Annotated in this window: 51 protein-coding genes and 2 pseudogenes; 36 read left to right on the top strand and 17 right to left on the bottom strand. The window is 35.2% G+C overall.

Annotated features, from left to right (window positions below; translation table 11 throughout):
- The 4 genes and pseudogenes from A9G42_RS00280 to A9G42_RS00260 all read left to right on the top strand — a co-directional run.
- A pseudogene (locus A9G42_RS00280) lies at positions 1-207 on the top strand (hypothetical protein); the annotation flags it as partial.
- A 12-nt stretch (positions 208-219) separates the two neighbouring features.
- Positions 220-534 (top strand): hypothetical protein, encoded by a 315-nt coding sequence (locus tag A9G42_RS00275; RefSeq protein WP_065652307.1) that lies wholly within the window; start codon positions 220-222, stop codon positions 532-534.
- A gap of 172 nt (positions 535-706) precedes the next feature.
- Positions 707-1,009 carry a hypothetical protein gene (locus tag A9G42_RS00270; protein WP_065652306.1) on the top strand — a complete coding sequence of 101 codons (303 nt, stop codon included), beginning with the start codon at positions 707-709 and terminating at the stop codon, positions 1,007-1,009.
- 244 nt (positions 1,010-1,253) lie between these two features.
- On the top strand, positions 1,254-1,517 hold the full coding sequence (locus tag A9G42_RS00260) for a hypothetical protein (protein ID WP_065652304.1): 264 nt from the start codon (positions 1,254-1,256) through the stop codon (positions 1,515-1,517).
- A gap of 444 nt (positions 1,518-1,961) precedes the next feature.
- On the opposite strand, the gene A9G42_RS00255 is transcribed toward A9G42_RS00260, so the two are convergent.
- The 4 genes from A9G42_RS00255 to A9G42_RS00240 are packed head-to-tail and all read right to left on the bottom strand — an operon-like array spanning position 1,962 to position 5,677.
- On the bottom strand, positions 1,962-2,402 hold the full coding sequence (locus A9G42_RS00255) for a PTS sugar transporter subunit IIA (RefSeq protein ID WP_065652303.1): 441 nt from the start codon (positions 2,400-2,402) through the stop codon (positions 1,962-1,964).
- A 56-nt stretch (positions 2,403-2,458) separates the two neighbouring features.
- Positions 2,459-3,877 (bottom strand): PTS fructose transporter subunit IIC, encoded by a 1,419-nt coding sequence (locus tag A9G42_RS00250; protein ID WP_065652302.1) that lies wholly within the window; start codon positions 3,875-3,877, stop codon positions 2,459-2,461.
- 11 nt (positions 3,878-3,888) lie between these two features.
- Positions 3,889-4,809, bottom strand: a complete 921-nt coding sequence (locus A9G42_RS00245) for a 1-phosphofructokinase family hexose kinase (protein ID WP_065652301.1) — start codon at positions 4,807-4,809, stop codon at positions 3,889-3,891.
- A gap of 13 nt (positions 4,810-4,822) precedes the next feature.
- Positions 4,823-5,677: a tagatose bisphosphate family class II aldolase gene (locus A9G42_RS00240; RefSeq protein WP_065567993.1), complete on the bottom strand. Its 855-nt coding sequence runs from the start codon at positions 5,675-5,677 to the stop codon at positions 4,823-4,825.
- A gap of 346 nt (positions 5,678-6,023) precedes the next feature.
- Here A9G42_RS00240 and A9G42_RS00235 point away from each other — a divergent pair, with 346 nt between their 5' ends.
- Together A9G42_RS00235 and A9G42_RS00230 are read left to right on the top strand one after the other, a co-directional pair.
- Positions 6,024-6,851, top strand: a complete 828-nt coding sequence (locus A9G42_RS00235) for a DeoR/GlpR family DNA-binding transcription regulator (protein WP_065652300.1) — start codon at positions 6,024-6,026, stop codon at positions 6,849-6,851.
- Positions 6,852-6,853: 2 nt separating this feature from the next.
- Positions 6,854-7,825 (top strand): sugar kinase, encoded by a 972-nt coding sequence (locus tag A9G42_RS00230; RefSeq protein ID WP_065652299.1) that lies wholly within the window; start codon positions 6,854-6,856, stop codon positions 7,823-7,825.
- 242 nt (positions 7,826-8,067) lie between these two features.
- Here A9G42_RS00230 and hemW read toward each other — a convergent pair whose 3' ends face one another.
- On the bottom strand, positions 8,068-9,195 hold the full coding sequence (gene hemW / locus A9G42_RS00225; RefSeq protein WP_065652298.1) for a radical SAM family heme chaperone HemW: 1,128 nt from the start codon (positions 9,193-9,195) through the stop codon (positions 8,068-8,070).
- A gap of 198 nt (positions 9,196-9,393) precedes the next feature.
- On the opposite strand from hemW, the gene A9G42_RS00220 reads away from it, so the two are divergent.
- From A9G42_RS00220 to yfbR, 21 genes are all read left to right on the top strand, one after another.
- The gene (locus A9G42_RS00220; RefSeq protein ID WP_065652297.1) at positions 9,394-10,266 is read left to right on the top strand and encodes a D-hexose-6-phosphate mutarotase; all 873 of its coding nucleotides are present in this window, start codon (positions 9,394-9,396) and stop codon (positions 10,264-10,266) included.
- A 182-nt stretch (positions 10,267-10,448) separates the two neighbouring features.
- On the top strand, positions 10,449-10,733 hold the full coding sequence (gene rplY, locus A9G42_RS00215; RefSeq protein WP_065582302.1) for a 50S ribosomal protein L25: 285 nt from the start codon (positions 10,449-10,451) through the stop codon (positions 10,731-10,733).
- Positions 10,734-10,904: 171 nt separating this feature from the next.
- Positions 10,905-12,362: a glucose-6-phosphate dehydrogenase gene (gene zwf, locus A9G42_RS00210; protein ID WP_065652296.1), complete on the top strand. Its 1,458-nt coding sequence runs from the start codon at positions 10,905-10,907 to the stop codon at positions 12,360-12,362.
- Between the two features lie 16 nt (positions 12,363-12,378).
- Positions 12,379-13,077, top strand: coding sequence for a 6-phosphogluconolactonase (gene pgl, locus A9G42_RS00205; protein ID WP_065580739.1), 699 nt, complete (start codon positions 12,379-12,381; stop codon positions 13,075-13,077).
- A gap of 206 nt (positions 13,078-13,283) precedes the next feature.
- A complete protein-coding gene (gene mraZ / locus A9G42_RS00200) occupies positions 13,284-13,730 on the top strand; it encodes a division/cell wall cluster transcriptional repressor MraZ (RefSeq protein WP_065652295.1) in 447 nt (148 codons plus the stop codon).
- Between the two features lie 16 nt (positions 13,731-13,746).
- The gene (gene rsmH / locus A9G42_RS00195) at positions 13,747-14,682 is read left to right on the top strand and encodes a 16S rRNA (cytosine(1402)-N(4))-methyltransferase RsmH (RefSeq protein WP_065566558.1); all 936 of its coding nucleotides are present in this window, start codon (positions 13,747-13,749) and stop codon (positions 14,680-14,682) included.
- Positions 14,675-15,058, top strand: a complete 384-nt coding sequence (gene ftsL / locus A9G42_RS00190; protein ID WP_081297831.1) for a cell division protein FtsL — start codon at positions 14,675-14,677, stop codon at positions 15,056-15,058. Before rsmH ends, ftsL begins: the two co-directional genes overlap by 8 nt.
- The gene (gene ftsI / locus A9G42_RS00185; protein ID WP_065652294.1) at positions 15,058-16,827 is read left to right on the top strand and encodes a peptidoglycan glycosyltransferase FtsI; all 1,770 of its coding nucleotides are present in this window, start codon (positions 15,058-15,060) and stop codon (positions 16,825-16,827) included. The genes ftsL and ftsI overlap by 1 nt, the downstream gene beginning before the upstream one ends.
- A 13-nt stretch (positions 16,828-16,840) precedes the next feature.
- The gene (gene murE, locus A9G42_RS00180; protein WP_065652293.1) at positions 16,841-18,397 is read left to right on the top strand and encodes a UDP-N-acetylmuramoyl-L-alanyl-D-glutamate--2,6-diaminopimelate ligase; all 1,557 of its coding nucleotides are present in this window, start codon (positions 16,841-16,843) and stop codon (positions 18,395-18,397) included.
- Positions 18,394-19,767 (top strand): UDP-N-acetylmuramoyl-tripeptide--D-alanyl-D-alanine ligase, encoded by a 1,374-nt coding sequence (murF, locus tag A9G42_RS00175; protein WP_065652292.1) that lies wholly within the window; start codon positions 18,394-18,396, stop codon positions 19,765-19,767. The genes murE and murF overlap by 4 nt, the downstream gene beginning before the upstream one ends.
- A gap of 4 nt (positions 19,768-19,771) precedes the next feature.
- Positions 19,772-20,854 (top strand): phospho-N-acetylmuramoyl-pentapeptide-transferase, encoded by a 1,083-nt coding sequence (gene mraY, locus A9G42_RS00170; RefSeq protein WP_065588189.1) that lies wholly within the window; start codon positions 19,772-19,774, stop codon positions 20,852-20,854.
- 22 nt (positions 20,855-20,876) lie between these two features.
- A complete protein-coding gene (gene murD / locus A9G42_RS00165; protein WP_065652291.1) occupies positions 20,877-22,211 on the top strand; it encodes a UDP-N-acetylmuramoyl-L-alanine--D-glutamate ligase in 1,335 nt (444 codons plus the stop codon).
- Complete coding sequence (gene ftsW / locus A9G42_RS00160) at positions 22,208-23,359, top strand: cell division protein FtsW (RefSeq protein WP_065581898.1); 1,152 nt, start codon at positions 22,208-22,210, stop codon at positions 23,357-23,359. The genes murD and ftsW overlap by 4 nt, the downstream gene beginning before the upstream one ends.
- Complete coding sequence (murG, locus tag A9G42_RS00155; RefSeq protein ID WP_065652290.1) at positions 23,359-24,411, top strand: undecaprenyldiphospho-muramoylpentapeptide beta-N-acetylglucosaminyltransferase; 1,053 nt, start codon at positions 23,359-23,361, stop codon at positions 24,409-24,411. Before ftsW ends, murG begins: the two co-directional genes overlap by 1 nt.
- A 165-nt stretch (positions 24,412-24,576) precedes the next feature.
- Positions 24,577-26,025: a UDP-N-acetylmuramate--L-alanine ligase gene (gene murC, locus A9G42_RS00150; protein WP_065652289.1), complete on the top strand. Its 1,449-nt coding sequence runs from the start codon at positions 24,577-24,579 to the stop codon at positions 26,023-26,025.
- Between the two features lie 2 nt (positions 26,026-26,027).
- Positions 26,028-26,936: a D-alanine--D-alanine ligase gene (locus tag A9G42_RS00145; protein WP_065581895.1), complete on the top strand. Its 909-nt coding sequence runs from the start codon at positions 26,028-26,030 to the stop codon at positions 26,934-26,936.
- A 13-nt stretch (positions 26,937-26,949) separates the two neighbouring features.
- A complete protein-coding gene (locus A9G42_RS00140; RefSeq protein ID WP_065581894.1) occupies positions 26,950-27,783 on the top strand; it encodes an FtsQ-type POTRA domain-containing protein in 834 nt (277 codons plus the stop codon).
- Positions 27,784-27,804: 21 nt separating this feature from the next.
- On the top strand, positions 27,805-29,058 hold the full coding sequence (gene ftsA, locus A9G42_RS00135) for a cell division protein FtsA (protein ID WP_065566547.1): 1,254 nt from the start codon (positions 27,805-27,807) through the stop codon (positions 29,056-29,058).
- A gap of 81 nt (positions 29,059-29,139) precedes the next feature.
- On the top strand, positions 29,140-30,282 hold the full coding sequence (gene ftsZ, locus A9G42_RS00130; RefSeq protein ID WP_065581893.1) for a cell division protein FtsZ: 1,143 nt from the start codon (positions 29,140-29,142) through the stop codon (positions 30,280-30,282).
- Between the two features lie 63 nt (positions 30,283-30,345).
- Complete coding sequence (gene lpxC, locus A9G42_RS00125; RefSeq protein WP_065581892.1) at positions 30,346-31,260, top strand: UDP-3-O-acyl-N-acetylglucosamine deacetylase; 915 nt, start codon at positions 30,346-30,348, stop codon at positions 31,258-31,260.
- 79 nt (positions 31,261-31,339) lie between these two features.
- A complete protein-coding gene (gene yfbR, locus A9G42_RS00120; protein WP_065579759.1) occupies positions 31,340-31,927 on the top strand; it encodes a 5'-deoxynucleotidase in 588 nt (195 codons plus the stop codon).
- Positions 31,928-33,156: 1,229 nt separating this feature from the next.
- On the opposite strand, the gene A9G42_RS00110 is transcribed toward yfbR, so the two are convergent.
- The gene (locus tag A9G42_RS00110; protein WP_065642190.1) at positions 33,157-33,741 is read right to left on the bottom strand and encodes a hypothetical protein; all 585 of its coding nucleotides are present in this window, start codon (positions 33,739-33,741) and stop codon (positions 33,157-33,159) included.
- Positions 33,742-33,899: 158 nt separating this feature from the next.
- Positions 33,900-34,604, bottom strand: coding sequence for a lipopolysaccharide core heptose(II) kinase RfaY (locus A9G42_RS00105; RefSeq protein WP_179854575.1), 705 nt, complete (start codon positions 34,602-34,604; stop codon positions 33,900-33,902).
- A 185-nt stretch (positions 34,605-34,789) separates the two neighbouring features.
- Between A9G42_RS00105 and A9G42_RS00100 the strand changes: the two genes are divergently transcribed.
- Positions 34,790-35,086 (top strand): GIY-YIG nuclease family protein, encoded by a 297-nt coding sequence (locus A9G42_RS00100; RefSeq protein ID WP_065652287.1) that lies wholly within the window; start codon positions 34,790-34,792, stop codon positions 35,084-35,086.
- A 67-nt stretch (positions 35,087-35,153) separates the two neighbouring features.
- Here the strand turns inward: A9G42_RS00100 and A9G42_RS00095 are convergent, their stop codons facing one another.
- The 3 genes from A9G42_RS00095 to A9G42_RS00085 all read right to left on the bottom strand — a co-directional run bounded on the left by A9G42_RS00095 (position 35,154) and on the right by A9G42_RS00085 (position 38,043).
- Positions 35,154-36,140: a serine/threonine protein kinase gene (locus A9G42_RS00095; protein ID WP_065652309.1), complete on the bottom strand. Its 987-nt coding sequence runs from the start codon at positions 36,138-36,140 to the stop codon at positions 35,154-35,156.
- Between the two features lie 13 nt (positions 36,141-36,153).
- On the bottom strand, positions 36,154-36,756 hold the full coding sequence (gene yihA, locus A9G42_RS00090) for a ribosome biogenesis GTP-binding protein YihA/YsxC (protein ID WP_141671989.1): 603 nt from the start codon (positions 36,754-36,756) through the stop codon (positions 36,154-36,156).
- Between the two features lie 75 nt (positions 36,757-36,831).
- Positions 36,832-38,043, bottom strand: a complete 1,212-nt coding sequence (locus A9G42_RS00085; RefSeq protein WP_065652286.1) for an aspartate aminotransferase family protein — start codon at positions 38,041-38,043, stop codon at positions 36,832-36,834.
- Positions 38,044-38,256: 213 nt separating this feature from the next.
- On the opposite strand from A9G42_RS00085, the gene A9G42_RS00080 reads away from it, so the two are divergent.
- The 4 genes from A9G42_RS00080 to A9G42_RS00060 all read left to right on the top strand — a co-directional run bounded on the left by A9G42_RS00080 (position 38,257) and on the right by A9G42_RS00060 (position 42,365).
- A complete protein-coding gene (locus A9G42_RS00080) occupies positions 38,257-38,526 on the top strand; it encodes an oxidative damage protection protein (protein WP_065588356.1) in 270 nt (89 codons plus the stop codon).
- Between the two features lie 8 nt (positions 38,527-38,534).
- On the top strand, positions 38,535-39,599 hold the full coding sequence (mltC, locus tag A9G42_RS00075; protein WP_065581883.1) for a membrane-bound lytic murein transglycosylase MltC: 1,065 nt from the start codon (positions 38,535-38,537) through the stop codon (positions 39,597-39,599).
- A 706-nt stretch (positions 39,600-40,305) separates the two neighbouring features.
- Positions 40,306-41,514 carry a murein hydrolase activator EnvC gene (gene envC / locus A9G42_RS00065; protein ID WP_065588354.1) on the top strand — a complete coding sequence of 403 codons (1,209 nt, stop codon included), beginning with the start codon at positions 40,306-40,308 and terminating at the stop codon, positions 41,512-41,514.
- Complete coding sequence (locus A9G42_RS00060; RefSeq protein ID WP_179854574.1) at positions 41,514-42,365, top strand: divergent polysaccharide deacetylase family protein; 852 nt, start codon at positions 41,514-41,516, stop codon at positions 42,363-42,365. Before envC ends, A9G42_RS00060 begins: the two co-directional genes overlap by 1 nt.
- Here the strand turns inward: A9G42_RS00060 and rapZ are convergent, their stop codons facing one another.
- The 4 genes from rapZ to dsbB form a co-directional block, all read right to left on the bottom strand.
- Positions 42,366-43,217, bottom strand: coding sequence for an RNase adapter RapZ (gene rapZ / locus A9G42_RS00055; RefSeq protein WP_065652284.1), 852 nt, complete (start codon positions 43,215-43,217; stop codon positions 42,366-42,368).
- 88 nt (positions 43,218-43,305) lie between these two features.
- Positions 43,306-43,902 carry an XTP/dITP diphosphatase gene (locus A9G42_RS00050; RefSeq protein ID WP_065581879.1) on the bottom strand — a complete coding sequence of 199 codons (597 nt, stop codon included), beginning with the start codon at positions 43,900-43,902 and terminating at the stop codon, positions 43,306-43,308.
- 83 nt (positions 43,903-43,985) lie between these two features.
- The gene (rluA, locus tag A9G42_RS00045) at positions 43,986-44,642 is read right to left on the bottom strand and encodes a bifunctional tRNA pseudouridine(32) synthase/23S rRNA pseudouridine(746) synthase RluA (RefSeq protein WP_065652283.1); all 657 of its coding nucleotides are present in this window, start codon (positions 44,640-44,642) and stop codon (positions 43,986-43,988) included.
- 79 nt (positions 44,643-44,721) lie between these two features.
- Entirely contained in the window at positions 44,722-45,255 is a 534-nt protein-coding gene (gene dsbB / locus A9G42_RS00040) for a disulfide bond formation protein DsbB (RefSeq protein ID WP_065652282.1), read from the bottom strand.
- A 147-nt stretch (positions 45,256-45,402) separates the two neighbouring features.
- Here dsbB and rluC point away from each other — a divergent pair, with 147 nt between their 5' ends.
- Both rluC and A9G42_RS00030 read left to right on the top strand, forming a co-directional pair.
- Positions 45,403-46,386, top strand: coding sequence for a 23S rRNA pseudouridine(955/2504/2580) synthase RluC (gene rluC / locus A9G42_RS00035; RefSeq protein ID WP_065652281.1), 984 nt, complete (start codon positions 45,403-45,405; stop codon positions 46,384-46,386).
- A gap of 23 nt (positions 46,387-46,409) precedes the next feature.
- Positions 46,410-47,066 (top strand): histidine phosphatase family protein, encoded by a 657-nt coding sequence (locus tag A9G42_RS00030; RefSeq protein WP_065566529.1) that lies wholly within the window; start codon positions 46,410-46,412, stop codon positions 47,064-47,066.
- Between the two features lie 74 nt (positions 47,067-47,140).
- Here A9G42_RS00030 and A9G42_RS00025 read toward each other — a convergent pair whose 3' ends face one another.
- Together A9G42_RS00025 and proS are read right to left on the bottom strand one after the other, a co-directional pair.
- A complete protein-coding gene (locus A9G42_RS00025; protein WP_065652280.1) occupies positions 47,141-48,592 on the bottom strand; it encodes a beta-barrel assembly-enhancing protease in 1,452 nt (483 codons plus the stop codon).
- Positions 48,593-48,885: 293 nt separating this feature from the next.
- Positions 48,886-50,607, bottom strand: coding sequence for a proline--tRNA ligase (proS, locus tag A9G42_RS00020; RefSeq protein WP_065652279.1), 1,722 nt, complete (start codon positions 50,605-50,607; stop codon positions 48,886-48,888).
- Between the two features lie 159 nt (positions 50,608-50,766).
- Here proS and A9G42_RS00015 point away from each other — a divergent pair, with 159 nt between their 5' ends.
- Positions 50,767-51,174, top strand: coding sequence for a hypothetical protein (locus A9G42_RS00015; RefSeq protein WP_141672016.1), 408 nt, complete (start codon positions 50,767-50,769; stop codon positions 51,172-51,174).
- A gap of 22 nt (positions 51,175-51,196) precedes the next feature.
- Entirely contained in the window at positions 51,197-51,604 is a 408-nt protein-coding gene (locus tag A9G42_RS00010; RefSeq protein ID WP_065572375.1) for a hypothetical protein, read from the top strand.
- A 52-nt stretch (positions 51,605-51,656) separates the two neighbouring features.
- Here the strand turns inward: A9G42_RS00010 and A9G42_RS00005 are convergent.
- Positions 51,657-52,853, bottom strand: a pseudogene (locus tag A9G42_RS00005) (IS256 family transposase); the annotation flags it as partial.

The raw sequence follows: 52,853 nt of genomic DNA, 5'->3' as shown, positions 1-52,853 counted from the left end.
GGAGAATTACCAGGAATGAATAACGATCCTCGCTTTCCTGAATCGGCTGGATTCAAAAAAATGCAGGCTATGCATAAACTTCCTGATGGTTCAAACATCAATATTCATTATCAATATAATTCATATACAGGAAAAGCATATGATATGAAAATAACATCAGTCAAACCCAAATGGCCACAACCAGGTGTATCGTTTACAGACAAATAATAAGGTTATTTTATGAAAATTAGAAATTTAACTGGGACTATTATAGATGTATTTGCAATTTATTGGTTCGATGATGAAACTCTTTTTTTAGGACTACCTAAAAATCACGGAGGATTTATTGAATATAGGGCTACTGAAGTATCAGTAATTGAACCTCACATTAATTTTAAGACAGTGTATTTTGAAAATAATTCAAAAGGTATTTTTCACTGGGCTTTAATCCAGGAATCTTTATTAGATAATATAATTGAACGAAACGAAAACGCATATAAACGTTTCCTTGAAATCATTAAATCAGAAAATTTAGTTAATCCTGGCTTTTATTAGAAGATAATCAAATCCCTGCTTATTTTGTGGGGATTACTTGGTATATCCACACTTTTTAGTACCTAAAAGATAAGGTCATAAATTCATTTATTGCCATACCCGACCCACTGATTTGGATTGACCCGTTGGGGTTGTTGGATGAGTGCCCAGAAACGAAGAGAAAAAAAGTAAAATGAATAAATTATTATTTGATTTTTATCAAACCGATAAACCGCTGTCAGGAAAGCTAGTTTATCGAGAATCAGAATATTCGTTAGACTTCATTGAATGTTCTAATGACAATTTAGTTAGATTATCAGGTCATGGTGGATGTACTTCTTTGACTGTGCATACACTGCAAATCGAAGTTGGTATTAATACAGGCAAGTTACTTTACCCTTGGGGATTATTTCCTTTAATACATGCTATTGATAAGCCGCTTATAATACCTAATAGTTATTATGGTGAACTATCTATTAACCTTAAAAAAAAATAAACTTATATCTGGGGTATCTATTGAAATTCCAGGCTCTGATCATTGGCAATTATATAAAGATCCGTCTTCCTGTTGGATTTTTGTAGGTAACCCAAGTATTACACAGTATTCTTGTTCTATTGAGTTTGCTAATAATGTTATAGCATCTATAGCAAATGATAGTATTGTTGCGTTTTGGATGAGACCTGTCATTGAGATCTAATAAGGCACTTTTTAGTATTTATGTGATAATAAGCGATTAAGAATGATTTATACCGCTAATATTATTAATCAGCATCATTTAGAAATTAGTGTAGATAATAATACCACGCTGAAAGATTGGATATTAAGTGATGCAAGTCACGGTACACTTGAAGAATTAAGTGATAAATTGTGGTTATGGCAAGTTTCCGAGAATGAACTTGATAATATCAATTATTTTCTTGGACAATTGGGATTATTAATATCATGGGAATTACCCACATCAGAGCCAGAAAACCTAAACGTAGGCTACCCTAAAATAGAATAATTGACGACAAATAAACAACAGTGCTTATATCAAATCCTTGCATTAAAACAGCAAGGGTTGCCCTTTTTACTCTATCATTTTACACCACTTAAAAAATCAAATAAAATCAATACGTTTTCTGAATGATTTTTATCATATTCGATTTGCTGTTCTTTCTGCTACATCATAGTCCTTTTTCCTTATATCATACATCAAGTTTAGTGCAACTAAACGTGCACCTAACACCCAAATAGTTAGCTATTTTTAGCTAATGAGAGATGAACTTTAGATAAGGTATACTCCACCACCTGTTGTTGGAAATGGTGTTAAATGCTGTAGCATAATGGGTTCCTCTATGATTTTTATTTATATCATAGAGGTAGTATTTGTCGGTTTTTGGGATGAAAATCAAGTTCAACCTTATTGTATTGAAATGATCTTTTGACATGAAATAAAATAAATCTTTTAGCAACTACCTTGTAGTATTTCTAATAGATTTTCAGCGGTTTTAATCGTTTTAATACGATCGAGCGTATCTTCAGCAATTACAGCTTTTGTTAACTGTCGTAAAATATCGAGATGTTCATTAGCTTTCGCTGCGATGCCAATAACAACATAAGCTATGTTATCATCTTGATCCCAGAGTACCCCTTTTGGATAGTAAATTATTTTTAAGCCTGTTTTGATGACAATATCACGCTTATCAGTCGTTCCATGAGGAATGGCAATACCATTACCTAAAAATGTAGAGATTTGGGTATCTCGATCAAACATGGCTTGTGTATAATCATCTTTTACTAGACCTGCTTTTATCATCGCTTCTGATACTGATTGAATGGCATCTTGTTTAGAATAACACCCGCTTATAATTCTAATATCATCGATAGTAAGTTTTAAATCGCTCATTTATTGTCCTTTTAGTTTTGATACACCGAAAAATTATCGGTATATCAATTAGTTGATTATATCGTATTTTTAATTGTTAATTGTCTATTTTGGTGAATTCGAATTAAGCCTAATAATATGGCTCCGACAAGCGCGCCAGTAAAAATACAAGCTACCCATAGAAAAGGCTTATTTACCAATGGAAGTACAAGAAAACCACCATGTGGTGCGGGAACTTGAATGTGGCTTAAAAAAGTCAATACCGATGCGATGGCGGACGATAACATCATGACAGGAATGACTCGTAATGGATCTTTAGCCGCAAAAGGAATCGCACCTTCAGTGATATGTGTAGCACCTAAAATATAGTTTACAATTCCAGCTGCACGCTCTTCCTCAGTAAATGCTTTTCCACCAAATATCGTTGTTGAGAAAGCAATGACAAAAGGTGGCACAATACATGCGGCTGAAACTCCAGCCATAAAGTAAAAATTACCTTCGCCTAGTAGCATAGTCCCTGTTACATAGGCGGCTTTATTTACTGGACCTCCAAAGTCAAAAGAACACATAGCACCAATGACTATGCCAAGTAAAACAGGATTAGCTGACTGTAATGATTCAAGAAATGATTTCATTGCATGATTAACTGCTGCAATTGGGTCACCTAATAAGAACATGCCTGCACCAATCACAAAAACACCAATTAACGGCATGATAAAAATAGATTTTAGCCCTTCAAATGAACGAGGAAGTCTATCTAACCATTTTTTGACATATAGCATTAAGTAGCCTGCTGCAAAGCCTGCAATAATGCCACCTAAGAACCCTGCACCTGTAATATTGGCAATTAACCCGCCAACAAAACCTGCCACTAACCCTGGCCTACCTCCAATTGAGTAAGCAATAAAACCCGTAAAGATGGGCACCATAATACCAAATGCTTGCCCGCCTATTTTCATCAACAATGCGGCAAATTGATTATATTGTGCATTTGTCTCATCGGCCGAGTAAATCCCCCATAAAAATGAGAGTGCGATTAATACACCACCTGCGACAACAAAAGGCAGCATATTAGATACACCGCTCATTAGGTGTTTGTAAATTTGTCGACCAATTGACTCTTGTGTCACGGGTTGTTGATTTGAGGGTACCGATTTTTTTGTATTATTGGTAGCTCCGTTACGTAATGGCACATTGCCTGAAATTATTTGTTCAATAAGCATTACAGCCTTATGAATACCATCTTTTACAGGAACCTCAATAACAGGCATGCCATTAAAACGATCGGGATTGACATCTTTATCAGCGGCGATAATAACACCGATAGCGTTCGCTATATCCTCATCTGTAATGGCATTATCTATCCCACCTGCGCCATTGGTTTCTACTTTAATTTCAACGCCTGCTTTTTCAGCGGCAGCTTTCAAGGCTTCTTCTGCCATATAGGTATGGGCAATGCCCGTTGGGCAGCCTGTTACAGCTAATATTTTTTTCATAATAATCCCCCTTACTTTATTTGGGTCACTTCAAGCTGATCCATATAAATATTGACTTTATCTAATAAACCTAATCCATCTGATTCGGCCACGTTAGCACCAGTTGCAGATGCTTTTTTCATTGATTTTTCAATATGTTGTTGCTCAGGCAACCATTCACTAAGAAAGGCTGCTAGTGACGCATCTCCAGCACAAGCGGAGCTGATTAATTTGATCTTTACAGCATTGCAAAACCAAATATGTGTTCCATTCGAAAAATAGAGCCCTCTAGCCCCCATAGTTAATAAAATATTTTGTGCACCTTGTGCGTGAATATCTTCTAGTGCGGTAATAATTTGCGATGTCGTTTGGGTTTCAAAACCAAAAATTTCTTTGATTTCATCATCATTGGGTTTAATTAATAAAGGTTTATAAGCGAGTAAATCACTTAATATTGGATGGCTAATATCGAGGATGACTTGAATATTTTTGACTTTACATAGAGTTAAAATAGATAGGTAATATTCGGGTTCAATGTTATTTGGTAGGCTACCGCTAATAACTAAATAACAGTTACTGCTTAGTGATTTTATTAATCCTAGCAATTCTTGTTTTTTATTATCAGGAACAAAAGGGCCTTTACCCACCAATTTATATTCATTTTGCCCATCATTAATAAAAACATTGATACGTGTTATATCATCAATAAAACAAGGCTTTGTTTCAATCTGCATTTTTGTCAATTCATCAACGATATATTTTCCAGAAAATCCGCCAAAAAAACCTAATGCACAAGTCGGTTTTAGAAATTTGTGCAGGACAATTGAAACATTGACCGCTTTACCATTTGGGCTATATTGAGTATGCGATGTGCGGTTGACATAATTAGGATTAAGCCCTTGGCAACGAATATTCATATCAATTGCGGTATTAAGTGTTAATGTATAGATCATCTTCCTAATTCCTCTATAACTTACCGGCACAACCACATGTGGCAATAATTTTCTTGATAATTTCTTTCATTGCCGCTTTAGCTGGTTTCATATAATGGCGAGGGTCATTAGCCTCAGGATATTCAATAAAGTATTGTTTTAAGGCATTTGAAAATGCCATTTTTAATTCGGTTGCAACATTGACTTTACAAATGCCACGTTTAATACATTCACGAACATCTTTATCAGGAACACCTGAAGCGCCATGTAACACGAGTGGAATATCAGTGATTGAGCGAATTTCGGATAGGCGATCAAAATCCAGTTTAGGTTCTGATTTATAAAGACCATGTGCAGTACCAATGGCGATAGCTAGCGAGTCAATTTGGGTTTTTTGTATAAATTCTAGTGCTTGTTTAGGACTGGTATATAAAGCATCTTTTGCATCCACAGCTAAATCATCTTCAACACCACCAAGACGCCCTAATTCAGCTTCAACACTAACATCATAACGGTGAGCATAATCTACTACACGTTTCACAATGGTAATATTTTCTTCAAATTGAAGATGTGAACCATCAATCATGACAGATCGAACACCAGCATTAATTTTATAAGCTATATCATCAAATTCTTCATGATGATCTAAATGAACAGCTAAAGGGATGTGATGCTTTTTAGATAGCTCATGAGCAATAGCAATAATGTTTTCTGTTCCTGCATAGCTATATGTGCCTGGTGTGCCTGCTAAAATAACGGGTGATTGCAATTCAGCGGCAGTTTTAACTACGACCTGTATGGTTTCTAGGTTATGGATGTTAAAGGCTGGTACTGCATAGTGCTCTGTTTGCGCTTTTTTTAACATATTGTGACTTGAAATAATAGACATATGACTTTCCTTTAATAATTTATTTTGACTTGATATAGCAATTAACCTTCGTTTCGAAATTAACTTTTAATAATTATGCTTTCGAATTGTAAGTTATTCTAGTGGTAATCACGTGAGATAGATCACAAAAATCAATATTACTTTCAAAACGTAACAAAAATTATTTATAAATTTTCATTTTGATGGTTAACATGTATATATGAAGTGTGCTTAGATAAAAGACGTAGAAATTATTATTGGTATGATTTATAAGGTAAAATGTAATGCGCTAGTTTAATATTGACCAAGCATAGGATTAATTCTATTATCACCAGTCTTCATTTTATCTACGGTATAGGAAATAAAATTGGCTAGAGCATCTTCATCCCTATTAAAACGACGATTGCAAATTGCAGAAATTGTTCGTAAACAAGGCGAAGTTAAAGTTGATGAATTATCACAATTGCTTCAGGTATCGAATGTAACTATTCGTCAAGATTTAACTTACTTGGAGCAACAAGGATATTTAAAGCGTTCTTTTGGTGGAGCAATTTATCTTGCTCAGGATGGAGGGGGAAGTCAGACAAGTGCCATTACACAAAATTATACGCAAAGTTTTAATGATAGCCATGATATTGAATTAGTCAAAACTTGCTTAAGTTATATTAATGATGGTGATACGTTGTTTTTAAGCCATGGTAATTTAATAAGAAAATTGATTCCGTTTTTACACTGCAAAAAATCATTAATACTGATTATGAATGATATTAGTAATGCAAAATTAGCGAAAGAATTTACGGATGCCGAAGTCATTCTTATTGGTGGCGTTTTACTTGAGGGTAATCTTTTACAGGATAACAAGATGATCAATCTTATATTAAATCAATTTCCTGTATCGCATTTTATTCTCGAAATAAGTGCCATCAATATGGGTAATCAATTAATTATTGAAAATTTAGAACAGGTTAAAACTTATCAACAAATAATAAAAAAAGTCGCACACAATATCGCTATTTTACCTCAAAGGCTGATTCATAATAATGATAATAATCTGGGAAAACTCATTGATCTTGATATGGTTGTGTTATCAAGACCTGCTGTAACAGAGTATCATCAGCAACTTCTGGATGCCAATTTTGAGATACTTATTTCAAATAAATATTGTGTGACTTATCAAAACATACTGGAGAGATAATAATGCATTTCAAAATCTGCACAATTGGTGAGCTACTGGTTGAGTTTTTAGCCAAGGAACAAAATCAACGTTTCAATCAAACAGGAGAGTTTATTGGCCCTTTTGTTAGTGGTGCTCCGGCAATATTTGCAGATCAAGTTGCAAAATTAGGTTTTTCAGTTGTCTTTTTTAGTTGTGTTGGTAAAGATGCATTTGGCAAGATGTGTATAAATCGGCTGAAAAATGACGGTGTTATTATTGACGGTATCACCATGCATCATAAAGCCAATACTGGTAGTGCTTTTGTCACTTATAAAGATTCTAATGAAAGAGATTTTATTTTTAATATTCCAAATAGTGCATGTGGTTTACTTTCGTTTAATCATGTTAATGAAAGCTTATTAAAAGATTGTAATCATTTGCATGTAATGGGATCATCGCTTTATTCCTTTCGTGTGATTGATGCTATGCGTAAAGCGTTAGATATCATTAAAAACAAAGGGGGGACAATTTCATTCGATCCAAACTTACGTAAAGAAATGTTTGATATACCAGAAATGGAGCAGTCTTTTGATTACATAATGGAATATACCGATATATTTTTACCCAGTAAAAACGAAGTTAATTATTTTTCAAATAATAATGATGAAAGTGAACAACAAATAATGATGAGGTTGCTTAAAAAAGGGATTAAGCACATTGTGGTAAAAGGCGGTTGTAAAGGCGCTAATTATTATGGGCTTGACGAGCAAGGTTATTTACAAATGTTACACGTTGATGGGTACACAGTAAACTCCGTTGACCCAACAGGGGCAGGAGATTGTTTTGGTGCCACGTTTGTTAGTTTAATGTTGGCAGGCTATTCAGTCGAAAAAGCATTGCAATATGCAAATGCAAGCGGTGCATTTGCTGTATCTAAAAAAGGTCCTATGGAAGGAACATCTTCATTGCCTGAATTAAAGCAGTTCCTTTCTCGAACTTTTATTAAAAAATAATTAAAAGCAATGAAGTTATCAAAGTATAGGCAAAAAAAATCCCAATAACAAAGTTATTGGGAAAACATAAGGAATAGGAAAACAATGAAATAAATGCATTGTCGGTATACATTATGCCTTTATTTTTTAAAAATGTCTGTAAAGTTATGCAAATGATTGCTTAAATAGTTGGTACCTATTACGTTAAATAATCGTAAAGATAGGCTCTAGTTGCCTTTGTCAGAAATTAATATTTAATTTAGCTATAAAAAGAACTCTAATAATGAGTTTAGAAATAGTTTTCCATGTTCAGTTATTTGCCAGTTTTGTTCGTCTTCAATTAAATAGCCTTTTTCAATGGCCATTGTTATTTGTTTATCAACTATCTGTAATGATAAATAAGTCCGTTGTTCAAATTCGTATTTTGGCACTGGCTCAAATAGCCGAAATCGATTCATAAAAAACTCAAAAGGTAACTCTTGTTTTGGAACTTCATAATATTTATCCAAATAACGCCCTTCTAAATAACCTTTTGGATGGCGAGTTTTTACTGTACGAATAATTTTACCATCAGATTGGGTTAATTTACCATGGGCGCCACAGCCAATCCCCAAATAGTCCCCAAACCGCCAATAATTTAAATTATGTTCGCATTGAAAACCTTTTTTAGCATAAGCAGAGGTTTCATATTGCTGGTAACCGTGTTTAGTTAATAATTGATGACCTTGTTGGTAAATTTCCCAAAGTTTATCGTCATCTGGTAAAACAGGCGGTTTTGAACTAAATAATGTATTGGGTTCAATGGTTAATTGATACCAAGATAAATGAGGTGGATCAATAGCAATAGCTTGTTTTAAGTCATATATAGCATCATCAATACATTGACTTGGTAACCCATGCATTAAATCTAAATTAAAACTTCTTAAATTTAATGTTTGGGCTAATTTTCCTGCTGTGAATGCTTCTTTGGGATTATGTATTCTCCCTAATTTTACAAGCTTATCGGCTTGAAAGCTTTGTACACCAATGGATATTCGATTGATACCAGCTTGTTGATAACCATTAAATCTTTCTATATCAATAGAATTTGGATTGGCTTCAATAGTAATTTCAGCATCATTATCTACGGGAATGATCTTATTTATATTTGATAATAATTTATCAATGAGTTCAGCAGAAAACAGACTTGGGGTGCCACCACCAATAAAGATCGAATGAATTAAGCGGTTTGAGCACAAAATAGCATCATGTTGTAAGTCTTTAATCAAATGTTCTATATAAGCTTCATAATTGGGGAATTTTTTTATCGTATGCGAATTAAAATCACAATAAGGACATTTTTGTACGCACCATGGCATATGAATATATAAACTCATTGGAATTTTATACATAAACGCTGTCTTTCCTGAAAATTTTCGACAAAAATAACCAGTATGTTGTTCTATTTTTTTATAGTGTGGCATTTTACTTCAAAAAAGTAAAAAAAGCTTTTGGCATCTATTGTATTTTTATTATTAACTTAAAAAGCGTACAATTATTAATAATTTTCGGTATTAACTGTTGTTAAAATTTGTTATTTAGGAGTAAGTATGAATATTTATAAAGATATTTTAGAAAATAGCTTATCAGGGGTCTCGCTAAGCTCATCAGTTAAGCAATTAACTTATGGCGAACTCCCTACTTTGGTTATTAACCATAAAACTTGTTGTGCAGCGGTGACATTACAAGGTGCACACTTGTTATTTTGGCAACCAATTAATGAGCAAACTCCGGTTATTTGGTTGAGCAACAAAACAAACTTTAAAAAAGGTGTGGCTATCCGCGGTGGCGTACCTGTTTGCTGGCCTTGGTTCGGTCAATCAGGAACGCCGTCTCACGGTTTTGCTCGTATTGTTGAATGGAATTTAGACTCTTGCACTGAAGATGAGCATGGTGTCGATCTTATTCTATCTCTCGTTAATAATCAACAGACAGAGCCTTATTGCAACAAACCTTTCACTGTATCACTAAACCTTCATTTAGGTAACACCTGTGAAGTTATTTTAAGTTGTTCGGGTGATTTTGATGTAACTAGCGCACTACATACTTATTTTGGTATCAATAATATTGAAGACGTTGTTGTCAAAGGACTAGGTGAAACCTATCAAGATCGATTAGCCGTTGAAAATAAACCTGCAAAAATAGGGCAATTGACTTTTAACCAAGAGGTTGATCGTATTTATACTAATGCTAGTGACCAAATAACTATCACAAATAGCACCCGAACAGTTCGATTAACTAATACTAATGTAAGTGATGTAGTAACATGGAATCCATGGGCAAATAAAGCTAAAACAATGAGTGATTTTGGTGATGACGAATATAAATCTATGGTTTGTGTCGAATCTGGTTGCATTACAACGCCATTGAAATTATCACCAAATAAAAAATCAACTTATGGTTTTAAAATAGAATTGATTTAAAAATTCACATTATACACTATAAGCACAATCAATGTTTTGCTCGATTGTAATATGATTATTTGATTGCGTTTATTGGGATAACACTCTATAATCTTGAGCACTTTATTTAAAGTGCAAGTTTGATAGCCAACTACTGGGTCGCCTGTAATTGGTTTTATTTTAAATCATTAAGAGAAATAAATATGTTTACATTTAAAGCTGAAGTTAGAAAAGAGCATGGTAAGGGTGCGAGCCGCCGCCTGCGTCACGCTGGTAAATTCCCAGCCATTATTTATGGCGGTACTGAACCTGCAATCGCTGTTGTACTTGATCACAACCAAATTTTTAATATGCAAGAAAAACCAGAATTTTATTCTGAAGTATTGACTATTGAAGTTGACGGAAAAGCAACTAAAGTAAAAGTACAAGCAGTACAACGTCATGCGTTTAAACCAAAATTAGTCCATATGGATTTTTTACGCGCATAATTTATTGATTGGAAAATTATCCAATTACTTGTTTTAAACAAAGGGTCACCGTGATGGTGACCTTTTTGTTTTCGAGTCAATAAAGGCTAATGCCTATTGTTATGATTTATCCTGTACACTGACTACCCAACATAATAGAATGATTACATTATACCATCGTAGGAGAGAACCATGTCTGATATCCCAGCTTGCGATTTAGTTATTTTTGGTGCTAAAGGGGATTTGACAAGACGTAAATTACTACCTTCTTTATACCAATTAGAAAAATATGGAAAACTACCTGAACAAACCAAGATTTTAGGTGTAGGACGTGCTGATTGGGATCACGCTGCTTATTGTGAGGTAGCAAAAGATGCCCTAACCTCATTTATGCCAGAGCCATTAGACGATAGTATTTGGCAACGATTCAGCCAACGATTAAATTTTCATAAACTAGATGTTAATGATTGCGCTGGATTTGAAACACTGAAAAATAAACTTGATTCAAACAACCCTGCTATTTTTTATTTTGCAATGCATCCAGGGGCTTTTGGTACTATTTGCCAAGGCTTAGCTGCTGCGGGATTAAACCAATTACAAAATAGAATTGTAATGGAAAAACCGCTTGGAACCGATCTAAAATCATCTTGCGAAATTAATGATTCAGTGGCTAAATTCTTTAATGAATCGCAAGTTTACCGTATTGATCACTACTTAGGTAAGGAATCTGTATTAAACCTATTAGCTTTACGCTTTGCAAATACGGTATTTGCGTCATTTTGGGATCGTAATTCTATTGATCATGTCGAAATTACTGTGGCTGAACAAGTTGGTATTGAAGGCCGCTGGGGGTATTTTGACAAAGCAGGGCAAATGCGCGACATGGTGCAAAATCATTTATTACAAATCTTAACTATGATTGCAATGTCACCACCAGCAAATCTTGAAGATGATAGTTTACGTAATGAAAAAATAGCCGTCCTTAATGCGCTTAGACCAATTGATAAAACGAATATTCGTGAAAAAGTAGTCCGGGGTCAATATACAGCAGGCTTTGTTAATGGCGTTAATGTCCCAGGTTATTTAGAAGAAGATGGCGCTAATCAAAAAAGCAATACCGAGACATTTGTTGCCATTCGCGTTGACATTGATAACTGGCGTTGGGCAGGTGTTCCTTTTTATTTACGCACAGGCAAACGCTTACCAAGTAAATGTTCTGAAGTTGTTGTCTATTTCAAACCGTTACCGCTTAACCTTTTTAGTGAATCTTATCCAGAATTACCGCAAAATAAATTGACTATTCGTCTACAACCTGATGAAGGTATGGATATTGAGATTCTAAATAAAATACCAGGTTTAGATAGCACTCACAATTTGCAAACCACTAAGCTTGATTTAAGTTTTAGCGAAACCTTTCATCAACAAAGTGCTGATGCATATGAACGTTTACTACTTGAAGTTATGCGTGGTCGCCAAGCATTATTTGTTCATCGTGATGAAGTTGAGGCAGCATGGAAATGGGTCGATTCAATTGTTAGAGCGTGGGAGTTAGACAATGAACAGCCAAAAACTTACCAAGCCGGAACTTGGGGACCTGTAGCATCAGTTGCATTGATTACTAAAGATGGGCATTCATGGCACGAATTCTAATAAAGGAAAATAAAATATGTTTACGTTAAATAAATATGAGAATAATCAGTTATTGATTGAAGATTTAACCTCACATATAGTCAACAAGTTAAAACAGGCGATTGAACAAAAAGGCCATGCTTCCATTGCTGTTTCAGGGGGTAAAACACCAATTCCACTTTTTGCTTTACTCAGCCAACAAGATATGGAGTGGAGCCGAGTTTTTATTACGTTAGTTGATGATAGATGGGTGGATAATACTGATGATGCCAGTAACGAAAAGCTTGTAATAGCTCATTTATTACAAAACAATGCAAAAGTGGCTAATTTTGTTGGCTTGAAGAATAATTGTGATAATCCATTTAATGGAGCAGAAATTACTGAAAAGATGCTAGATAAAATTCCAATGCCATTTGATGTAATAATTTTAGGCATGGGAGAAGATGGACACACTGCTTCATTATTTCCTGGTGCAGCTAATTTGGCAACGGGTTTAGATATGAAATCCGGTCGAAAAGTTGTGGGTATGACACCATTAACCGCGCCACTTGATCGTATAACATTAACACTGCCAACTATTTTAAATAGTAAAAACATATACTTGCATTTAGTAGGAGAAAGCAAAATGCATGTGTTAGAACAAGCTGAAAAAGGTAATGATGTTAACCAAATGCCGATTCGTGCTATCTTGCAACAAGATAAAGTTAATGTCACTGCTTTTTGGGCTGCATCTTAAAATTTCTTCGTTTTTATTTGCCGGTTTATATCTCCGGCAAATCTTTTCACTATGCCTTTTTAGTATAAATTAATTAATCAAATATCTATTATTTTGCGAACTTTTGTGGTAAAAAGTGGGGTTAAGTGGTAAAAAAGAGGTACTTTATTAGCTTATTGATTTTATTAATTAAAAATTAGCTAAGATTTATAGATAATGGTGCTTTTATGTTTAGCGGTGCAATTTCAATCAATTTAGATAATAAAGGGCGGTTAGCTATTCCTACTCGCTACCGTGAATCTTTATCTAAAAGCATGGTTTGCACCATTGGCTTATACCACCCTTGTTTGACGCTTTATTCAATGCCTGAATGGCAAACGATCGAACAGCAACTTGCTACATTATCAACAATAGTTGAAGCTGAACGTAGAATTAAACGATTGTTATTGGGTTATGCAACTGAATGCATGATGGATAATTCTGGGCGAATTTTATTGCCATCTACACTACGGGCTTATGCAAAATTGGAAAAAAATACAATGCTTGTTGGTCAATCGAATAAATTCGAGATCTGGGATGAGACAATTTGGTATCAACAAATTCGTGATGATATTACTGCATTATCAACAGATATTGAAAACTTGTCAGATAATTTGAAAATGTTAACTATTTAATAAGAGCAAAAGATTGATGGATTATCAACATACAACGGTTTTATTAAACGAAGCTGTACAAGCATTAAATATAAAAAAAGATGGCATTTATGTTGATGGTACATTTGGGCGAGGTGGGCACTCTCGCTTAATACTTGAACAACTTGGTGCACAAGGACGATTGATTGCTATCGATCGTGATGAACGTGCTGAAGAAACTGCTTTAGAAATAATTGATCCTAGATTTACTTTTATTCGTGGTGAATTTTCAAATATATATGAGTATATTAATCAGTTAGCATTATTAGGTAAAATTGACGGTATTTTGTTAGACCTTGGTGTTTCATCACCACAACTTGATGATCCTGAAAGAGGATTCTCTTTTATGCGTGATGGACCTTTAGATATGCGAATGAATAACCAAAAAGGTTTAACTGCAAGTGAATGGTTACTAAACAGTGATGAAAACGATATTGCATGGGTGTTAAAAACATTTGGTGAAGAAAAATTTGCCAAACGTATTGCACATGCGATCGTCGAGCAAAATAAGATTTCACCCATTACTCGTACTCTGGAATTGGCTAAGCTAATTGAAAAAGCGACACCCAAAAAAGATAAAAATAAGCATCCTGCTACACGCAGTTTTCAAGCTATACGTATTTATATTAATAGTGAGTTAGAAGAAGTTGAGCAAGCATTAAATAGCAGCTTGTCGGTTCTTGCCAATCATGGCAGGCTTGCGGTTATTAGCTTTCATTCTTTAGAAGATAGAATTGTAAAGCAATTTATTAGCAAACAGAGTAAAGGCCCAGATTTACCCGCTCGATTACCATTAACAGAACAACAAATTAAACAATATGGCGGTGCTAGATTAAAATCACTCGGTAAAATTAAACCGAATACAATTGAAATTAATAATAACCCGCGCTCTCGAAGCGCAATATTAAGGGTAGCAGAAAGGAAACATGAATAGCCACCAACTCAATGATGCTTTTCGAGATAACATCTATATTGATAAAGATATTCAAAAAAAGCCAAATAAAAGCTTATTTGGCTTAATTATTGGCGATTTGTTTGGCCATCAAAAAATTTCATTATTATTACTTGTAATGATTATTATCTCTGCTGGTGCTGTATTAATAACAACGCAACAGGTTCGTAAACAGCTATTTGAGCGTGAGCAACTTTTATTAGAACAAGATGTATTAGAAAGTGAATGGCGGAACCTAATTATTGAAGAAAATGTACTTGCAGAGCCCAAGCGTATTGAAGAGAAAGCTAAGATTCAATTAGGTATGTCTTATGTAACACCACAAAATGAAACAGTTATTGTGATAAAGAGTAAATAATGAAGCCTGTTACTAAACATAAAAAAGATAAAACTAAAAAGGCAATAAAAACAAATAAGTTGAATAGTAAAAAACAATTTTTTACTCCAAGCCGTTTTTATATTGTATGTACTCTTATTATTTTTGCGGTTATTAGCCTTATTGTTCGAATGGCATTATTACAAATTATTGAGCCAGACAAGCTCATTGCTGAAGGTAATAAACGCTCGATACGTCATCAAGAAATGGATGCGCCAAGAGCTATGATAACTGACCGCCATGGCCGAGCATTAGCTGTAAGTGTGCCAATGTTTGATATATGGGCAGATCCTAAAATCGTTGTACAAAAAGGCGGAGTTAAAGCAGATGATATCAGGTGGCAAGGCCTAGCTAAAACGTTGAATATTCCAATGTCGACACTAGAGCAAAAACTAGGTAATGCATCAATGCGATTTGTTTATTTATCCAGACAAGTAACACCAACTATATCTGATTATTTAAAAAAGCTAAAATTACCAGGGATATCATTTGCCAAAACATCCAAACGTTATTATCCTGCGGCAGAAAATATAGCTCAACTAATTGGTTTAACAGACATTGATGAAAATGGCGCTGAAAAGGGTTCTGAAGGCATTGAAAAAAGCTTTAATAAGTGGTTAATTGGTGAATCAGGGCAAAGAATTGTAAGACGAGATCGAGTCGGTCGTGTTATTGAAGAATTAGAACGAACAGAAAGTGAAACAGCTGCAGACTTAACACTCAGCATAGACGAGCGTTTACAATCGTTGGTATATACCGAGCTTAGCCAAGCTGTTGAATTTAACAAAGCAGACAGTGGAACAGCAGTATTAGTTGATGTGCACACTGGCGAGATTTTAGCAATGGCAACCAGCCCATCTTATAACCCGAATAATCGTTCATCGCTTGATTATAATTTATTGAGAAATAGGGCTGTTACAGATGCGTTTGAACCAGGCTCGACTGTTAAACCTTTAGTAGTAATGGCTGCTTTAGAAAAGAAAATTGCCAATTTAAATACGATTATTGACACAAGACCATTTTATGTCAATCGCTATGAAATTAAAGATGTGTCATATCAAAAATCACTAAATTTGGCTGGTATATTAGAAAAATCCAGTAATGTTGGCGTAAGTAAACTTGCCTTACAAATGCAGCAAGGTGATCTTGTAGAATTCTATAGTCGTTTTGGGTTAGGCCAGCCAACAGAATTAGGTTTAGGTGGCGAAGTCAGTGGTTCAATTGCAGCGGATAGAACAAGAAAATGGGCTGATATTGAACGAGCTACATTTGCGTTTGGGTATGGGCTAAGAGTTACACCATTACAGTTAGCTAGGGCTTATGCGACTATCGGTAGTTATGGTATTTATCGACCAGTAACAATTTTAAAGGCCACCGAACCTGTTAAAGGCAAACGTGTTGTTTCTGAAAAAGATGCAAAAACAGTTGTTCAATTAATGGAAGCTGTAGCGGTTACTGGTGGCGGTACGAAGGCATCCGTCCCTGGTTACAGTGTTGCGGTTAAAACAGGAACTGCAAAAAAATTATCTGGTGGCCGGTATGTTAATCAATATCTGGCTTATACAGCAGGTATTGCCCCTGCAACAGGGCCAAAATATTCTCTTGTGGTTGTTATTGATAATCCTAAAGCTGGTCAGTATTATGGTGGCTCAGTCTCTGCCCCTGTTTTTAGTCGCATTATGGGAGGTGTTCTTAGAACAATGAATGTAAAACCAGATCGCCAAATTGATGGCCAAATGATTATTTATTAATAGGTGGAAAATAATGACTACAAGTTCTTTTTATACATTATTTGAGCTATTAGGTGGAGGTGGAAGTCGAAATCTAAAATTAGACAATTTTTCACTTAATCATTTGTGTATTGATAGTCGTAAAGTGAAAAAAAATGATGTATTTGTTGCTATCAAAGGGCATGCCGTTGACGGTCGAACATTTATTCCACAAGCTATTGCTGCTGGTGCTGCTGTTGTCTTGATCGAAACAAAAAGAAAATCAAATGACTTAAAAATTGATTATCTTAAGCAAAACAATAAATCTGTCATTCCACAAATAAGTGTTTTTCAACTTTCACAACGTTTATCATTAATTGCTAATGATTTTTATCATACCCCTTCAAAAAAATTATCCGTTATTGGTGTGACAGGAACGAATGGAAAAACAACCGTTAGCCAGCTTATTGCTCAATGTACAACATTATTGAATGAGAAAACAGCAATAATGGGGACTATTGGTAATGGCATTTATAATCAACTTGAACCATCTATCAATACGACGGCATCTGCAATAGATATACAAACATTATTAGCTAATTTTGTAAAAAAACAGGTGAAAATTGTAGCCATGGAGATTTCTTCTCATGGGCTTGCAATGGATCGTGTTAAAGGACTAAATTGTGCTGCCACCGTATTTACCAACCTAAGTCGCGATCATCTCGATTACCATAAAACCATGGGGAAGTACGCCAAAGCAAAATGGTCGCTATTTAGTCCTGATGAAAAAGAAAAACAAGTTTTAACCGCTGGTAAATCAATTATTAATTATGATGATAAATATGGAAAAAGATGGATTGAAAAGCTTACGCAAGTGACAGCTGTCTCATGCCAACCGAAATCATTACGGCAATTGAAAGCATTAAATATACCTTATGTTGGCGTTTCTATGATTGATTATCACGACAAAGGCGCCAAAATTTATATGGAGTCAAGTTGGGGGAACGCCATTATTAATAGTCGGCTACTAGGTGAGTTTAACGTTTCTAATTTGTTATTAGCGATAGCTACACTTTTAACATTGAATTTTCCATTTTTTGCTGTAGTTAATATGGCCGCTTTTTTGAACCCCATTTGTGGGCGAATGGAGGTGTTACACGTAAAAAATAGTCCAACGGTTATTGTTGACTATGCGCATACTCCAGACGCATTACAAAAAGCCTTACAAGCAAGCCGAATACATTGTAAAGGTTCTTTATGGGTGATTTTTGGCTGTGGTGGAGATAGGGATACGGGTAAAAGGCCTTTAATGGCTAAAATAGCAGAACAATTTGCCGATAAGATTGTTCTGACAAATGACAATCCACGAACAGAAAACGAGATGAAAATTATTCATGACATTGAGCAAGGCTTAGTAAGTAAAAAAAATGTACAAGTTGTTACTGACAGAGTACAAGCGATAACCCAAACGCTTGCTCAAGCAAATATTAATGATGTGATATTGATTGCTGGAAAAGGGCATGAAGATTATCAAATTGTGGATAAAACTAAATATCATTACTCAGATCAAGAAACAGTCAAAAGACTTTTAGGAGTTGAAAGTCAATCATGATCCCATTAAAAATCGAACAATTAAAAAAAATTGTGGATGGTAAATTTTATCATATCCAAAACGAAAGTATTATGATTGATACTATTTGCACTGATTCACGAAAACTAACTGAAAAATCATTGTTTATCGCCTTAGTAGGTGATAGTTTTGATGGGCATGAATTTGCCCAACAAGCCATTCAAAATGGTGCTATTGCTGTGGTTGTCAATCGTAAACTCGATTGTCTAATACCGCAAATTGTCGTTGATGATACACGCCAAGCGTTAGGTAAAATTGCTTCATTTATTCGCCAACAAAGTCAAGCAAAAATTGTCGCATTAACAGGTTCTTCTGGCAAAACTTCTGTTAAAGAGATGACAGCTGCAATTTTAGGCAATTGTGGCCAAACACTTTATACTCAAGGGAATTTTAATAATGATATTGGTGTTCCACTTACCTTATTTCGATTAACTCCCCAAGACAATTTTGCTGTAATAGAATTAGGTGCTAACCATATTGGCGAAATTGCTTATACTACAAATATTGTTAAGCCACAAAGTGCTTTAATTAATAATATTGCTGAAGCTCATATTGAGGGATTTGGCTCGCTTGAAGGTGTAGCAAAAGCTAAGGGTGAAATCTTTCAAGGCTTGCCCAAAGATGGCATCGCTATTATTAATTTAGATAGTTATTCGGATAAATGGTTTACTCAACTGATAAATAAAACAATTTGGACTTTCTCATTGGCTAACCCATCAGCTGATTTTTATGCCAGCAATATTACATATGCTCAAAACACTACTTTTATGTTACATACTCCTAAAAGCGAATGTGAAATTAAGTTACCACTAATTGGGCAACATAATATTTCAAATGCGATTGCAGCCTCCGCTTTGGCGATCTCTGTTGGCGCAACGTTCAACCAGATTCAGCAAGGTTTAGCCACCTTAAAACCAGTAAAAGGCCGGTTATTTCCAATCAAGCTAAATCAAACCCAATTAATTTGGGATGATACTTATAATGCCAATGTTGGTTCAATGTCTGCGGCAGTTAAAGTTTTGGCAAAGCAGCCTGGGTATCGAATTTTAGTGGTTGGTGATATGGGGGAATTAGGATGCGAAGCAGAAAAATATCATCGGCAAATAGGTGAACTTGCTCATGATGAAAAACTTGATTGTGTCGTAAGTGTTGGCAAATTAAGTCAATTTATTAGCCAATATAGTGGTGTAGGTCACCATTTTAATAATAAACAAGATGCAGTAAATTATCTATTAATGTTATTACGTCAATATCCAACTTTAACTATGCTGGTTAAGGGATCGCGTAGTGCCAAAATGGAAGAAATTATTGAAAAAATTCAAATTGAACAGCTGAAAATGAATCAGGATTAAAATTATGTTTGTGTGGATATCAGAATATTTAGTTAAACATTTTACCTTTTTTAATGTTATCTCTTATTTAACAGTAAGAGCCATTTTAGGTCTATTAACCTCGCTAGCTATTTCATTATTTATGGGACAAAAAGTTATTGATTGGTTGCAAAAACTACAGATAGGACAGGTGATTCGTAATGATGGACCTGAATCCCATTTAAGTAAAAAAGGAACGCCAACTATGGGGGGAACGCTTATTTTAGCCTCCATTTTATTATCGGTGTTGTTATGGGCAGATCTTCGTAATCCTTATATATGGATTACCTTATTTGTGTTAATGGGCTATGGCATTATTGGTTTTACTGATGATTATTTAAAAGTCATTCGTAAAAATAGTGCTGGTCTTATTGCTAGATGGAAATACTTTTGGCAATCAGTCATTGCGTTAATTGTCGCTTTTGGTCTTTACGTTTATGGAAAAGATAGCGCAGCAACAGTACTTGTTGTGCCATTTTTTAAAGAGGTGATGCCTCAATTGGGTTTATGGTTTATCTTGTTAACTTATGTTGTTATTGTCGGTGCAGGTAATGCCGTTAATTTAACGGATGGACTTGATGGACTCGCCATTATGCCAACTGTTTTTGTTGCAGCTGGTTTTACCCTTGTCGCTTGGGCTACTGGCAATGTCAATTTTGCCGCCTATTTAAATATCCCTTATATTAAATTTAGTGGTGAATTGATGATTGTCTGCATGGCAATTATTGGCGCGGGACTTGGTTTTTTATGGTTTAACACATATCCTGCAATGGTTTTTATGGGCGACGTTGGCTCTCTAGCTTTAGGCGGGGTGTTTGGTATTATTGCTGTGTTATTACGACAAGAATTTTTATTACTCATTATGGGAGGGATCTTTGTTATCGAAACGCTCTCTGTTATTTTGCAAGTTGGATCGTTTAAATTACGTGGTAAAAGAGTTTTCCGTATGGCACCCATTCATCATCACTATGAATTAAAAGGTTGGCCAGAACCGCGTGTTATTGTACGTTTTTGGATAATTTCATTAATGTTAGTTGTAATAGGTTTATTAACTTTGAAGTTACGTTAATAAACAATACTAGGATTGAATTATGGTTAGCTATCAAGGCAAAAAAGTCGTTATTGTTGGTTTAGGTATCACAGGTCTTTCATGTATTAACTATTTTCTTGCTCAAAATGTTATACCTAAAGTTATCGATACTCGTTTATCCCCATCAGGCTTAGAGCAACTAGACAAACGCGTTGTTTATCATTTAGGTGAATTAAATATTGATTGGTTGCTAGATGCTGATTTAATAATTGCAAGCCCAGGCGTTGCTTTAGCTACACCTGAACTACAACTAGCAGCTAAAAAAGGAATTGAAATTATTGGGGATATAGAGCTATTTTGTCGCGAAATAAATCAACAAAATAATAAACAGATCGTGGCAATCACTGGAGCAAATGGTAAAACAACTGTAACAACATTAGTTGGTGAAATCATTGCATCAACAGGCACTAAAGTTGCTTTTGGGGGAAATATTGGACAACCTGCATTATCGTTATTGAACCAAGATTACGCTGTATATGTTCTTGAACTATCAAGTTTTCAACTAGAAACAACTTATAGTTTACAAGCTACCGTTGCAACAATTTTAAATATTTCACAAGACCATATGGATCGCTATCCTTTTGGTCTAATGCAATATGTCGAGGCGAAGCAACGTATTTACCATAACGCTAAATATTGTGTGATTAATTATGATGATGAGCTAACTACTCCAACAAATAAACAAAGTAATTGTGTTTCATTTGGTGTGACTAAAGGCGATTATCATTTAGATCAACACTGTGAGCATCTTATAGCACAAGAGCAGGACGTATTAGCAACAAAAACCATGAAATTAACTGGGTGCCATAATTATCTTAATGCGCTGGCAGCTTTAGCAATAGCCGATAAATTAAAGATTCCACGAAAATCAAGCATAGCAACAATCGCATCATTCCATGGATTACCTCACCGTTTTGAGTTAGTGCTGGAAAAAAATGGAGTGAAATGGATTAATGACTCTAAAGCAACTAATGTAGGTAGCACTGCAGCTGCTTTAAACAGTATTGTTTGCAAAGGAAAATTATTTTTATTACTAGGTGGCGATGGAAAATCAGCTGATTTTTCGCCACTTATTCCTTATTTACAAAATAGAAACCTGGAGGTTTTCTGCTTTGGGCGAGATCGCTATTTACTAGGTAAACTAGCTGCCAATATAACAACAATCACCGAAACCATGGCGGAATCTGTAAAAATTATTGCTCAAAAAGTGGAACCCAACGATGTGGTTTTACTTTCCCCTGCTTGTGCAAGTTTAGATCAGTTTAAAAATTATATTGAACGCGGAAAGCGATTTGCACAACTTGCTGCACAATATGCTCAAGGAAATGAAAAATGACATTTTTTGGGCTAAAAAAACAAGTGAATCCACATATACCATTTGATAATCAATTACTTTGGACTGTGCTTGGTTTAATGATATTTGGTTTGATCATGGTGACATCGTCTTCAATGTCATTTAATGAAAGTAATCCGTTCTTTTATACACAACGAGAGCTTATTCAGTTAGGATTATCGTTATTTTTAATGTTTATTACATTATATATTCCAATGCAACGTTGGCAACAGTTTGGGTCAATATTACTAATTATTGCTATTATTATGTTGATTGTTGTGCTAGGCATTGGTTCTTCGATTAATGGTGCGTCTCGCTGGATACCTTTAGGTGTATTCAATTTTCAACCAGCCGAGCTTTCAAAATTAGCACTATTTTTATTTTTAGCGGGTTATTTATCACGTAAATCCGACGAGGTACAAAGTGGCTTTTGGGGCTTTTTTAAACCCATGGTTGTTATGGCAATACTCTCGGTATTATTACTTAAACAACCCGATCTAGGTACTGTTATTGTTTTATTTATGGTGACTATTGGTATCTTATTTATTGCTGGAGCCCAATTGTGGCAATTTATCGCTATTTTACTAACGGGTGTTGGTACAGTGATTTGTTTGATCTTATATGAGTCTTACCGTTTAACACGGTTATTAACTTTTCTTGACCCTTGGCAAGATGCAACGGGTTCAGGCTATCAATTAGTTGCTTCATTAATGGCAATAGGTAATGGCGGCATTACTGGACAAGGTATGGGAAATTCTATCTTAAAATTAGGCTATTTACCCGAATGCCATACTGATTTTATTTTTTCAATCATTTCAGAAGAGTATGGATATATAGGCGTAGTTGCTTTGTTGTCATTGCTTTTCTTTTTGACATTTAAAGCACTTGCAATTGGTTATCGTGCGCTTAATGATGGATCATTATTTTCAGGCTATTTAGCCTGTGAAATAGGTATCTGGTTTGGATTCCAAACATTTGTTAATGTTGGTGTTACATCAGGTATGTTACCAACTAAAGGATTAACATTACCATTTATTAGTTATGGTGGTTCAAGCCTTATTGTGATGAGTATTGCAGTTGCAATATTACTTAGGATAGATTTTGAATTTAGACAACAACAAGCGCAAGCAAGAATAAGGTTAATAAAATAATGAAAAAATTATTAGTTATGGCAGGGGGAACTGGTGGGCATGTTTTTCCCGGTATTGCTGTTGCGCATTATTTAATGAAGCAAGGCTGGCAAGTAAGATGGTTAGGCACCGCCGATAGAATGGAAGCACACCTAGTTCCTGAAAATGGTATTGATATTGATTTTATCGAAATATCAGGGCTACGCGGAAAAGGTATTATCGCATTGTTAAAAGCACCTTATAAAATTTTAAAAGCTGTTTTACAGGCGCGGAAAATTTTAAAAAACTATCGCCCCGATGTAGTTCTTGGAATGGGAGGATATGTTTCAGGTCCTGGAGGAATAGCAGCAAAAACACTTGGCATCCCTATTGTTTTACATGAACAAAATGGTATAGCGGGTTTAACCAACAAGTGGCTGGCTAAAATTGCAACTAAAGTTTTGCAAGCATTCCCAACAGCTTTCCCTAATGCTGAAGTTGTTGGCAATCCTGTGCGTAGTGAACTTTTAACTATTGCAAGACCTGAAGAAAGATTCAAAGATCGCCATGGACCAATTAGAATATTGGTCATGGGGGGAAGCCAAGGCGCAAAAGTTATTAATGATATAGTGCCTCAAGCGATAACAAAATTATCAGATAAATATGTAATATGGCACCAAACTGGTAAAGGAATGTTAAATTCAGTCACTGAATCTTATCAAGATTGTAATATGAAAAATAACAAAGTGACTGAATTTATCTCTGATGTTGCTGAGGCATATAATTGGGCAGATCTTGTAATTTGTCGGAGTGGCGCATTAACCGTTAGTGAAATTGAAATTGTTGGTATCGGTGCTATTTTTGTTCCGTTTATGCATAAAGATCGCCAACAATTTTGGAATGCAAAATCATTAGCAGATATAGGCGCAGCTAACATCATAGAACAACCAGATTTTAGCGCTGAATCCTTATCAAAACTATTACTAAATCTGAATCGCGACAAACTAATTGAAATGGCGATTAAAGCTAAAAGTTTATCTATTGTAAATTCCACTGAAAAAGTGGCGCAAACCCTTAATTCAGTGATAAAATAATAAAATTATAATATGAATTTATGTAATAATTCTGTTAAAAAGTTTCAAGTTAGGCGTATGTTTGAGTCAATAAATTGTTTGAACTAAAAATAACAGATATAAAAATGTTCAATGATGATATGACGCTGTGCACTATGCAATGAAAAAATAATTAGGAGTTCAATAGTGAATACAAGGGAATTAGCAGAGTTAAGAGCAATTATTCCTGAAATGAAACGAGTAAAACATATTCACTTTGTGGGTATTGGTGGCGCGGGCATGGGGGGAATTGCTGAGGTTCTAGCTAATGAAGGATACAACATTAGCGGTTCAGATATTGCTGAAAATGCTGTGACTCAACACCTAGAAATATTAGGAGCAAAGATCGTTATTGGTCATGCCGCTGAAAATGTTATTAACGCCAGTGTTGTCGTTATATCTTCGGCTATTTCGCAGGATAACATTGAAGTAGTTGCTGCCCGTGAAGCTCGTATACCAGTCATTCAACGCGCTGAAATGTTAGCTGAATTGATGCGTTTTCGATATGGCATCGCTATTGCTGGCACGCATGGTAAAACCACGACAACAGCAATGGTTACCACTATTTATGCTGAAGCTAAACTGGATCCAACCTTTGTTAATGGTGGTTTAGTTAAGGCAGCAGGAGTACATGCCAAGCTAGGTAGTAGCCGTTATTTTATTGCAGAGGCAGATGAAAGTGATGCTTCATTTCTTCATTTGCAACCAATGGTATCTATTGTAACTAATATCGAACCTGACCATATGGATACTTACCAAGGCAGTATTGAAAATCTTAAACAAACATTTGTTTCGTTTTTACGAAACCTGCCGTTTTATGGTTTAGCTATTATGTGTTATGACGATCCGATTAATCGTGAGTTATTACCGATTGTAGGACGAAAAGTCATTACTTATGGATTTGGTGAAGAAGCTGATGTCGTTATTAAAGATTATCGCCAAGAAAAAGGCATAAGCTATTATACTGTTTGCCGTCCAGAGCGGCCAGATTTACAAATCGAGTTAAATGCACCAGGTAAACATAATGCCTTAAACTCAGTAGCTGCAATTATTGCTGCCACTGAAGATGGCATTGATGATGAATCGATTATAAATGCATTAGCTAAATTTGCAGGTACCAGTAGGCGTTTTGATTTATTAGGTGTTTTTCCTCATGCCAATGGTGGGGATATTATGATGGTTGATGATTATGGGCATCATCCAAGTGAGGTTAATGCAACAATCCAAGCGGCAAGAAATGGTTGGCCTGAACGAAGGCTTGTGTTGTTATTTCAACCACACCGATATACGCGCACTCGCGATTTATTTGATGATTTTGCGCAAGTACTTTCTCAAGTTGATGCTCTTGTGATGTTAGATGTCTATCCTGCTGGAGAGCAACCCATTGCCGGGGCTGATAGCCGCTCTTTATGCCGAACAATTCGTAATCGAGGTAAAGTTGATCCAATTTATATCTCTGATTTAGTTTTATTACCTGAAATTATGCAAGAAGTATTACAAGGTGGAGATTTATTAATTACACAAGGCGCAGGTAGTGTTGGTCGTATTGCTCGCCAATTAGCTAAAACTCAATTATCTTCAAAAGAGGCTTTATAAAAATGGTTGATAAAGTTGCTGTATTATATGGTGGTACCTCTTCTGAGCGTGAAGTATCGCTTAAGTCAGGTAAAGCTGTATGTGCAGGATTATTGGCAAATGGTGTTGATGCGCATCTTATTGATACTAAATATCACTCTATCACTAATTTAAAAGCGGAGGGTTACACAAAGGCTTTTGTTATCCTTCATGGACGTGGAGGTGAAGATGGTATTGCTCAAGCAATTTTGACTTATCAAAATATTCCTTATACAGGCAGTGATGTTTTGTCATCAGCATTAACCATGGATAAGCTAAAAACTAAATTGATTTGGAAATCGCTCAATTTACCTGTTGCTGATTACATCATGGTAGAAAAATCACAATCAATTGATACGGACTCTATTGTTAAACAACTTGGTTTACCGCTATTTGTTAAACCAATTCATGAGGGTTCTAGTGTCGGTATGGCTCGTGTTAATGAAGAATCTGAATTGAAATCAGCCATTGATGCCGCTTTTAAATATGATAGTGCAGTAATGGTTGAGTCATTTTTAGCTGGTCCAGAATTTACAGTATCCATTGTAGGTGAAGAGGTTTTACCGTCAATTCACATAAAACCTACTACCAAGTTTTATGATTATGATGCCAAATATCTATCTGACACTACCCAGTATTTTTGTCCAAGCGGTTTACCTAATGACAAAGAGCAAGAAATCCAAAAATTAGCATTAGATGCTTATAAAGCAGTTGGGTGCAGGGGCTGGGGAAGAGTTGATATCATGTTTGACGCTAATCAAAAACCATTCCTACTTGAGGTAAACACTGCACCAGGAATGACAGATCACAGCTTGGTACCTATGGCGGCAAAACAACATGGTTGGTCATTTAACGAACTTGTAGCCAAAATCTTAAATTTGGCAATTCTCTAATTGGCCTTATTTTATGAAACAAGTTCGGCAAGCAGCGCATAGAAGAGAAGAAAAAAATAAAAGGCGGTTGCTTATCTTTCGTAATACAGAACAATTTTTAGGTTTTTTGTTCTTTATTATGATTATTTTTATTAGCATTTGGGTGATTCAAAGCTTTAAGAATTGGATGGATGATCCCGAGCAAATGGTATTATCACAATTAACGTTAAGTGGGGAACACACCTATACAACTGAGGACGATCTTCGAAATGCGATTTTAGGATTAGGGTTGCCTAATACCTATATAGGACAAGATGTTAATGATATTCAACAAGAAATCATGCGATTTCCATGGGTTAAACAAACCAGTGTGCGAAAACAATGGCCTGATAGGCTAATTATTTATGTAGAAGAATATAAACCTGTGCTTTATTGGAATGATCTATTTTTACTTGATAAAAATGGCAATGTATTTAGTGTACCTCTTGACCGTATTGCCGAATTACAGTTACCTAGGCTATACGGTCCTGAGGGTAAAGCAAAAGCGGCGTTAGAAATTTATTCGAAATTAGAAGATATTTCTAAAAAATTGGCTAATAATGAGTTAGCATTACATATTAAAGTCGCTATAACTGATGAACGTAATGCATGGCAATTAATGATAAAACAATGTATATCTGGTTTTTGCCTTGAAAATCAAGAAATAAAATTATTGTTAGGTAGCGAAAAGATTGAACAGCGATATCAACAATTTATTAAATTATTTCCAGAAATTCAATCAAGAGTGCCTGAAAATGAAAGAATAACGGTAGCTGATTTACGTTACGAAAATGGTATTTCAGTACAAAGAGAAAAAATAATGCTGTAAGGAATAAATTAAGGCTGAAGTATGAAAGCAACAGAAAAAAAATTGGTCGTTGGATTAGAGGTTGGCACATCCAAAGTGCTTGCTCTTGTTGGTGAAGTTCTTCCTGATGGTATTGTCAATATCATTGGCGTGGGGCACTGCCCATCAAAAGGTGTTGATAAAGGTGGTGTAAACGATCTTGAGTCTGTAGTGAAATCAATCCAGCGAGCGGTTGATCAAGCTGAACTAATGGCAGATTGCCAAATATCCTCAGTATATTTAAGCCTTTCTGGTAAACATATCCGGTGCCAAAATGAAATAGGAATGGTGCCAATAGCCGACGAAGAAGTCACAGCAGAGGACGTAGATAATGTTGTTCATACAGCAAAATCAGTCAGAATTTTAGATGAACACCGTATTTTACACGTCATTGCACAAGAATATTCTATTGATTTACAAGAAGGTATTAAAAATCCCGTTGGTTTATCTGGAGTAAGGATGAAAGCCAAAGTTCACTTAATTACTTGTCATAATGATATGGCTAGAAATATTGTGAAAGCAGTTGAACGTTGCGGATTAAAAGTAGATCAGCTTATTTTTTCTGGATTAGCTTCCAGCTATGCAGTTTTAACTGATGATGAAAAAGAATTAGGTGTTTGCGTAATAGACATCGGTGGCGGTACAATGGATGTGACAGTCTATACTGACGGTGCATTACGTCATTCTGTTGTAATCCCTTATGCCGGCAATGTTGTTACCAGCGATATTGCATATGCGTTTGGTGCACCACCTATGGATGCAGAAAACATTAAGATTCGTTATGGGTGTGCTGTAGGTTCGTTAGTGGGTAAAGATGAGGTTATTGATGTGCCAAGTGTAGGAGGAAGGCCGTCTCGTTCATTGCAACGACAGACGCTTACCGATGTAATTGAACCACGCTATTCAGAACTTCTTGCATTGGTACAAAAAGAGTTACTTGTATTACAAGAAGAACTTAAGAAACAAAATATTAAATATCAATTAGCAGCAGGTATTGTTTTAACTGGTGGCGCATCTCAAATAAAAGGAATGGTAGAATGCGCTGAAAAAGTATTTAAAAACCAAGTACGTATTGGTCAGCCATTAAACATATCAGGATTAACCGATTATGTTCAAAAACCTTATTGTTCAACAACTATAGGGTTATTACATTATGGAAAACAAGATTTATTAAATGATGATGCTAAAGATAGCAATAAATCATCATTAAAAGGGATAGCTAAACGATTGACCGGATGGTTTAAAAAAGAATTTTAGCTAGTATATTTCAAGAACTTCGTGGACATTGTAGACGATTATCTGTACAATGTCCGCAGATCGTAAATTTGGAGATAAGTTATGTTTGAGCCTATGGTTGCAGATGCTGAGCCAGCAGCAGTCATTAAAGTTATTGGTGTCGGTGGTGGCGGTGGTAATGCTGTCGAGCACATGATTGCAGAGCATATTGAAGGTGTTGAGTTTTTTGCGGCAAATACAGATGCGCAAGCATTAAAAAGAATTAAGGTAGGTCAAACTATCCAGATTGGGACTAATGTTACTAAAGGGCTTGGTGCTGGCGCTAACCCAGAAGTTGGTAGAAATTCTGCTGAGGAAGATCGCGAGGTCATCCGCAGTGCAATTGAAGGTGCTGACATGGTTTTTATCGCAGCAGGAATGGGCGGAGGCACAGGAACAGGGGCTGCTCCAGTCGTTGCAGAGATAGCAAAAGAATTAGGTATTTTAACGGTTGCAGTTGTTACTAAACCTTTTAGCTTTGAAGGTAAAAAACGTATGGCTTTTGCTGAACAGGGTATTTCTGAATTAGCAAAACATGTCGATTCACTGATCACCATTCCAAATGACAAATTATTAAAAGTATTAGGTCGTGGAGTTAAATTGCTTGATGCTTTTGCGGCAGCTAATGGCGTTTTAAAAGGTGCAGTACAAGGTATTGCTGAACTTATCACTAAACCGGGTCTTATCAATGTTGACTTTGCTGATGTAAGAACAGTGATGTCTGAAATGGGATATGCCATGATGGGCTCTGGTAGAGCAAGTGGCGATAACCGAGCCGAAGAGGCAGCAGAAATGGCAATTTCTAGTCCATTACTTGAAGATATTGATTTATCGGGTGCTCGTGGTGTATTAGTAAATGTAACTGCAGGGTTAGATATTGGTTTAGAAGAGTTTGAAACAGTAGGTAGCACAGTTAAAGCGTTCGCTTCTGACAATGCAACAGTCGTTGTTGGTACAACGTTTGATCCAGATATGTCTGATGAGATTCGAGTAACAGTAGTTGCAACGGGTATTGGTATGGATAAACGACCAGAAGCTAAAATAGTTAAACCACCCGTGTCACACAACGATTTGTTTGGCCACAGCAATACATTAGGACAACAAGAAGAGAAATTAGCTAAGGTTGCTAATGAACCAACAGCTTCTCCACTTGATAATCGTGAGATTTTAGATATTCCTGCTTTTATCCGTAAGCAAGCGAATTAAAATGAACTTATTTGATTTTTTATTGTCAAAATCGATAGGAACACATAACAAAGTAGGTGCAAAGTGAAACAAAGAACATTAAAAAAGACTATTCAAGCAACTGGTGTTGGTTTACATACTGGTAAGAAAGTTACTTTGACATTACGTCCTGCGCCTGAAAATACAGGTATCATTTATCGTCGTACTGATTTGAATCCATATGTTGATTTTCCAGTGGATGCAAAATCAGTGCGAGATACCATGCTTTGTACCTGTTTAGTAAACGAAGATAATGTTCGCATTTCAACAGTTGAGCATATCAATGCTGCTTTAGCTGGGCTGGGTATTGATAATCTCATTATTGAAGTTAATGCTCCCGAAATTCCAATTATGGACGGTAGTGCAAGCCCTTTTGTTTATTTATTGCTTGATGCAGGTATTGCTGAACAAAATGCCTTGAAAAAGTTTTTGTGTGTAAAGGAAACTATTCGAGTTGAAAATGGTGATAAATGGGCCGAAATAAGACCTTATAATGGGTTTAGATTAGATTTTACCATTGATTTTCATCATCCTGCTATTGATAACAGTTCACAACGTTATCAGCTGGATTTTTCATCTGAGTCTTTTATTCGCCAAATCAGCCGAGCTAGAACTTTTGGGTTTATGCGTGATATTGAAGCATTACAATCTAAAGGTTTATGCTTAGGTGGTAGCTTAGACTGTGCAATTGTGGTAGATGATTACAAAGTACTCAATGACGATGGTTTACGTTTTGATGATGAATTTGTTCGTCACAAAATGCTTGATACTATTGGCGATTTATATATGAGTGGTCATAATATGATTGGTGAAGTAGTTTGTTATAAATCAGGTCATGCATTGAATAATCAATTATTACAAGCATTATTGGCGAAACAAGATGCTTGGGAATATGTAACATTTACAGAAGAGCAAACGGTGCCACTTGTGTTAGGCACTCAACAGCTTGTTTTAGCGTAAAATCATAAATAGTTATGTTTCATAAACGCTCCTATTAAAAATAGGAGCGTTTTTATTTTATATTTAAAGAGATACTAATATGAAAAATAGCCATTTTTTTGCCCATTTATCACGCCTAAAACTAATTAACCGTTGGCCTTTAATGCGTAATGTAAGAACCGAAAATGTATCAGAGCATAGCTTACAAGTTGCTTTTGTTGCACATGCTTTAGCTGTAATTAAAAATAAGAAATTTAATGGCGATGTAAACCCTGAACGCATCGCATTATTAGCAATGTATCATGATGTTTCAGAAGTAATAACTGGCGATTTACCGACGCCCACAAAATATTATAATCCGCAAATTACTGTTGAATATAAAAAAATTGAGAAAATAGCACAACACAAACTTCTTAATATGCTTCCTGAAGAGTTACAAGATGATTTTAAGACATTAATTGATGATGATTTTTATAGCGAAGCAGAAAAAAACATTGTAAAACAAGCTGACGCATTATGTGCTTATCTGAAAACAATTGAGGAATTAAGTGCGGGTAATAATGAATTTAAATTAGCAGAGCAACGTTTAAAAGAGACTTTATCTGAACGTAATAGCCCTGAAATGGACTACTTTTTAGATGTTTTTGTGCCAAGCTTTAGCTTATCATTAGACGAAATAACGATGTAAAACAACTTATTTACCCGCGTATTTTTATTTCGATCATGCTCTATAATTAAAATGGTTCTTTATATTTAGCATTCCATTTATAGTAGTCAAAAATAGATTCTCACAATAGTTATAAGTTATAATAAGCCCACTTGCTATTTGATTGTGATTAAATATTTTGGATGAAGATAACAAATATACACGTTTTTGATATCGACTCAAAGCAACCTGTAGACATCCAAAAGTAAATATTTTTACAGGCGACAGTTACCACAATGATATCTGTTTTTAGATAACTGATACAAATATATTTTAATAACTCTAACCCTGTAAGTTTTAGAATAAAAACATCAAGTAAAATTAAACCCACACAATTATCATGAGCAATGATACGCTGCAATAGGTTTTCTTAATTAGTTGAATCGCACAATTGAATATGCTCATTAAACGCATCAATGTTTGCTAACACTATAAAACCAATCTTACAATTATCTCCTTTCGCTAAATAACTTTTTTGAAATATACGTTGTGAGCTTTCTTCTAAAAGATTATCACCGTTATTAATGATTTCGATTTTATTTGGTGAAGAGATAAATTTAGTAGCGCTTTCAACTCGAGAGCGCAAACATTGTAAATATTAACAATACAACGCATATAAATATTTTATCAGCTAGAAATAAAGTGAAAACTAGCAAAAGAAGCTAATAAGCTTAAATTTAAGTGTTACTTGATTAAAAGGTATTTCATTGAAATTCAATATCTCTTTCCACCACAATGGTTTGAATTGATATTCATTACAAAATCTGCTAATAACATTAGTTAATTGACAGATTATTACTAATGCAATTTAACAGACTAAATAATTTGCTTATTTTACTGCGTTATTTATGCTTTCAGTTACTAATTTAGCAATATTTGGCTCAAAAGCATTGAATAATATATATTTTACCGATACTTTATGAGCAGTCACAATACTTGCTTATATTTTTAAAGTGATATTTTTAGCTTTTGCATCCAAAGATCCTTTAAAAATTCTGATAAATACTAATAGACTATTCATTTTATTTGGATAATCGCGCATCTAGCACTAATAATATAAGTATACATAGCTTTTTCTGCTTTGGAGTTGTTGAGTAATTAAGTAGGATTAAGATTGAAGTTAATAGTTTTAAACAGTAGAACGCTAAAATAGACTTAAACGCATATTTACCTAAAACTTTTTAAAAATAGCAATTAAAAATAACGTATTATTAGCGCAATAAACATTCTTGAATTTTATCAGCCTCTTTATTAAGTGCATCAATAACCAGATTCGGGTGAGCACTTTCAAGCGTTTTCACATTTTCAAATCCATCATTTACAACTGAACCTGTATATTGGTGAGCTTGTTTAATATTGCTAAATAGATAATGGATGTTATTTTGATGACGAGTTGCCGTTAGGATATAACTGATAAAATATTTAGTATGGTAAAGATAGTCAGTTACAGCATTAGCCACGACATGATTACCTTCAACTAATTTAATTGTGTCACCTCCGCTAACTGTGATTGCTTGCTGGCTCGGCACATTGTAATAAGGCCACCAAAGTGATCCAGAATAGTTTTCACTTGCTAATACCACTGGACCATTATCAAGTTCTTGCGCAATACATAAAGATAAAGAGGAGTGGAGGGCGGTAATTGGTCGTGATGTATTGTACTTATTTAATATATCAGCGCCTGACGAATTTTGAGCAATTTCAACACCGCTAGTCTGATAAATTGACAACATTTTTTGCGATGTGCAACTTGTTAGAATAGTTAAAACAGCCAAATAACCAATTAACTTTTTCATATCCCATCCTTTTTTGAATAAGCTCATCAATTCTAGCTTTTTGCATCCTAATTTACTAGTATTTATCAATAGTGAATACAAATTTAATTAAGGCTGAAGAAAAGGTTATTGATTAAGTATCTTTATAAGTGACAAAATTGCTCACAATGATTAGATGATTAATCTTCTTTACCACGGATTTTACGGGATAATCGTTTAAAACCATGAGTAAACTTTTTAATCGTCATAGCCCAAAAAGGCACCTTAATTATGATATTAAACCGTTCTTTTAATTCAATTGCGTCATTGGCTTTAGTTAACCAAATAAAACCTGAGTTAGTTAAATCAATGGCTTTGATTTTTCCATCAGGTGTTAAGATAAAATTGCCACCATGCACATCATTAGAGACCAGATTATAACTGTGCAGTTTTTCTATACAGTTTTTTATTTGTTCGCCATACTCTTTCATTTCTTCCCATTTTAAAGATCGTCCCTCAATAAAATTGAAAATCATATAATGACGCTTTGTTTTTTGGTCGAAAGCAACCAAATAAAGTTCATAAGCAATATCACATTTATCAAGCGATATTTTGGCGAGTTTACGAATTAAATTGAAATAAAAATCACCTGTAATTTTGGCTATCAAACGACGCTCTAAACGATGCTCAACGCCACCATCAATTTTAAAAATAAATTTGTCTTGCTTATGATTGATTAGATAAGTATATCGTTCAATTTTATCGCTTGGATCCAATAACTCATGATGTCCTTCTTCTGCCAAAAATTGGTCAAAAAGCTCTAAATAATTGATTTCGTCATTTTGCACGTAAGCAAATTTTAAATTGCCGCGTTGAACCTCAATAATTTTTGCAAAGTTATTCAAATTTATTATCCCAAAATACATCAAAAAATTTAGCTTATCTTAAACATTATCCGCGTTAAAGTAAATGGAACAGTAATGGGGACTCAGCGACATAGATTAATAACAACGATTTAGAATAATACATATTTGTTACTTAATAAAAAATGATATTATGGTGAAATTGTTTATTTATATTGCTGACATCTATGGCTAATAACGCTTCCCAATGGTTTTTATACATTATTAGAACAGCAAAACAATCACTTTATACTGGCATTACGACAGATATTACAAGGCGTTTTGAGCAACATAAAAATGGCAAAGGTTCTAAATATTTAAAAGCGCATCAAGATTTTAGCATTGTTTATCAAATTAGCGTAGGTGATAAATCCACAGCGCTAAAAATTGAGTATCGAATAAAACAGCTTTCTAAACAAAAAAAAGAGTGGTTGATTTTGCAGCAACCTAATTTTGAACAGTTATTGCAATCCCTTTCACTATAAGGTAATAGATTGTAGTGACTTAAGTTATTCATAATATCAACCAATTATTTTATTTGATTTTTTAGCCTTATATCATTGACGCTAATTGTAGTGGTGGTGATTTGATAGAAGTAATTTGCTTTTTAAATTCAGTTAATTGTTGGTGCCAAAAATCATCATCAGTGAACCATGGAAAGGCTATTGGGAAAGCAGGATCTTGCCAACGCGCTATAACCCATGCTAAATGGTGAATCATTCTCATTGCTCTCAAAGGCTCAATAAGTTTTAATTGATGGTTATCAAAAGGATAAAACTCTTGATACATTTCAATTAGCATATCTAATTGCAGACGTTGCTGTTTATGATCACCATGTAGTAACATCCACAGATCTTGGATTGCAGGCCCATTGCGTGAATCATCAAAATCAACAAACATCGCATTATTACGCCATAAAATATTGCCAGCATGGCAATCAGCATGTAAACGAATAGGTTGCCAATCATTGTGCCAATATTGTTCAACAGCTTTAATTAATTGCGCTAAGATTATTTTAAGATCGGATTGAACTTTATTGGGAATAAAACGACAAGATAACAAAACCTCTTGTGGATGATAAAGATATTCCTCTACTCCGATAGTTGGGCGGTATGAAAAAGATTGTTTTGCGCCTATTTGATGAATACGCCCGAGTAACATAGCAACAGACTCCATCTGTTCAATATTATCCATTTCATATTGCCGCCCACCCATGCTTGGAAATAGGGAAAACAGGTAACCGTGGTATTCATGTAGCGTCGTATTATTAAATGTTAATGGCGTAATAACAGGAATTTCCGCATCGAATAACTGCTGGGTAAACTGATGTTCTTCAAGAATCTGAGCTCGATTCCAGCGATGAGGCCGATAAAATTTAACAACATAACGGGTGTGATCTTCATCATGAAATTGATAAACTCGATTTTCATAACTATTTAAGGCGGTAAGGCCTGAATCAAGACGAATCCCGATAGACTCCAAACTATCAACAATTAGATCAGGCGATAACGAGTAATATGAAAAAGGGGTATTATCCATTAAATTGTTACCTTTACTGTTGGCTAAACCATTCATCTAATTTTTGTTTTAAAGGCTCTAATCCCATGCGCTTAGGCGAGGAAAACGGCGCAACGATAATATCCCCTTGAAAAGGCAAAATGGCTTCTTTAACCATGTTAACTTGTTTTTTTTGTGCTCCAGAAGCAAGTTTATCGGCCTTAGTAAGTAATAACATGACAGAAATATTAACTGAAACCGCCCATTGAATCATCTGTTGGTCTAAATCTTTTAACGGATGCCTTATATCCATTAGAACAACTAACCCTTTCAGGCTTTCACGTTTTTGTAGATATTCCCCTAAAGATTTTTGCCATTTACGTTTTATGGCTTCGGGAACTTGTGCATAACCATAACCTGGCAAATCAACTAAACGGCAATTTTCTTCAACCTCAAAAAGATTAATTAACTGAGTTCTTCCCGGTGTTTTACTTGTTCTGGCTAGCGTTTTTTGATTGGTTAATGTGTTGAGTGCACTGGATTTACCCGCATTAGATCTGCCAGCAAATGCCACCTCAACACCACTATCACTTGGTAAATGAGAAATATCAGGCGCGCTTAAAATAAAATGAGTTTTTGCGTAATTTAATGGTCGAATTGTTGTCATAAAAAAATACCTTTAAGCGCACAACGGCACTTAATTGATTAAAATGCCGTTACTGTATAGAAAAACTCAAGCATTGACAACTTTTTCGACTGCTTTTGTCAAACGTGCCATCCCTTCTTTTATCTCATCTTCGGATATAATCAGCGATGGGGTAAAACGTAACACATTTGAGCCTGCATTTAAAATCATCACTTTAAACTCGGCCGCAACATTTAACAAATCACGGGCTTTATTATGAAATTCAGGTTGTAACTCAACACCTAATAATAAGCCTTTACCTCGATATTCTCGGAACAATTTGAATTTATCATTGATTAGCTCAAGTTCTTTAATAAATAAAGCTCGTCGAATTTGCACGCCTTCAAGTACTTCAGGAGAATTGATAATATCAAATGCTTCACAGGCCACAGCGCAGGCCAAAGGGTTACCGCCATAAGTTGTGCCATGTACGCCAGGATGCATAACAGAAGCAATTTCATTCGTTGTTAACATAGCACTAATTGGGAACCCACCACCTAATGCCTTAGCAGAGGTTAAAATATCAGGTTTTACATCATATTGCTGGTAAGTATATAAACGCCCTGTTCTCCCCATGCCACATTGGACCTCATCAAATACAAGTAGCGCTTGATATTCATCACACAGCTTACGTACCCCTTGTAAAAATTCAGGTGTTGCTGAGGCTAAACCGCCTTCACCTTGTACGGGCTCTAAAACAACAGCACAAGTATGGTCATCCATTACAGCCTTAACAGCATCCAAATCATTAAAAGGCACATGAATAATATCAGCAGGTTTTGGACCAAAGCCATCAGAATATTTAGCTTGCCCGCCAACCGACACAGTAAAAAATGTACGTCCATGAAATGATTGATAAAAGGCAATAATCTTAGTTTTATAAGGATTGTATTTTTGTATTGCGTAATAACGCGCTAATTTAAACGCCGCTTCATTAGCTTCTGCGCCTGAATTTGCAAAAAAAACACGATCAGCAAATGTGTTATCAATCAGTTTTTGCGCCAACTTTAACGAGGGCTCATTAGTAAAAACATTACTCACATGCCATAGTTTTTCACTTTGCGCTTGTAGCGCTTTGACTAGTCTTGGATGACAATGCCCCAGCGCATTTACAGCTATCCCCCCCGCAAAATCAATATATTCTGCACCATGCTGATCCCAAACGCGACTACCGAAACCTTTTACAGGGATAAAATTTGCTGGTGCATAAACAGGTAAAATAACTTTATCGAATAGTTCACGGGTGATTTTTGGCTGCATGATTGAATCCTCATTTATTGTTATTAAAGTAGTTTATGTCATTTTAAGTGAATTAATCGCGGTGTAAAGTAAATAATTATTCATTTATTTTATATTAATATTCATTTAATGACGATTTTAATTTAAAACTTCTACAATTATTTTCTTCTTATCTACAATTATTTTCAGGTATAATCAGCCATCGTTTGCTAATTGTACTTAAAAGAGATAAAAATGAGTCGTGTTATTTATTGCCATTATTTAAAAAAGAAAGCAGAAGGTTTAGATTTCCAACTATACCCAGGAGAGCTTGGCAAACGTATTTTTAATGAAATATCCAAACAAGCATGGCAAGAATGGCTTAAAAAACAAACTATGCTAATTAACGAACATAAACTCAATATGATGAATTCTGAACACCGAAAAAAAATTGAAGCAGAAATGGTCAAGTTTCTATTTGAAGGTAGAGAGATTCTGATTGATGGATATAAACCCCAAAATTGAGATGCAAAATGAAAAAAAACAAAAAAATCATTGCGTTATTTATTATCACAAGCCTTTTAACTGGTTGCCCGAGCAAAAAATCGAATAATAACGATTATTACGCTAAAGATACTAATGCTTTCAATATTTTAATTAGCCAGTATGCCAATAACATTGAACAAATCTGGGGGCCAAAAGAAGTCCTTATTGCAGGTCCTAAAGACTATGTTCAATATGAAGATAATCTGCAAACACGTGTTCATATTAACTTTGTTTCGGGGGTGATCACAATCGAAACGCTGTCTGATTCACCAATAAGTAATTTGAAAGAAGCGATAGTTTCAACATTACTGATGTCAGAGCCCGTCGATATTATTCGTCGTGATAAAATTAGCCGAGATTTATCCCAAGATCCATTTTTATACAATCAGGTATTAGATCAAGAGCACCAACCTATCCGTTGGAGTGGTAGAGCCAACAGCTTTGCTGATTATGTATTAGCGAATAATTTGAAACAGCGCAAATCAGGCTCACATCAAATTACTTATGTTGAAATTAAACTGGTTCCTAACCACATCAATCAACGAGCACGAAAATTTTTACCACTTGTCTCTGAAGCGTCTAATCGCCATTTGATTGATGAACGTTTGATTCTAGCAATTATGGAAGTTGAATCAGCATTTAACCCATATGCTGTTAGCCGCACTGATGCACTAGGACTCATGCAAGTACAACAACATACCGCTGGTCGTGATATTTTTAAATTACGTGGCAAATCAGGAGAGCCAAGTCGAAAATTCTTACTCGATCCTCGTAATAACGTTGACATGGGAACGGCCTATTTATCCTTGCTAAAAACCAAATATCTAGCAGGAATTAATAACCCAACATCATTGCGATATGCCATGATTACATCCTATAACGGTGGGGCTGGTAGTGTATTGTCTACTTTTGATAAAGATCGCAACAAAGCTATCCGTATTATAAACTCAATGACACCACAACAAGTTTATCAAAAATTAGTCACCTCTCATGTTTCTCAAGAATCACGTAATTATCTGATCAAGGTCAGTAGGATTTTAGAAAACAAATAAACACAATAGCATTCCCTCTTTACACGCAAACAATTTATACGTAAACAATAAAGAGGGGGCTTAGTTCTAAAAATACTAAAATGCCCTCAAAACAAGGCATTTTAAATCTTAAAAAAACTTCAGAAAAATAATTGATTTTATTGGTTTTTTTATTTCTATAAAAATCAATACTTTTACCCCAAAGGCTAACGCTACGCCTTATTCGGCGTTAGAATGTGCTATCGACTGAACAAGATGCAGTTTTTTCAGAAACAATTCAGTGCCGTTGTCTTAAAACTCAGCAACAGAGCCGGATAGCCATAAGCTATATTCTACAACCATACGCAACCGTTAAATTTCGCCCTCTCCTACTCGAACGTTATCATCAATCGTTAATTTTATTTGCAAACGGCAGCCCCCCCAAACAAAACTATTGCAAAAAAACTATTCCAAAACAGCAAAAAATAGTTAAAAAATGACGTAAAACAGTTAATTTTCATAAAAAACAAAACAAAAACTCAAATAAAATCAATGACTTTTTAGCTATTTTTAAGCAATTACGCTTATTTTTAAAATAACTAAGGTTGCAATACGGTTAATCACCGATAAACACTTCATATAAAAAAGATAATAATTTGATAGGTTGTTTTCGTTTTGCATCTTTGTCTATTTATCGGTATAGTGACACCATTTTTATTGCTTGGTTATAAATCATAAAGACAATTTCATGTCTATTTATCAAAAATTTGTTATTATTGTTATTGTTGGAATGTTACAAATTCATTATTTGTATGCGGACGATAATAAGCAACTGCAATCTTTACGCCACTCTATCGAGGAGCAAGAAAAGCGTTTAGCCCAGCAAAAAAAAGAACGGTCAAAGCTTGTTAATGCACTGAAAGAGCAAGAAACCGAAATAGCTAAACTATTAACTTCTGTTGAAAAAAATGATTTATCACTGAGAAAGCTCAATCAAGAGATTAATAGTTTAGTTAAGCAAATTGAGCAATTAACGATAAAACAAAAACAGCAACGGAGCGTATTAGCCAAACAACTTGAGAGTGCTTTTAAACTAGGTAATATGACAGGGTTAGAACTGATTTTTTCTGGCGAGAAAAGTGAGCGTAATAATCGTATAATGACTTACTATGCTTATATTAATGAAGCAAGGCAACAGCAAATCCAAGCTCTTGAAGATACGCAAGCTAAATTGACTGAAAAGCGTGCGCAATTAGAAAAAAAACAATCTTCGCATAAAACATTACAAAGCAAGCAGAAAGAGCAACAAGCAGAACTTGAAAAAAATCGCGAAAATCGACAAAGCACGATAACCGATCTTGATTCAGCGATGCAAGTTAATCAACAAAAATTAATGGATTTGCGTAATAATGAAGCTAAGTTACAAGCTAAAATTGCCCAAGCAAAGCAAGAAAGCAAGCGCATAGCAGAAGAAGAAATAAAACAAGCAAAAAATATTGAAGAAAAACAAAAAAATAAAAGTTACATCCCGAATCCTGACGAGCAAGCTTTAATGGCGCGTGTGAGTGGTATAGGAAAACCTCAACACCAATTTAATTGGCCAGTTAGCGGTAGTGTTGCGCATAGGTTTGGTGAGCGGCTACAAGGGGAATTGTATTGGAAAGGAATGGTGATTAATGCTAAAGATGGTACTCAAGTTAAAGCCATTGCTGATGGTCGAGTTATTTTAGCCAGTTGGCTACAAGGTTATGGTTTTGTTGTAGCACTTGAGCATGGTAAAGGTGATATGAGTTTATATGGTTATAATCAACGCATGTTAGTTGAGGTGGGCGATAGGATCCTCCATGGGCAAGCTATAGCGCTGGTAGGATCCAGTGGCGGTCAACGCACCCCAGCGTTATATTTTGAAATTCGCCGTGATGGTAAGGCGCTTGATCCAAGTGGATGGTTAAAATAGTGCGTTGTTTTATAACTATTTTTATTATAATTGTCTTTGCGCTAAATACACATTGTGTTTGGGCGGCTAAGCTTGCACTTGTTATTGATGATTTTGGTTATCGTCAGCATAATGAAGAGCAAGTTATTAGGCTTTCACCTAATATCACTGTAGCTGTGTTACCTAACTCACCAAATGCTGCGCGTATGGCTAATATTGCTCACCAACATGGTAATGATGTAATAATTCATTTACCTATGGCACCACTTAGTAAACAGCGACTAGAAAAAGACACTTTATTTCCATCAATGGACGAAGCGCAAATAAGTCGGATTGTAAATAATGCAATTGAGCGTGTGCCACATGCTATTGGTTTTAATAACCATATGGGCAGTTTGATGACAGCAGATCTTAACGGAATGACTAATGTGATGAAGGCATTAAGCCCGCATTCAATGTTTTTTTTAGATAGCAAAACAATTGGCCGAACACAAATAAAAAAGGCTGCCAGTTATTATGATGTTCCAGTGCTAGCGCGTGATGTATTTTTAGATGATGAGCAAACTGAGCGAGCAATTAGCCGGCAATTTGATTTAGCCGTCAAATTAGCGCGTAAAAAAGGCGTTGCTATTGTTATTGGACATCCACATCCACAAACGATTAATGTATTAAAAGCAAAACTTGCTAAGTTACCTGCGGATATTGAATTAGTTAAAGTTGGTAAATTAGTTACATCATCACCTAATGCAACGAATTATCCAGCTAAATACCAAAGAATACTGAAAAATATTGCGGATAAATGCCAAAATATTATTGATAAATGCAAAGAACGATTTGAAGAATTATCAACCCTTGCTACTGAGAATGAATAATCATGGTTTCTTTTCTAACGTTCGATGGCGAATTTGTACTTGTTTATTTTGTGCCTTAAAAAATTCAGCTAATTGTTCAACAATAAAGACCGAACGGTGTTGCCCTCCTGTACAGCCAATAGCAATGGTTAGATAACTGCGGTTATTTTTTTCTAACAGCGGTAGCCATTGATTTAAGTAATTAGCGGTTTGATAGATGAAATTTGAGACTTCTTCATACCTTAATAAATAGTCTTTAACAGGTTTGTCTAATCCTGTTAGTGGACGCAAACTAACTTCCCAATGAGGGTTAGGTAAAAACCTAACATCAAACACAAAATCCGCATCAACAGGTAAACCATGTTTGAAGCCAAATGATTCAAAAATGATCGTTAATTCTCGTTCTTTTTTACCTAAAATACGCGATCTTAGTATATCAGATAGTTCATGAACCGAAAGATTATCGGTATTAATAACTAGGCTTGCATGCGATTTTAACGGCTCTAGATATTTTTCTTCTAAATCGATGGCTTCTTCAAGAGAATATTGTTGATTAGTTAATGGGTGCGTACGTCGAGTTTCGCTATAACGTCGAATTAAGGTATTTGGGCTACAATCAAAAAAAATAATTTCGGGTATAACTGATGCGGCTAAGCGTTGAAAGATATCACTATTAAAATCAAATTGTTCAGGTAAATTTCGGATATCAATGCTAACAGCAACAGGGGTATTATTGTCTTTTAGTGAATTGGCTAATTGAGGTAATAAAACAACGGGGATATTATCAACACAATAAAATCCCATATCTTCTAGCGCTCGCAAGGCAACGGATTTGCCAGAACCAGAGCGACCACTTACTATCAGTAAAATCACAATATTAACTCCGATATCATTGATGCATTAAGTATATACTGTTTACTTATTAATATGCAATTTCGAGTATACATAATATAGTGAATAATTAATATTCAGTTTTAATTTTACTAATCAATTGTTTTAGTGCTTGACCTCGGTGCGATATTTGGCTTTTCTGTTCTTTGGTTAGTTGCGCCGCTGTACAACCCAATTCAGGCATATAAAAAAGCGGGTCGTAACCAAATCCACCGTCGCCTAGTGCTTCAGTTAAGATTAAACCATGCCATTTTCCTAAGCAGATAATTGGTGTTGGATCATTTTCGTGGCGCATAAACACCAGTGCACAATAAAAGTAGGCAGTACGTTTTTCTTTGGGAACATTGTTTAATGCATCCAATAATTTTTGATTATTGCTTTGATCATTACCGTGTTCACCAGCATAACGCGCAGAATAAATTCCTGGTTGTCCGCCAAGAGCATCTACCGATAAGCCAGAGTCATCAGCAATGGACGGCAGTCCTGTTAATTTAGCGGTATGCCGTGCTTTTAAAATAGCGTTTTCAATAAATGTTAAACCTGTTTCGTTAGCATCAGGTACATTAAATTGGCTTTGTGCAACAATATCAAAACCGGCATCAGTGAGTAACCGTTGCAATTCATTGACCTTGCCTTGATTATTGGTTGCTAACACAATTTTTTGCATTTTGAATTCCTTTATATTACTTGTTTATTCATTATTGGCTTGAGCTGGTTGTAGCCCACACTTGCTAATTTTATGTTGAATTTTTAAAAATCAGGTTCGCAACTAAATGTCATACTTTCACCTGTTTTAGGGTGATTAATCGTCAACAATTGAGCGTGTAATAGCAGCCTTTTTGACATCGCAAAAGCATCAGGATGAGCATAGAATTTATCACCTAAAATGGGATGGCCGATGGCTTGCATGTGAACACGTAATTGGTGCGACCTGCCTGTAAATGGGAATAATTTTATGCGAGTTGTGTTGTCTGGATTTCTGGATATCACTTGATATTCAGTTAGCGCAGGTTTGCCATTTTCTAAATCAACCATTTGTCTTGGGCGATTAGGCCAATCACAAATTAATGGTAACTCAACACGGCCAATATCTTGCTCAAGATGCCCATGTACGACCGCGATATAAATTTTTTTAGGGATACGTTCTCGAAACTGTTTTTTTATTTCGCGATCAGCTAATTTTGACAGTGCAGCAACCATGATACCGCTGGTTGCCATATCAAGCCGGTGAACGGATTCGACATAGCTATATTTTTGTTGCAAACGATGAATAATGCTATCAATAAATTGTGGTTTACTGCCTGAAACTGACAAAATACCAGGTTGTTTATTGACAACCACAATATGGTCATCTTGATGTAAAATGGACAGCCAAGGTTCGATAGGCGGGTGATATTCTAAAAGCATTTATATGTGACAATTCGTAAAATAAAATTGCCACACATTCTAACAAACTCAACAAAAAGTGCCAGTTTTATAAATAAAGTTACTTATTCCAGATTGAACCTTTTGGCGATGTGAATATCTGTGAAATTAATACAGCTAAACCAAAAATCAGGTAACAAGCAAAAATAATAATCATCCATTGTGACATTTCGATAGTTAAAAATGTCCAAATTTTATCGGCACAAGAGCCATAAGCTTTAAACATACTAGGAAGCAACGAGTCTAAGGGGAACCACGAAGGGAATTGAGCGTTAATCGAACAAGTATCACTTAAATTAGGTTCAAATTGTAAATGGGCATGAAATGTTGCTAGCAAAAAGCCTTTATAAGCGCTAATCATCCAAATTAAAATACCGATTAATCGAACAATAATGTTACGAGGAGCAATGAGCCCAACAATGCTAGCTAGCATAATGCCTAAAATAGCACAACGTTGGTAAATGCAAAGCGTACAAGGAGCAAGCCCTAAGCTATGTTGAAAATAAAGCGCGATTATTTCAAAAGCAAGTGTGGAAAAGAACAATAAGAACCAAGCAAATCTACCTTTTGAGTATTGATTAAGCAGTAATAACATACTATTTTATTCCTCCATATTCCGTTATAATCTTTCTTCTTTAATTATACTGAATATAATCTATCTTATTTTTTAATTACGATAGTGTAGTTTATTTTTTTATAATGTAAACGACTTTATTTATTGATAGCGGATTAATCATTTTCTATGGACTCAACAGTTCCACAAACAAAATTACAAGTCTCATTTGTTACTATTTCAGAAGAAAATGCGACACAGCGTATTGATAATTTTTTAATCACCTATTTAAAAGGTGTGCCAAAAAGTATGATTTATCGCATTTTAAGAAAAGGTGAAGTGCGTGTTAATAAAAAACGGATCAAACCTGAATATAAATTAAATATTGGCGATGAAATTCGAATCCCACCTGTTCGAATGACAGAAAAAGCCATGCCAGAAATTTCAACCAAGCTAAATAAAGTCGCCGATTTAGAAAAAGCGATTATCTATGAAGATGATGTCTTATTGGCGATTAACAAACCATCCGGTATTGCCGTACATGGTGGCAGTGGTTTAAGTTTTGGGGTAATCGAAGCATTACGTGCTTTAAGACCTGAAGCAAAGTTTTTAGAACTAGTGCATCGCATTGATCGCGAAACTTCAGGGGTACTATTAATTGCTAAAAAACGCTCCGCATTAAAATCCTTACACGAACAATTACGCCTTAAACAAATGCAGAAAAACTATTTAGCTTTGGTTAAAGGTAACTGGTCTTCTGACTGCAAAGTCATACAAGCGCCATTGCTCAAAAATGTGTTAAAAAGCGGTGAGCGAGTCGTGAAAGTCGATAAAGACGGTAAGCCATCAGAAACACGTTTTAAAGTTGAAGAGCGGTTTGATTTTGCAACTTTAATAAAAGCAAGCCCCGTTACTGGGCGAACACATCAAATCCGCATTCATACACAATATGCCAACCATCCAATTGCTTTTGATGATCGCTATGGCGATAGACAATTTGATGCATTGTTAGCAGGAACAAAGCTTAATCGATTATTTTTACATGCAGCAAGTGTTAAATTTATTCATCCTAAAAGCTTACAAGAGATGCAATTAAATGCACCGATGGATGATACTTTACAGGCTTGTTTAGCCTATCTTAGAAAAGATAAATATAAGCGAACCGATTCTTAAAATAAACAAGGTAGTAAGTGCGAATGAAAGATATTAATTTATACTTAATTAGACATGGCCAAACGGAATGGAATATTAAAGATCAGATGCAAGGATCTCAAAATTCACCGTTAACCGAACAAGGCATTTTGGGTGCTAAAATAACAGGGCAATATTTAAAAGATATTCCTTTTATGCAAGCGTACTCAAGTACACAACAACGTGCGATGGAAACACGCGATTATATTGTTAAAGAAAATAATCTTACTATTCCCACTTTTGAGCTTGCCGATCTGCGTGAAATGGATTTTGGCATTTGGGAAGGTAAACATGTCCCTCTGTTGAAAAAGACGTTTCCTGAATTTACGACTTATTTAACTGATCCAGCTAATTTCGACGCTTCAGTTAATCAAGGTGAAAATTATCTTGATATACTAACGCGTATGAAGCAAGGATTAAACACCATTGTTCAAAGCGCGACTCAAGATACGGGTAATATTTTGGTTGTGTCACATGGGACAGTATTACGAATTTTACTTTGTGTGTTAAATGGTGGCGATTGGCGTTTACATCGTGATGAAAATTATTTTCCTCGAATGCTAAATACTAGCATTAGCTTGGTTAATTATAAACAAAGCCATGAGCATCCTGAAGGGGCATTTACGGTAAAATTCTTCAATAATGTAGATCATTTGTCTTAAAAAATAACCTGATTTATCATTTTCTCGACTAATATTATTGCAAGAATTAGTCGAGATATGATCATTAAAGTTTGTTATCGTTTATAAACAGCATAACGTTTTTGCAACTGTTTTAATTGATTAATTCTTGCATCGATTTTAGAAATCATTGTTTGATTGCCTTTGGTTTGATTTTTAGCATTTTGTAGTAATTGTATTGATTGTTGGAATTGACCTTCTAATGCAAGTAACTCTGCTTTAGCACTCATTTCTTGAGCCCTTGAACGTGATCCACCATAAGCTGTAACAAGTAAATCCCAACCATTGGTATCATCATTATGGTCAAAAGTGTAACGATGCAATAACGTGACGGCTTGTTGGTAATTTCTATTTTTTATATATGCATTAGCAAGATTCAATTGCAAAGCTGAGCTGTCTGGGGCTTTTTTTAATGCGGCTTGTAAGCGAGTAATGGCTGCATCGTTATTGTTGAGCGCCAAATCAATATCAGTCATTAAATCAATATACCAAATATTATTTGGATCGCGGTCTAATAAGGGTTGTAACTGCTGTTTTGCTTTTTGGTTATTACCACTCAAGTTGTCAGCTAATGCGTTACCATAAATAACAGCTGTTTTAGTTTGTTCGTTATTGATCTTTTTGTAATCTTCAAGTAATCGTTTAGCAGTATTTTTATTTTTAGTTATTAAGATTGCTAATCGTGCTTTTGCTAAATAATAATTTAATGATGGCGATACACTTTTTTTACTGTATTGCATTGAGCGATTGCGAATATCCGTTAACCGACTATTGGGTAATGGGTGAGTAAGTAATATTTCAGGCGCTTTACTACTAAAACGGCTTTGATCAGCCAGCTTTTGTAAAAACTCCGATGAAGCATAAGGATCAAACCCTGCTTTGGCAAGCGTTCTTAAACCGACACGATCAGCTTCTTGCTCATTGCTTTGTGTAAAACTAATCATATTTTGAGTTGAGCCTGCCATGGTGCTTGTCATCGCGGCCATGCCAGCTTCCGGATTCGCTAATGTTAGCAATAAAGAGCCTAACGTTGCCCCCCAAACATAAGGACTATTTCGACTTTGATTTTCCATCGCTCTGGCTAAATGCCGTTGGGTGACATGACCAATTTCATGAGCCATTACTGACGCTAGTTGACTTTCATTATCAGTATCTAATATTAATCGTGAGTGAATAACAACATTTCCCCCAAAAAAGGCAAATGCATTTAGCACATCACTTTTCATAATATAAAAATGGAAAGGCGTTTTTACTGATTCTGATTTAGCAACTAATTTTTTACCTAAATCATTAATATATTGGCTTAAAACAGGGTCGTTTATAATTGGAGCATCGGCTCGCAACATTCGTATATAATAATCGCCCATTTCCATTTCTTGGCCAATACTTAATGTTGTAGCAGCAGCGGTACCTATATCGGGTAGGTTAATATTATCAGCATAAACAATGGACGAGCTTTGTAATAATAACGAGGTAGATAGTGCAAATGCGATGGCTTTTTTTAACATTATTTCAACCCATTGATGTAAGATTTTTATTGATTTATTTTAGCCGAAAAAAAGAACAATATCACTTTGAATTTATACTCAACATTTTCTTTGTTAAGTATTTGTGGATGTTTATTTTTGAAAATTAAAAGTAGTTTTGCAAAAAATCACGTTACGCTAGTTGTTAATTAGTATTGGCTTTATGGCAGCTAAATAATAACAATACAACAGTAATAAGCTAATTACTGTTGTATTGAGGGTAATGATCCCCAATTTTATTATGTTTTATAACTAGTTAGCAAGTTATCTTAATGTTAAGCTAGCTTGCAACGAGTTTTGATAAATTCAATAATATTATCAACTTTTACCATTTCTTTATCGCCACCAGCACGGTGTTTATATTCCACTTCGCCATTATCAAGATTACGCTCACCAATGACAATGGTATGAGGTATACCGATCAATTCAGCATCAGCAAACATGACACCAGGACGTTCTTTACGATCATCAAAAAGCACTTCAATGCCAGCTGCTTGCAGATCTGCGTAAAGTTTTTCGGCTGTCGCTTGCACTTTTTCTGATTTGTGCATATTCATTGGAATGATCACAACACTAAATGGCGCAATAGCTTCTGGCCAAATAATACCTCGATCATCATGGCATTGTTCAATAGCTGCCGCTACAATACGACTAACCCCAATACCATAGCATCCCATAATCATCACATGGTTTTGCCCATCTTCGCCTTGCACTGTCGCTTTCATGGCTTGTGAATATTTTGTGCCAAGTTGGAATATATGCCCAACTTCAATGCCACGTTTGATTTGTAATGTACCTTTGCCATCAGGACTCATATCGCCTTCAACCACATTACGAATATCTTCAATACGTGGTAGGGAAACATCACGCTCCCAATTAATGTTAAAATAGTGTTTGTGATCAATATTAGCGCCTGCGCCAAAATCGCTCATAACAGCAACATCACGATCGATAATAATTGGCATGTTTAAATTAATTGGACCTAATGAACCAGGACCGGCGTTAACTAAAGCACGAATTTCTTCTTCGGTTGCAAATTCAAGGGGTGAAGCAACGATATCAATTTTTTCCGCTTTGATTTCGTTTAAAGTATGATCGCCTCGAACTAATAATGCCACTAACTGATGACCGCTTTCTTTAGTTGCTTTTACCATTAGGGTTTTTACCGTTTTTTCAATTGGCAAATTAAACTGCTGAACTAATTCATCAATCGTTTTTGCATTGGGAGTATCAACCAGTTCCATCGCTTTAGTTGGCTCTGCACGTTGTTGTGTTGGTGCTAAAGCTTGCGCCATTTCAATATTAGCGGCATAATCTGACTCCGTTGAGAAAACAATATCATCTTCCCCACTATCCGCTAGCACTTGGAATTCATGAGACCAATTACCACCAATTGAGCCAGTGTCAGCACGTACTGCTCTAAAGTTTAAGCCTGCGCGTGTAAAAATAGCGCTATAGGCTTTATACATATCATCATAAGTTTCTTGTAATGATTCTTGTGAAGTATGGAAAGAATAAGCATCTTTCATAATAAATTCACGCGAACGCATCACCCCAAAACGAGGACGCACTTCGTCACGGAATTTAGTTTGAATTTGATACACATTAAGAGGTAATTGTTTATATGAGCTAACTTCATTACGCAGTAAATCAGTAATCACTTCTTCATGAGTTGGACCTAATACAAAGTGACGGTCGCCACGATCTTTGATTCGTAATAGCTCAGGTCCATATTGTTCCCAACGACCGCTTTCTTGCCAAATATCAGCAGGCTGTACAACTGGCATTAATACTTCTATTGCGCCAGCTTTATTCATCTCTTCACGGACAATATTTTCTACTTTTTTAAGCACACGGTAACCAGTGGGAAGCCAAGTATATAACCCTGCGGCAACTTTACGGATCATACCGGCACGTAACATTAATTGATGGCTAATGACTTCTGCATCGGCTGGTGTTTCTTTTAATGTAGATAGAAGATATTTACTGGTTCGCATACATTTATCCTAAAAAATAATTGATGTATTAAATATAATAAAAATGTAAGCTAGTTTAGCAGTACCTTGCATAACACTAAAGTAATTTTATTGGCAATTATTGATAGTCAAAAACATTTATAATAAATTAGCCAATATAAACAATACAATAAAATCAATATGAAGAAATTAAATTTATCGCACTTCGTTACCACCGTTTTTGTAATTTTGGTACTATACCAACCAATTAAATTGATTACCTATTATTTAGTTGATTTTAGTTATGACAAAATAATGGAATATATGTGGATTTATGATGACATGTGCTATTACTCTGGTGAATCAGATAGTGGTGAGTATGATTACAGTAAAGATTGTTCTATTTGCAATCAAATAAGCCCATATAAAAACAATGACATGTATATCCAAAAAGAAGGTAATGGCTATATTGTTGGCCGTGATATGATGAAAAAAATTTATTTGAAGAAAAAACCTGATTATATTTCTTTTGAGCGATTTACAGGAGGTGAGCTGTATGTAAAGGATCTAGAAACAGGTATAACATGTACTTTTTATTCATACGAATAATTTAATAAGAAAGTAAGTGGTTATGAAAATAATGAAACTAAAAAAATTAAAAATATCGCATATTATTTATCTGCTATTAGTCTTTGCTATACTCTATTATCCTGTGAAAATAACCAAATATCATTTAATGGATTTAAGTTATGATGAAATTTTAGATTTTGGCTGGCGAGGAGACGGGTGTAAAACTAAAGATGGTGATTGGGTAGATTCTATCAATTGTCCTTGTGGCACAGGATTGATAGAACCAGATGATTCTTATAAAATTAGTAAAGAAGGGTATTTTTATGACAATGATAAACTCTTTGGCAAAGCAACCCTCAAAAAAAAGCCAAGTTATTTTTCTGACGGTGGAATTTTAACAGGTGGTGAGTTAGAAATTGAGCATTTAGAGACAGGAATAACCTGTTATTATGACTCTGTTTTAGATTAATCGGTCATTGTGCCAATTTGAGAGACTGTTCATAATTCTGTGTCAGCTTAATTCACAAAGAGATTACCTTATCAAGACGATTAGGAAAAAATATCATCAATTGTGACAATGCTAAATTCCAATTTTGGATTGGCATTGTCCATTTTTTCTCCGCATTTTGCAACCCTAAATACAGCAGCTTAAGTAGGCTATTTTCATTAGGAAATCCGCTTTTTGTCTTTGTTAATTTACGAAATTGTCGATGAATTGACTCAATAGCATTGGTGGTATAAATCACCTTACGAATAGGCTCAGGATAGCGGAAATAAGCTGATAAATTATCCCATTTACGACGCCATGATTGGATGACGATTGGATACTTATCGCCCCATTTTTTTCTCAAGTTCATCTAATGCATCAATTGCTGCTTCACGAGAGACCGCCTTGTAAACAAGTTTCAAATCGCTCATAAATGCTTTGTGATGTTTAGAGGCAACATACTTAATTGAATGGCGGATTTGATGAATAACACAAAGTTGAACCTCTGTTTGTGGGTAAATAGTATTAATCGCTTCAGGAAAGCCAACTAATCCATCGACACAAGCAATTAAAATGTCATTTAATCCTCGGTTTTGTAAATCGGTCAACACCGATAACCAAAAATGAGCCCCTTCGTTTTCAGATAAATACAAGCCTAATACTTCCTTTTTTCCGGCTAAATTAAGTGCAAGTACAGTATAAACAGCCTTGCTGTGATAAACCCCATCTTCTTTTACTTTATAATGAATTGCATCCATCCAAACAAACGGATAAAGCGATTCTAGCGGTCGTTGTTGCCATAATCTGAGCTCAGGAATGATTTTATCTGTAATGGCGGTTAAAGTTGCAGGAGAAAGACGAAAAGCATAAATCTCTTCAATATGCTGGCTGATATCTTTATAACTCATCCCCAGCGCATACATACTGAGAATTTTTTGTTCAATTTCATCGTTTAATGTTGTCTGATTTTTTTTGATGAGTTGAGGTTCAAATGAACCGTTTCTATCTCTTGGTGCATCAAGTTCGAAACTGCCTGATGAGCTTTTTATTGTCTTTGAACTCTTACCATTACGCCGATTAGGGGTAATGTCGTTGGCTAAATGAGAATCTAATTCCGCCGATAACGCCGCTTCTGTTAGCTGCTTGATTAATGGCGTTAAAATACCATCTTTACCCGTTAGCGGTTGACCATTTTGTAATAATTTTAATGCTTTTTCAAAATCAAATTCTT

The organism is Gilliamella sp. Nev6-6 (genome assembly GCF_001690605.1).
Lineage (GTDB): Bacteria > Pseudomonadota > Gammaproteobacteria > Enterobacterales > Orbaceae > Gilliamella > Gilliamella apicola_C.
This window is presented reverse-complemented; position numbering and strand designations above follow the sequence as displayed.

What these genes read in the sequence shown, in the direction of transcription:
- A9G42_RS00275 (WP_065652307.1), top strand. Translation starts at nt 220, where the DNA reads ATGAAAATTAGAAATTTAACTGGGACTATTATAGATGTATTTGCAATT.
- A9G42_RS00270 (WP_065652306.1), top strand. Translation starts at nt 707, where the DNA reads ATGAATAAATTATTATTTGATTTTTATCAAACCGATAAACCGCTGTCA.
- A9G42_RS00260 (WP_065652304.1), top strand. Translation starts at nt 1,254, where the DNA reads ATGATTTATACCGCTAATATTATTAATCAGCATCATTTAGAAATTAGT.
- A9G42_RS00255 (WP_065652303.1), bottom strand. Translation starts at nt 2,402, where the DNA reads ATGAGCGATTTAAAACTTACTATCGATGATATTAGAATTATAAGCGGG.
- A9G42_RS00250 (WP_065652302.1), bottom strand. Translation starts at nt 3,877, where the DNA reads ATGAAAAAAATATTAGCTGTAACAGGCTGCCCAACGGGCATTGCCCAT.
- A9G42_RS00245 (WP_065652301.1), bottom strand. Translation starts at nt 4,809, where the DNA reads ATGATCTATACATTAACACTTAATACCGCAATTGATATGAATATTCGT.
- A9G42_RS00240 (WP_065567993.1), bottom strand. Translation starts at nt 5,677, where the DNA reads ATGTCTATTATTTCAAGTCACAATATGTTAAAAAAAGCGCAAACAGAG.
- A9G42_RS00230 (WP_065652299.1), top strand. Translation starts at nt 6,854, where the DNA reads ATGCATTTCAAAATCTGCACAATTGGTGAGCTACTGGTTGAGTTTTTA.
- hemW (WP_065652298.1), bottom strand. Translation starts at nt 9,195, where the DNA reads ATGTATAAAATTCCAATGAGTTTATATATTCATATGCCATGGTGCGTA.
- A9G42_RS00220 (WP_065652297.1), top strand. Translation starts at nt 9,394, where the DNA reads ATGAATATTTATAAAGATATTTTAGAAAATAGCTTATCAGGGGTCTCG.
- rplY (WP_065582302.1), top strand. Translation starts at nt 10,449, where the DNA reads ATGTTTACATTTAAAGCTGAAGTTAGAAAAGAGCATGGTAAGGGTGCG.
- zwf (WP_065652296.1), top strand. Translation starts at nt 10,905, where the DNA reads ATGTCTGATATCCCAGCTTGCGATTTAGTTATTTTTGGTGCTAAAGGG.
- pgl (WP_065580739.1), top strand. Translation starts at nt 12,379, where the DNA reads ATGTTTACGTTAAATAAATATGAGAATAATCAGTTATTGATTGAAGAT.
- mraZ (WP_065652295.1), top strand. Translation starts at nt 13,284, where the DNA reads ATGTTTAGCGGTGCAATTTCAATCAATTTAGATAATAAAGGGCGGTTA.
- rsmH (WP_065566558.1), top strand. Translation starts at nt 13,747, where the DNA reads ATGGATTATCAACATACAACGGTTTTATTAAACGAAGCTGTACAAGCA.
- ftsL (WP_081297831.1), top strand. Translation starts at nt 14,675, where the DNA reads ATGAATAGCCACCAACTCAATGATGCTTTTCGAGATAACATCTATATT.
- ftsI (WP_065652294.1), top strand. Translation starts at nt 15,058, where the DNA reads ATGAAGCCTGTTACTAAACATAAAAAAGATAAAACTAAAAAGGCAATA.
- murE (WP_065652293.1), top strand. Translation starts at nt 16,841, where the DNA reads ATGACTACAAGTTCTTTTTATACATTATTTGAGCTATTAGGTGGAGGT.
- murF (WP_065652292.1), top strand. Translation starts at nt 18,394, where the DNA reads ATGATCCCATTAAAAATCGAACAATTAAAAAAAATTGTGGATGGTAAA.
- mraY (WP_065588189.1), top strand. Translation starts at nt 19,772, where the DNA reads ATGTTTGTGTGGATATCAGAATATTTAGTTAAACATTTTACCTTTTTT.
- murD (WP_065652291.1), top strand. Translation starts at nt 20,877, where the DNA reads ATGGTTAGCTATCAAGGCAAAAAAGTCGTTATTGTTGGTTTAGGTATC.
- ftsW (WP_065581898.1), top strand. Translation starts at nt 22,208, where the DNA reads ATGACATTTTTTGGGCTAAAAAAACAAGTGAATCCACATATACCATTT.
- murG (WP_065652290.1), top strand. Translation starts at nt 23,359, where the DNA reads ATGAAAAAATTATTAGTTATGGCAGGGGGAACTGGTGGGCATGTTTTT.
- A9G42_RS00145 (WP_065581895.1), top strand. Translation starts at nt 26,028, where the DNA reads ATGGTTGATAAAGTTGCTGTATTATATGGTGGTACCTCTTCTGAGCGT.
- A9G42_RS00140 (WP_065581894.1), top strand. Translation starts at nt 26,950, where the DNA reads ATGAAACAAGTTCGGCAAGCAGCGCATAGAAGAGAAGAAAAAAATAAA.
- ftsA (WP_065566547.1), top strand. Translation starts at nt 27,805, where the DNA reads ATGAAAGCAACAGAAAAAAAATTGGTCGTTGGATTAGAGGTTGGCACA.
- ftsZ (WP_065581893.1), top strand. Translation starts at nt 29,140, where the DNA reads ATGTTTGAGCCTATGGTTGCAGATGCTGAGCCAGCAGCAGTCATTAAA.
- yfbR (WP_065579759.1), top strand. Translation starts at nt 31,340, where the DNA reads ATGAAAAATAGCCATTTTTTTGCCCATTTATCACGCCTAAAACTAATT.
- A9G42_RS00110 (WP_065642190.1), bottom strand. Translation starts at nt 33,741, where the DNA reads ATGAAAAAGTTAATTGGTTATTTGGCTGTTTTAACTATTCTAACAAGT.
- A9G42_RS00100 (WP_065652287.1), top strand. Translation starts at nt 34,790, where the DNA reads ATGGCTAATAACGCTTCCCAATGGTTTTTATACATTATTAGAACAGCA.
- A9G42_RS00095 (WP_065652309.1), bottom strand. Translation starts at nt 36,140, where the DNA reads ATGGATAATACCCCTTTTTCATATTACTCGTTATCGCCTGATCTAATT.
- A9G42_RS00085 (WP_065652286.1), bottom strand. Translation starts at nt 38,043, where the DNA reads ATGCAGCCAAAAATCACCCGTGAACTATTCGATAAAGTTATTTTACCT.
- A9G42_RS00080 (WP_065588356.1), top strand. Translation starts at nt 38,257, where the DNA reads ATGAGTCGTGTTATTTATTGCCATTATTTAAAAAAGAAAGCAGAAGGT.
- mltC (WP_065581883.1), top strand. Translation starts at nt 38,535, where the DNA reads ATGAAAAAAAACAAAAAAATCATTGCGTTATTTATTATCACAAGCCTT.
- envC (WP_065588354.1), top strand. Translation starts at nt 40,306, where the DNA reads ATGTCTATTTATCAAAAATTTGTTATTATTGTTATTGTTGGAATGTTA.
- A9G42_RS00050 (WP_065581879.1), bottom strand. Translation starts at nt 43,902, where the DNA reads ATGCAAAAAATTGTGTTAGCAACCAATAATCAAGGCAAGGTCAATGAA.
- rluA (WP_065652283.1), bottom strand. Translation starts at nt 44,642, where the DNA reads ATGCTTTTAGAATATCACCCGCCTATCGAACCTTGGCTGTCCATTTTA.
- dsbB (WP_065652282.1), bottom strand. Translation starts at nt 45,255, where the DNA reads ATGTTATTACTGCTTAATCAATACTCAAAAGGTAGATTTGCTTGGTTC.
- rluC (WP_065652281.1), top strand. Translation starts at nt 45,403, where the DNA reads ATGGACTCAACAGTTCCACAAACAAAATTACAAGTCTCATTTGTTACT.
- A9G42_RS00030 (WP_065566529.1), top strand. Translation starts at nt 46,410, where the DNA reads ATGAAAGATATTAATTTATACTTAATTAGACATGGCCAAACGGAATGG.
- A9G42_RS00025 (WP_065652280.1), bottom strand. Translation starts at nt 48,592, where the DNA reads ATGTTAAAAAAAGCCATCGCATTTGCACTATCTACCTCGTTATTATTA.
- proS (WP_065652279.1), bottom strand. Translation starts at nt 50,607, where the DNA reads ATGCGAACCAGTAAATATCTTCTATCTACATTAAAAGAAACACCAGCC.
- A9G42_RS00015 (WP_141672016.1), top strand. Translation starts at nt 50,767, where the DNA reads ATGAAGAAATTAAATTTATCGCACTTCGTTACCACCGTTTTTGTAATT.
- A9G42_RS00010 (WP_065572375.1), top strand. Translation starts at nt 51,197, where the DNA reads ATGAAAATAATGAAACTAAAAAAATTAAAAATATCGCATATTATTTAT.